General features: G+C 56.7%; 51 protein-coding genes, 2 tRNA genes and 3 pseudogenes (1 of these 56 running past the window's edge). 34 read left to right on the top strand and 22 right to left on the bottom strand.

Annotation, left to right across the window (positions count from 1 at the left end; all coding sequences use genetic code 11):
- Window positions 1–541: the 3' portion of a class II fructose-bisphosphatase gene (gene glpX / locus Q0N43_RS04580; protein WP_295443166.1), read on the top strand. Its footprint begins 443 nt before the window's first position; only the last 541 of its 984 coding nucleotides appear in the window; its start codon lies beyond the left edge, outside the window; it ends in the stop codon at window positions 539–541.
- A gap of 3 nt (window positions 542–544) precedes the next feature.
- On the opposite strand, the gene Q0N43_RS04575 is transcribed toward glpX, so the two are convergent.
- Window positions 545–1,006 carry an NAD(P)H-dependent oxidoreductase gene (locus tag Q0N43_RS04575; protein WP_295443163.1) on the bottom strand — a complete coding sequence of 154 codons (462 nt, stop codon included), beginning with the start codon at window positions 1,004–1,006 and terminating at the stop codon, window positions 545–547.
- A gap of 71 nt (window positions 1,007–1,077) precedes the next feature.
- On the opposite strand from Q0N43_RS04575, the gene recJ reads away from it, so the two are divergent.
- Window positions 1,078–2,844, top strand: a complete 1,767-nt coding sequence (recJ, locus tag Q0N43_RS04570; protein ID WP_295443302.1) for a single-stranded-DNA-specific exonuclease RecJ — start codon at window positions 1,078–1,080, stop codon at window positions 2,842–2,844.
- A 66-nt stretch (window positions 2,845–2,910) separates the two neighbouring features.
- A tRNA-Glu gene (locus Q0N43_RS04565) sits at window positions 2,911–2,985 on the top strand.
- Window positions 2,986–3,954: 969 nt separating this feature from the next.
- Here Q0N43_RS04565 and Q0N43_RS04560 read toward each other — a convergent pair.
- Window positions 3,955–5,309 (bottom strand): IS3 family transposase gene (locus Q0N43_RS04560; RefSeq protein WP_295443160.1). Its coding sequence is split into 2 segments (ribosomal slippage): window positions 3,955–4,970 and window positions 4,970–5,309, totalling 1,356 coding nucleotides; the frame shifts between segments, so codons are not numbered across the junction.
- Between the two features lie 91 nt (window positions 5,310–5,400).
- On the opposite strand from Q0N43_RS04560, the gene Q0N43_RS04555 reads away from it, so the two are divergent.
- On the top strand, window positions 5,401–6,768 hold the full coding sequence (locus Q0N43_RS04555; RefSeq protein WP_295443300.1) for a cytochrome P450: 1,368 nt from the start codon (window positions 5,401–5,403) through the stop codon (window positions 6,766–6,768).
- 7 nt (window positions 6,769–6,775) lie between these two features.
- On the top strand, window positions 6,776–7,603 hold the full coding sequence (locus Q0N43_RS04550; RefSeq protein ID WP_295443158.1) for a hypothetical protein: 828 nt from the start codon (window positions 6,776–6,778) through the stop codon (window positions 7,601–7,603).
- 161 nt (window positions 7,604–7,764) lie between these two features.
- Here the strand turns inward: Q0N43_RS04550 and Q0N43_RS04545 are convergent.
- Window positions 7,765–8,190, bottom strand: a pseudogene (locus Q0N43_RS04545) (DUF885 domain-containing protein); the annotation flags it as partial.
- A 165-nt stretch (window positions 8,191–8,355) separates the two neighbouring features.
- Entirely contained in the window at window positions 8,356–8,862 is a 507-nt protein-coding gene (locus Q0N43_RS04540; RefSeq protein WP_295443155.1) for a hypothetical protein, read from the bottom strand.
- Between the two features lie 227 nt (window positions 8,863–9,089).
- Here Q0N43_RS04540 and rplU point away from each other — a divergent pair, with 227 nt between their 5' ends.
- From rplU to Q0N43_RS04525, 3 genes are all read left to right on the top strand, one after another.
- Window positions 9,090–9,446 carry a 50S ribosomal protein L21 gene (gene rplU, locus Q0N43_RS04535; RefSeq protein ID WP_295443152.1) on the top strand — a complete coding sequence of 119 codons (357 nt, stop codon included), beginning with the start codon at window positions 9,090–9,092 and terminating at the stop codon, window positions 9,444–9,446.
- A 31-nt stretch (window positions 9,447–9,477) separates the two neighbouring features.
- Window positions 9,478–9,747 carry a 50S ribosomal protein L27 gene (gene rpmA, locus Q0N43_RS04530; protein WP_295443149.1) on the top strand — a complete coding sequence of 90 codons (270 nt, stop codon included), beginning with the start codon at window positions 9,478–9,480 and terminating at the stop codon, window positions 9,745–9,747.
- A gap of 200 nt (window positions 9,748–9,947) precedes the next feature.
- Complete coding sequence (locus Q0N43_RS04525) at window positions 9,948–10,538, top strand: GNAT family N-acetyltransferase (RefSeq protein ID WP_295443146.1); 591 nt, start codon at window positions 9,948–9,950, stop codon at window positions 10,536–10,538.
- Between the two features lie 100 nt (window positions 10,539–10,638).
- Here Q0N43_RS04525 and Q0N43_RS04520 read toward each other — a convergent pair whose 3' ends face one another.
- Window positions 10,639–11,424 carry a class I mannose-6-phosphate isomerase gene (locus Q0N43_RS04520; protein ID WP_295443143.1) on the bottom strand — a complete coding sequence of 262 codons (786 nt, stop codon included), beginning with the start codon at window positions 11,422–11,424 and terminating at the stop codon, window positions 10,639–10,641.
- A gap of 212 nt (window positions 11,425–11,636) precedes the next feature.
- Between Q0N43_RS04520 and Q0N43_RS04515 the strand changes: the two genes are divergently transcribed.
- Entirely contained in the window at window positions 11,637–12,704 is a 1,068-nt protein-coding gene (locus Q0N43_RS04515) for a sugar phosphate nucleotidyltransferase (RefSeq protein ID WP_295443140.1), read from the top strand.
- Window positions 12,705–12,796: 92 nt separating this feature from the next.
- Window positions 12,797–13,429, top strand: coding sequence for a TetR family transcriptional regulator (locus Q0N43_RS04510; RefSeq protein ID WP_295443137.1), 633 nt, complete (start codon window positions 12,797–12,799; stop codon window positions 13,427–13,429).
- Between the two features lie 9 nt (window positions 13,430–13,438).
- Here Q0N43_RS04510 and Q0N43_RS04505 read toward each other — a convergent pair whose 3' ends face one another.
- Window positions 13,439–14,419: an SDR family NAD(P)-dependent oxidoreductase gene (locus Q0N43_RS04505; protein ID WP_295443134.1), complete on the bottom strand. Its 981-nt coding sequence runs from the start codon at window positions 14,417–14,419 to the stop codon at window positions 13,439–13,441.
- 73 nt (window positions 14,420–14,492) lie between these two features.
- Complete coding sequence (gene panC / locus Q0N43_RS04500; protein WP_295443131.1) at window positions 14,493–15,332, bottom strand: pantoate--beta-alanine ligase; 840 nt, start codon at window positions 15,330–15,332, stop codon at window positions 14,493–14,495.
- A 113-nt stretch (window positions 15,333–15,445) separates the two neighbouring features.
- On the opposite strand from panC, the gene Q0N43_RS04495 reads away from it, so the two are divergent.
- From Q0N43_RS04495 to pdeM, 5 genes are all read left to right on the top strand, one after another.
- Window positions 15,446–16,228, top strand: coding sequence for a division plane positioning ATPase MipZ (locus Q0N43_RS04495; RefSeq protein WP_295443299.1), 783 nt, complete (start codon window positions 15,446–15,448; stop codon window positions 16,226–16,228).
- Window positions 16,228–16,641 (top strand): hypothetical protein, encoded by a 414-nt coding sequence (locus Q0N43_RS04490; protein ID WP_295443128.1) that lies wholly within the window; start codon window positions 16,228–16,230, stop codon window positions 16,639–16,641. Before Q0N43_RS04495 ends, Q0N43_RS04490 begins: the two co-directional genes overlap by 1 nt.
- Before the next feature lie 35 nt (window positions 16,642–16,676).
- The gene (pgmG, locus tag Q0N43_RS04485) at window positions 16,677–18,062 is read left to right on the top strand and encodes a phosphoglucomutase/phosphomannomutase PgmG (protein ID WP_295443126.1); all 1,386 of its coding nucleotides are present in this window, start codon (window positions 16,677–16,679) and stop codon (window positions 18,060–18,062) included.
- Window positions 18,010–20,475, top strand: coding sequence for a ligase-associated DNA damage response DEXH box helicase (locus Q0N43_RS04480; protein ID WP_295443123.1), 2,466 nt, complete (start codon window positions 18,010–18,012; stop codon window positions 20,473–20,475). Before pgmG ends, Q0N43_RS04480 begins: the two co-directional genes overlap by 53 nt.
- A 77-nt stretch (window positions 20,476–20,552) precedes the next feature.
- Complete coding sequence (gene pdeM / locus Q0N43_RS04475; protein WP_295443121.1) at window positions 20,553–21,236, top strand: ligase-associated DNA damage response endonuclease PdeM; 684 nt, start codon at window positions 20,553–20,555, stop codon at window positions 21,234–21,236.
- On the opposite strand, the gene Q0N43_RS04470 is transcribed toward pdeM, so the two are convergent.
- Window positions 21,233–21,919 carry a YggS family pyridoxal phosphate-dependent enzyme gene (locus tag Q0N43_RS04470; RefSeq protein ID WP_295443118.1) on the bottom strand — a complete coding sequence of 229 codons (687 nt, stop codon included), beginning with the start codon at window positions 21,917–21,919 and terminating at the stop codon, window positions 21,233–21,235. The genes pdeM and Q0N43_RS04470 overlap by 4 nt on opposite strands.
- Window positions 21,920–21,942: 23 nt before the next feature.
- Here Q0N43_RS04470 and Q0N43_RS04465 point away from each other — a divergent pair, with 23 nt between their 5' ends.
- Window positions 21,943–22,491, top strand: a complete 549-nt coding sequence (locus tag Q0N43_RS04465; RefSeq protein WP_295443116.1) for a thiamine phosphate synthase — start codon at window positions 21,943–21,945, stop codon at window positions 22,489–22,491.
- On the opposite strand, the gene Q0N43_RS04460 is transcribed toward Q0N43_RS04465, so the two are convergent.
- Window positions 22,488–23,243: a hypothetical protein gene (locus Q0N43_RS04460; protein WP_295443113.1), complete on the bottom strand. Its 756-nt coding sequence runs from the start codon at window positions 23,241–23,243 to the stop codon at window positions 22,488–22,490. The two genes, Q0N43_RS04465 and Q0N43_RS04460, sit on opposite strands and share 4 nt — an antisense overlap.
- 250 nt (window positions 23,244–23,493) lie before the next feature.
- On the opposite strand from Q0N43_RS04460, the gene Q0N43_RS04455 reads away from it, so the two are divergent.
- The 6 genes from Q0N43_RS04455 to Q0N43_RS04430 all read left to right on the top strand — a co-directional run bounded on the left by Q0N43_RS04455 (window position 23,494) and on the right by Q0N43_RS04430 (window position 30,571).
- Window positions 23,494–23,937: a DUF3576 domain-containing protein gene (locus Q0N43_RS04455; RefSeq protein WP_295443110.1), complete on the top strand. Its 444-nt coding sequence runs from the start codon at window positions 23,494–23,496 to the stop codon at window positions 23,935–23,937.
- Between the two features lie 5 nt (window positions 23,938–23,942).
- Entirely contained in the window at window positions 23,943–26,468 is a 2,526-nt protein-coding gene (gene leuS / locus Q0N43_RS04450; RefSeq protein ID WP_295443108.1) for a leucine--tRNA ligase, read from the top strand.
- Entirely contained in the window at window positions 26,465–26,953 is a 489-nt protein-coding gene (gene lptE, locus Q0N43_RS04445) for an LPS assembly lipoprotein LptE (protein ID WP_295443105.1), read from the top strand. The genes leuS and lptE overlap by 4 nt, the downstream gene beginning before the upstream one ends.
- Window positions 26,950–27,972, top strand: a complete 1,023-nt coding sequence (gene holA / locus Q0N43_RS04440) for a DNA polymerase III subunit delta (protein ID WP_295443102.1) — start codon at window positions 26,950–26,952, stop codon at window positions 27,970–27,972. The genes lptE and holA overlap by 4 nt, the downstream gene beginning before the upstream one ends.
- A 104-nt stretch (window positions 27,973–28,076) precedes the next feature.
- Window positions 28,077–28,469: a peptide-methionine (R)-S-oxide reductase MsrB gene (gene msrB, locus Q0N43_RS04435; protein WP_295443098.1), complete on the top strand. Its 393-nt coding sequence runs from the start codon at window positions 28,077–28,079 to the stop codon at window positions 28,467–28,469.
- Window positions 28,470–28,513: 44 nt separating this feature from the next.
- Window positions 28,514–30,571, top strand: a complete 2,058-nt coding sequence (locus tag Q0N43_RS04430; RefSeq protein WP_295443296.1) for a transglycosylase domain-containing protein — start codon at window positions 28,514–28,516, stop codon at window positions 30,569–30,571.
- A gap of 6 nt (window positions 30,572–30,577) precedes the next feature.
- Here Q0N43_RS04430 and ribA read toward each other — a convergent pair whose 3' ends face one another.
- The 4 genes from ribA to Q0N43_RS04410 all read right to left on the bottom strand — a co-directional run bounded on the left by ribA (window position 30,578) and on the right by Q0N43_RS04410 (window position 35,743).
- Window positions 30,578–31,621: a GTP cyclohydrolase II gene (ribA, locus tag Q0N43_RS04425; RefSeq protein WP_295443095.1), complete on the bottom strand. Its 1,044-nt coding sequence runs from the start codon at window positions 31,619–31,621 to the stop codon at window positions 30,578–30,580.
- 17 nt (window positions 31,622–31,638) lie between these two features.
- Window positions 31,639–32,445: an exodeoxyribonuclease III gene (gene xth, locus Q0N43_RS04420; protein WP_295443093.1), complete on the bottom strand. Its 807-nt coding sequence runs from the start codon at window positions 32,443–32,445 to the stop codon at window positions 31,639–31,641.
- 284 nt (window positions 32,446–32,729) lie between these two features.
- Entirely contained in the window at window positions 32,730–33,353 is a 624-nt protein-coding gene (locus tag Q0N43_RS04415) for an outer membrane lipoprotein carrier protein LolA (RefSeq protein WP_295443089.1), read from the bottom strand.
- Between the two features lie 65 nt (window positions 33,354–33,418).
- The gene (locus Q0N43_RS04410; protein ID WP_295443086.1) at window positions 33,419–35,743 is read right to left on the bottom strand and encodes a DNA translocase FtsK 4TM domain-containing protein; all 2,325 of its coding nucleotides are present in this window, start codon (window positions 35,741–35,743) and stop codon (window positions 33,419–33,421) included.
- Window positions 35,744–35,908: 165 nt separating this feature from the next.
- On the opposite strand from Q0N43_RS04410, the gene Q0N43_RS04405 reads away from it, so the two are divergent.
- Entirely contained in the window at window positions 35,909–37,132 is a 1,224-nt protein-coding gene (locus tag Q0N43_RS04405) for an FAD-dependent monooxygenase (protein ID WP_295443083.1), read from the top strand.
- 13 nt (window positions 37,133–37,145) lie between these two features.
- On the opposite strand, the gene Q0N43_RS04400 is transcribed toward Q0N43_RS04405, so the two are convergent.
- On the bottom strand, window positions 37,146–37,805 hold the full coding sequence (locus Q0N43_RS04400; RefSeq protein WP_295443080.1) for an OmpA family protein: 660 nt from the start codon (window positions 37,803–37,805) through the stop codon (window positions 37,146–37,148).
- Window positions 37,806–37,956: 151 nt separating this feature from the next.
- Between Q0N43_RS04400 and Q0N43_RS04395 the strand changes: the two genes are divergently transcribed.
- From Q0N43_RS04395 to Q0N43_RS04345, 11 genes and pseudogenes are all read left to right on the top strand, one after another.
- A complete protein-coding gene (locus Q0N43_RS04395; protein ID WP_295443078.1) occupies window positions 37,957–39,294 on the top strand; it encodes a hemolysin family protein in 1,338 nt (445 codons plus the stop codon).
- Between the two features lie 71 nt (window positions 39,295–39,365).
- Window positions 39,366–40,145 carry a succinate dehydrogenase iron-sulfur subunit gene (locus Q0N43_RS04390; RefSeq protein ID WP_295443075.1) on the top strand — a complete coding sequence of 260 codons (780 nt, stop codon included), beginning with the start codon at window positions 39,366–39,368 and terminating at the stop codon, window positions 40,143–40,145.
- Window positions 40,146–40,188: 43 nt separating this feature from the next.
- Window positions 40,189–40,641 (top strand): PaaI family thioesterase, encoded by a 453-nt coding sequence (locus Q0N43_RS04385; protein ID WP_366845945.1) that lies wholly within the window; start codon window positions 40,189–40,191, stop codon window positions 40,639–40,641.
- An 86-nt stretch (window positions 40,642–40,727) separates the two neighbouring features.
- Entirely contained in the window at window positions 40,728–41,840 is a 1,113-nt protein-coding gene (zapE, locus tag Q0N43_RS04380; protein WP_295443072.1) for a cell division protein ZapE, read from the top strand.
- 24 nt (window positions 41,841–41,864) lie between these two features.
- Complete coding sequence (locus tag Q0N43_RS04375; RefSeq protein ID WP_295443069.1) at window positions 41,865–43,253, top strand: M20/M25/M40 family metallo-hydrolase; 1,389 nt, start codon at window positions 41,865–41,867, stop codon at window positions 43,251–43,253.
- 146 nt (window positions 43,254–43,399) lie between these two features.
- Entirely contained in the window at window positions 43,400–44,362 is a 963-nt protein-coding gene (mdh, locus tag Q0N43_RS04370) for a malate dehydrogenase (RefSeq protein ID WP_295443067.1), read from the top strand.
- A 29-nt stretch (window positions 44,363–44,391) separates the two neighbouring features.
- Window positions 44,392–45,276 (top strand): succinate--CoA ligase subunit alpha, encoded by an 885-nt coding sequence (sucD, locus tag Q0N43_RS04365; protein ID WP_295443064.1) that lies wholly within the window; start codon window positions 44,392–44,394, stop codon window positions 45,274–45,276.
- Window positions 45,277–45,426: 150 nt separating this feature from the next.
- Window positions 45,427–48,258 carry a 2-oxoglutarate dehydrogenase E1 component gene (locus Q0N43_RS04360; RefSeq protein WP_295443061.1) on the top strand — a complete coding sequence of 944 codons (2,832 nt, stop codon included), beginning with the start codon at window positions 45,427–45,429 and terminating at the stop codon, window positions 48,256–48,258.
- 10 nt (window positions 48,259–48,268) lie between these two features.
- Entirely contained in the window at window positions 48,269–49,501 is a 1,233-nt protein-coding gene (gene odhB / locus Q0N43_RS04355; RefSeq protein ID WP_295443059.1) for a 2-oxoglutarate dehydrogenase complex dihydrolipoyllysine-residue succinyltransferase, read from the top strand.
- 12 nt (window positions 49,502–49,513) lie between these two features.
- Window positions 49,514–50,923, top strand: a complete 1,410-nt coding sequence (gene lpdA / locus Q0N43_RS04350; protein ID WP_295443055.1) for a dihydrolipoyl dehydrogenase — start codon at window positions 49,514–49,516, stop codon at window positions 50,921–50,923.
- Window positions 50,923–51,548 (top strand): annotated as a pseudogene (locus Q0N43_RS04345) (trimeric intracellular cation channel family protein). Before lpdA ends, Q0N43_RS04345 begins: the two are co-directional and overlap by 1 nt.
- Here the strand turns inward: Q0N43_RS04345 and msrA are convergent.
- The 8 genes and pseudogenes from msrA to Q0N43_RS04305 form a co-directional block, all read right to left on the bottom strand.
- Window positions 51,549–52,250, bottom strand: a complete 702-nt coding sequence (msrA, locus tag Q0N43_RS04340; RefSeq protein ID WP_295443052.1) for a peptide-methionine (S)-S-oxide reductase MsrA — start codon at window positions 52,248–52,250, stop codon at window positions 51,549–51,551.
- Window positions 52,251–52,437: 187 nt separating this feature from the next.
- A complete protein-coding gene (locus Q0N43_RS04335) occupies window positions 52,438–53,640 on the bottom strand; it encodes a pyridoxal phosphate-dependent aminotransferase (protein ID WP_295443293.1) in 1,203 nt (400 codons plus the stop codon).
- 86 nt (window positions 53,641–53,726) lie between these two features.
- On the bottom strand, window positions 53,727–55,472 hold the full coding sequence (gene pabB / locus Q0N43_RS04330; RefSeq protein WP_295443049.1) for an aminodeoxychorismate synthase component I: 1,746 nt from the start codon (window positions 55,470–55,472) through the stop codon (window positions 53,727–53,729).
- 14 nt (window positions 55,473–55,486) lie between these two features.
- Window positions 55,487–55,560: transfer RNA gene (locus Q0N43_RS04325), tRNA-Gly, on the bottom strand.
- Window positions 55,561–55,613: 53 nt separating this feature from the next.
- The gene (fghA, locus tag Q0N43_RS04320; RefSeq protein WP_295443044.1) at window positions 55,614–56,459 is read right to left on the bottom strand and encodes an S-formylglutathione hydrolase; all 846 of its coding nucleotides are present in this window, start codon (window positions 56,457–56,459) and stop codon (window positions 55,614–55,616) included.
- Entirely contained in the window at window positions 56,456–56,962 is a 507-nt protein-coding gene (locus tag Q0N43_RS04315) for a prolyl-tRNA synthetase associated domain-containing protein (RefSeq protein ID WP_295443041.1), read from the bottom strand. The genes fghA and Q0N43_RS04315 overlap by 4 nt, the downstream gene beginning before the upstream one ends.
- A gap of 13 nt (window positions 56,963–56,975) precedes the next feature.
- Window positions 56,976–57,356, bottom strand: coding sequence for a VOC family protein (locus tag Q0N43_RS04310; protein ID WP_295443039.1), 381 nt, complete (start codon window positions 57,354–57,356; stop codon window positions 56,976–56,978).
- Between the two features lie 18 nt (window positions 57,357–57,374).
- Window positions 57,375–57,671: pseudogene (locus Q0N43_RS04305) on the bottom strand (S-(hydroxymethyl)glutathione dehydrogenase); the annotation flags it as partial.

Here is a 57,671-nt window from a genome sequence, read left to right as displayed (position 1 = left end):
GGTTGCTGAAAATGTGAATGCAGTTGCCAAGGAAAAGGGCGTAGCTCCAGACGAACTTATCGTTTGCGTACTCGACCGCCCCCGCCATGAAAAGCTGATCGCCGAGCTGCGGGCGCTTGGCTGTGGCGTGATGCTGATCCCCGATGGCGACGTTGCGGGTGTCATAGCAACAACCAATCCCGATACCACCGTCGACATCTATATGGGCAGCGGTGGTGCGCCAGAAGGTGTGCTGGCGGCAGCGGCCCTGCGCTGTGTCGGCGGCCAGTTCAAGGGCCGCCTGCTGTTCCGCAACGACGATGAACGGTCGCGCGCGCGCAAATGGGGAATTGAGGATCTCGACAAGATTTACGATCTGGAAGAGCTCGCAAAAGGTGACTGCATTTTTGCAGCGACTGGTGTCACCGACGGTTCGTTGCTCGCTGGCGTCAAAACTTTACGCGATGGCCGGGTCACTACAGAAACCGTCGTGATGCGCGCCTCATCGGGCACCGTCCGCTGGGTCAAGAGCGAGCATCGGAAAGCAGACCATCTCGGCTGATATTCAGTAAATACCCATTTGCAGACCCGTCGCGATTTGCGCGCCCATGTCCGCTGCCGCCGATAGATCCGCAACATCAATAGTTTTGGGCGATAATATCGCCGCTTGCGTCTGGGCATGCGTGCAGACAATCACACTTGGCAGTATTTGTCGCAGCCGCCAGCCCGTCGCGATCCGCTCGGCCTGCGCAACAGCATTGCGTCCGTCGGACCCGGCACACACGATCATCGCATAAGCCCGCCCGTTCAATGCGCCAAGGCACGGATTATAGCATCGGTCGAAAAAGCTTTTCATGCCCCCGCTGATCGCCGCCAGATTTTCCGGGAACAGGAATAGATAGCCGTCCGCCGCCAACATATGTTCAGGGCCAGCCTCTGCTGCGTTCAGCATCAGCACATCCGTGCCCTGCGCCCGCCGCGCGCCATCATAGGCGGCCTGCGCCAGGGCTTCAGACCCACCCGTCATACTGTGCCAGATTATTGCCAATTGCCGCATCCCCCCTTGCTAGCACCAGCAGCGGGCCATAGGGAAGTATGATGAAGCCAGTCCTCGACATTAATCACTCCATCCTTGAACAAGCGTGGCATTGGCGGGGCAGCGGCACCGATGGCCGTGACCCGGACTTTCAGCCCGATGATCTGGTTACTCAGTTGCTGATGGCGCGCGGGGTCGCGCGCGATGATATTGAGCGGCACCGCAACCCGACCATCCGCAACTTCATGCCCGACCCGTCGATCTTTCAGGATATGGAGAATGCGGCGCTTCGGCTCGCACAGGCAGTTGAGGAAAAGGAGCAAATCACCGTCTATGGTGATTATGACGTCGATGGCGCGACCAGCGCGGCTTTGCTCATCCGCTTGCTGCGCAATTTGGGGCTGAACGCAGGCTATTATATCCCGGACCGCTTGATGGAGGGCTATGGCCCCTCCGGCGAAGCCTTGGTCCGTATTGGCGACGGCGGCAGCCGCTTAATCGTCACCGTCGATTGCGGAGCGATGGCCTATGACGCCTTGTCGCAGGCCAAAGCTGCAGGGCTTGAGGTCATCGTCGTCGACCATCATAAATGCGCCTCAGAGCTTCCTGAGGCCTTTGCCTTGGTAAACCCCAACCGCCTCGACGAAACCGACGCGGCGGCGTCCCACGGGCATCTGGCAGCGGTTGGGGTGGCGTTCCTTTTGGGGGCGGCGTTGATCCGCACGCTGCGCACCCGTGGCTATTTTGCCACTCGGCCCGAACCCAAAATCATGGAGCTACTCGATATCGTAGCCTTGGGCACCGTGGCCGATGTGGCGCAGCTGCGCGGGCTGAACCGCGCATTTGTTGCGCAAGGGCTGAAGGTCATGGCCGCGCGCCGCAACATAGGTCTGTCTGCGCTCATTCAAGCGAGCCGTCTAACTCGCGCCCCGATATGCTCTGACCTTGGCTTTGCCTTGGGTCCACGCATAAATGCCGGCGGCCGCGTCGGCAAATCTGACCTTGGCGTGCGCTTGCTGATCACTGAAGATGCGGTCGAGGCACAAGACATCGCGATGGAGCTTGACCGCCTGAATGAAGAACGCCGCGCGATTGAATCGGTGGTGCAGGAGCAGGCCGAGGCCATGTTGGCCGGACAACATAACCGCGCGGTGGCGTTGTTATCGGGCGAAGGCTGGCATCCCGGTGTCATTGGCATCGTTGCTGGCCGCATCAAGGAAAAGACGGGCAAGCCATCGATCGTCATTGCCGTCGACGAAAATGGTGTTGGCAAAGGATCGGGTCGGTCTATCGCAGGCGTTGACCTAGGCGCGGCCATCATTGCGGCGCGCGAGGCTGGATTGCTCGTCGCAGGCGGTGGCCACGCCATGGCGGCGGGCCTAACAGTCGCACGCGACAAAATTGATGCCTTGGCCGATTGGCTCGACGCGCGACTGGCAACAGATGTCGCCAACGCATCGGGGGCCAAGGCGTTGCTGATCGACGCCATTGTCGCGCCGCGCGGCCTGAACCCCATTTTTGTCGACGCCATGGAGTCCGCTGGACCTTATGGCATGGGCTGGCCCGGGCCGCGGGTGGTCACTGGGCCATTGCGGATTATCAAATGCGATATTGTCGGCAAGGACCATGTCCGCGCCATCGTTGCAGGCGACGATGGCCAGTCGTTCAAAGCCATGGCATTTCGTCAGGGCGAAACCGTTCTTGGCCAGACCATGCTCCATGCCGATCGCGGTCGCCGCTACTGGTTCGCCGGCCGCGCCAAGACCGATGACTGGGGCGCAACGCCAAAAGCCGAGCTGCATGTCGACGACATTGCCTTTGCCGACTGAACTTGCGCCAACTTGGCCTTGACGAGTGCGGCACGAATCCGTAAAGGCGCGGCTCGCCAAGCGATTGGCCCCTTCGTCTAGCGGTTAGGACGCGGCCCTTTCACGGCTGAAACACGGGTTCGATTCCCGTAGGGGTCACCAAGTCCAAAGTATTAATGACTTAGGGTGGCAGAACGCACCATTTTATCACAGCAGCGTTATCACGCATTTCTAGCGATTGTTTCACAGTAAGATAACAGATGCAGGTGGCGGGGTCACTCCGACTGAAATCGCACACAGCTCGTCGAGCGACGATTTGAAAAGCAATCAGTCGATAGAGTTATTAAAAGCGGCCAATAACTGAACACAATTGCCAGCCCCTCGCATTAGCTCGCTAAGGCGCTCCTGAGGCTTGATAGGGGGCATTTGGTTAGTGACTTATTCAATTAACCGGCGCGGTTGTAACGAGCTTAAAGAGCGTTAGCTGATGTGGCAGCGCGTTCGTAAGAATGGCGCCGCTACTGGGAATCCTGCCTCCCCGACCATTTTCTTCAATTACTGAAGCTTTGTATTATCCTTATTTTTGATCGGGCATATTTTTCAGCAAGCACATAGCAAGCACCAATAGGAATGCGGTGGGCGCGTCTTGCGCCGAATTCGCATTGGTACCAGGATGGAATTGTTATGACACTAGGCTGTTTGGAACTGCGGTCACTTTGATGTGACTAAATACAAAAATTGTTGCTGTAGTTGTCGGACCCCCCGGTGTGTAGGGCCAAGAGCCCTGTGATTGTCACGGGCTACTTCCGTGAGAAATTTTATACTGCGAGCTGTCGGGCACGTTCCAGCCACTTAAAGGTGCAGGCTCTGAACTTGGCTCGGCGGCAGCACCAAAGCGGTGGTCCTGCGGCCCGCCAGCGGGCACAACGCGTACCAACGCTCCCCTGCATATGGCAAGGATATGCGGGTGATGCCATGATAACACCCTTTGCTATTCGATCTGCTCAACGCTCTCCAAAAGACTGATCGACCGTCTTGATGATTGGCTTCAGCAAGTGTCCGTCGTCAGAACATTTGGCACTGATGGCTGCGTAAATTAACGGAGCATTGGCCTCATCAGTTGGGTTGATATTAAGCGGCCAGCTTGCGGTGTTGCAAGCGCCGATATTCGATGGTCTGTCGTTTTGTCCTTTCGCGTTGTTGGATGATGGCTTGCGCCCTGCCGAAGTAGGCATCGGCAGGTGTGACGTTGTTCAGGCTCTCGTGATAGCGCTGATGGTTGTAATGCTCGACGAACGCTTCGATCTGTTGCTCAAGGTCGCCTGGCAGGAAGTAGTTTTCGAGTAGGATGCGGTTCTTGAGTGTCTGGTGCCAGCGTTCGATCTTGCCCTGTGTTTGCGGATGCATCGGTGCGCCGCGCACATGGCTCATCTTGTTGGCTTCGATATACTCCGCCAGTTCGCCCGCGATATAGCTGGGACCATTATCGCTGAGCAACCGCGGCTTGTGCTGAACCGTCGCATGATCGCAGCCCGATGCTGCCAGGGCCATGTCCAGCGTGTCGGTGACATCCTCGGCCCGCATATTGCTGCACAGCCTCCATGCGATGATATAGCGCGAGAAGTCGTCGAGTACGGTCGACAGGTACATCCAGCCCCAGCCAATGATCTTGAAGTAGGTGAAGTCTGTCTGCCACATCTCGTTGGGACGGGCGGTCTTTGTGTGGAACTCATTGGCTGCCTTCACAACAACATAGGCCGGACTGGTAATCAGGTCATGAGCCTTTAAAAGCCTGTAAACCGTCGCTTCTGACACGAAGTAACGCCGTTCGTCGGTGAACCGCCACGCCAGTTCACGCGGTGACAGCTCTGACTGCTCCAGGGCCAGATCGATGATCTGGTCATGGATTACCTTCGGGATACGGTTCCACACACGGGCCGGGCTTGATGGCTTATCGGCCAACGCTTCAGGCCCGCCTTCGAGATAGCGGTCATACCAGCGGTAGAAGGTCCGGCGGGCGACGCCCAGTTTATCGAGGGTCTGCTTGGCAGGCAGATGCGACTGCTCGACGATCCTGATGATCTCGAGCTTCTCAGGGGCGGGATACCTCATTCGTCGTCTCCCCCATCCGCTATCATGCTTTTTTTAAGCAGCCGGTTCTCAAGGGTCAGATCAGCCACGCACTCCTTCAGGGCACGCGCTTCACGGCGCAGGTCCTGCACTTCACCACTGGTCGCTGCACGGGCAGTATCACCCGCCAGACGCCGCTTGCCAGCTTCCATGAACTCCTTGGACCATGTGTAATATAGGCTCTGCGCGATACCTTCCTTGCGGCACAGCTCGGCTATGCTGTCATCACCGCGCAAGCCCTCAAGCACGATCCTGATCTTATCTTCGGCAGAAAAATGCCGACGGGTTGCACGCCGAATATCCTTCACGACACGTTCGGCAGAGGCCTTGGGTTGGCCAGAGTGTTTTGGTACCATCTATAATAGCCGCACCCCCATGGCCCACTTGCGCCATATTAACATCCATGGCAGTAAACCTTAATCGCGCAATTAAACAGGAATGAGACCCATGGCCCTTGCCCATAGCGAAGCTGCCAACCCGCATTGGGTGCCACGTACAAAGATTGGCGACCTGTCGCATATCCCGGGCGAAAATGGTCCGCCGATCGTTGGCACCACGTTTCGCGTGCTGCGCGATCCGCCCGGCTATGGCGCGCGCATGGTCAAAACCTATGGCAAGGTGTTCCGCACCAACGCCTTTGGAAATCCGACGGTCTCGTTGGTCGGCGCAGAGGCTAATGAGCTGTTGCTGTTTGACCGTGAAAAGCTGTTTTCGTCGGAGCAAGGTTGGGGCCCAGTCCTGAACCTTTTGTTCCCACGCGGATTGATGTTGATGGATTTCGACCATCACCGCATGGACCGCCGCGCATTGGGCATCGCGTTTAAGCCAGAGCCGATGCGCGCCTATACCCAAGACATGAACCGTATTTTTGCCGAGCAATTGAAGGATTGGCGCGGCGATATGCTATTCTATCCGGCGATCAAGCAACTGACGCTTGATATCGCGGCGAGCAGCTTCTTAGGGATTCCATTGGGGCCAGAGGCAGACAAGATTAACAAGGCATTTGTCGACATGGTGCAGGCATCGGTCGCGCCGATCCGGGCGCCCTTGCCCTTCACGCCGATGGGCAAGGGTGTGGCTGGCCGCAAATATCTCATCGATTATTTCGGGCCCCAAATCGCCGAACGCCGCCGCAACGAAAACCGGCAAGATATGTTCAGCCAATTCTGCCGGTCAAAACGCGAGGACGGCGAATATATGTCTGATGGCGAGCTGATCGACCACATGAACTTCCTGATGATGGCCGCGCATGATACGATTACGTCGTCGGTCACGTCGATGATCTGGTATCTTGCCAAGCATCCAGAGTGGCAGCAGAAATTGCGCGAAGAGTGCCTTGCGATTGGCCCTGCCGGATCGGACATCGCCTTTGCCGATCTCGATAAGTTCGAGCTGACAGAATATGCGTTTAAGGAATCGCTGCGCCTGATTTCGCCCGTGCCATCGATCCCGCGCCGCGCGCTGCGTGACTTTGATTTCATGGGCTACCATATCCCCAAGGGCACGTCGGTCAGCATCAGCCCGTCTTATGTCCATATGATGGAAGAGTATTGGCCAAACCCGCATGAGTTTGATCCCATGCGCTTCACGGCCGATAAGGTAAAAGCGCGGCATAAATATGCATGGGTGCCCTTTGGCGGCGGCGCACATATGTGCCTTGGCCTGCACTTTGCCTATATGCAGACCAAGCTGTTCATGCACCATTTGCTGACGTCGGTTAAGGTCGAAATTGCCGATGGTTATGAGCCCGATTGGCAGGCATGGCCGATCCCCAAGCCAAAGGATGGATTGAAGGTCCGGTTCACGCCTCTATAATGCGGGATTGCAAGCAGCGCCGACGGCACTAAAGCTGCGCGCTGCACGCATGGCCTATTCAGAACAGACAGATTGGAGCCGTGAAGACCTCCGGCGGCGCGGACTTGGCCTCGCTATCGCTTTGTTGCTTGAGGTCATCATCATATTGGCGATACTGAGCCTCAGCATGCGCTCCGGCGGGCCAGCGGCGGGCACACGCGGCCTTAGCACCTTCTCGCTTGCGGCAGAGGTGGAGTCGGCGTCTTCCGCTGAAAAGAGCGAAACGCAAACGCCCGTCACCCCAAAAGTACAAAGCGTCGTCACACCCCCAATTCCCCCGCCCCTGCTGCCGCCGGTCAACCCGGTCCAAGCGCCACCGCCCAGCCCGGATTTTATCAAGGTCAGCAAATCAGATCTTGACGCGATGGATCTGTCAAAATTGCCAGCGAGCGGCGGTGCTGGGTCGGGGGAGAGCAAGGGCAGCGGGCAAGGGGCCAAGGGTATGATGGGCCCAGGCCTTGGCCCAGGCGGCGCGCAGCTTTATCCTGTGGCGTGGCTACGCGAACCTTATGACAGCGAACTTACGCCCTATCTGGCTGCGGTTAAACGCATCCCGCGTGGCGCGTCGGCGGAAATCGCGTGCCGCATGATCGAACGAAACCGGGTTGAAAATTGCCAGATCATTGGCGAAAACCCCCGCGGCACAGGCCTTGCCAAGGCACTACGCCTCGCCGCGTGGCAATTCTTGGTCAAGCCTCCGCGCATCGACAACAAACCGCAACTGGGCGTATGGGTGCGGATACGTTTCGATTTCGGGGTAAGGGAGGTTGAGGGCGGCGGGGTTTCCGCAGAGTGATTATCTCGCCGGAAAAACCACTGTCGTCCCAGCGCAGGCTGGGACCCTTCACTCTGTCAGTCTAACCCGAAAGACGCGATAGGCTCCAGCCGGCGCTAGAGCGACGATGGGGTTTGCTACAAGGCTATTTGTTGACAAAGGGGGGCTAGCGCGCCACCCCATCACGTCCGCGAAGCAATCCAGCCGTCGACTTGCTCTTCCAATACATCGAGTGGCACTGGACCTTATTTCAGCAAAGTGTCGTGGAAGCCACGCACATCAAATTTCTTCCCAAGCGCCTTTTGCGCCTTGTCGCGCAGTTCGCTGATTTTCAGGCGGCCGACCATGTAGGCGGTCGCTTGGCCGGGATAGATGATGTAGCGTTCAATCGCCTTGACGATACCGCCCGATGCGTCGGCGCTATTGTCCTCGACATATTTGATCGCCTTTTCGCGCGTCCTGCGATTGTGGTGCAGGCCGCTATCGACGACCAAGCGAATCGCGCGGTGCAGTTCGAGTTGCAAACGCCCGAAATCGCGCGCCGGATCGGTATACAGGCCCATGTCCTTAGCGAGTTTCTCCGAATAGAGACCCCAGCCCTCGGAATAACTGTTCGCCGCCATAGGCGCGAATGACATCGCCAAGCATCTTACCGAGGAAGCGGACATCGGGGTTTTGCGAAATGGCTTGTGTGTTTTGACCGTTCATTGGGGGAATAACCCACATGGGCAAGGCTGGTGCAAGCAAATGCGGGCATCTTCACACGCGAATAGCTATTCCCCAATCACCTTCGAAAGCCGCGCGATTTCCGCATTCTGTTCTGCGACGTCCTCGGCCACTGGTCGCTGCGCCTCTGTCAGAAGCACCGCAATGTCGGCATCGCGCACGCCTGCCTCTGCTATCAACCCGTCAAAATCGCGCAAGGCGGCCACCGAATCGGACCGCATTTTGTCGAGCCGTGACAGCATAAGATGCGCGTTTACCCACGCCTCGCTTGCCGGCACGGTTCCTGCCGCCTGTGAAGCGGTAGACTGCACCGCAGGCAATCCGCGCAGATATGCGCTATGCGCCGACCTGTGCCGCGCTTGCAGCGCTTCGATTTTTGCAGCGAATTCACCCGATAACACAAATGCCGCAGCTGCCGAATCGCCGGGCGCAGTAATCGGCGCATCGGCCTCGTAACTCCGGGGCTCAAGCGAGGGAAATCCCCCCCCTCTCGTGCCACATGCGGCGAGGATCAGGAGCAGAAGCAACGGGAATGCGGGCTTGAAATTCAACATATCCGTCGTCTAAGCCTGCTTTGAGGCACATGCAAGCGCATCTCAGTGGCGACGCAGGCGGCGTCATAAGGGCCAAAACGCTGGATTATACGTTGACATAGATATTTGCTTGCATTAGCTGCCCTCATTCTTGTGTGACCCTGTTGAGATTCGTCTCCGCTATGTCACGCGCCAGAGCAACCCGCCCTTATAAGGCGCTAAGCTTTAGAAACGGATGAGTTAAAGCCATGTTCGCAATCGTGCGCACAGGCGGCAAGCAATATCGCGTCGCCGCCGGAGATAAAATCGCAGTTGAAAAACTGTCTGGTGAAGCGGGTGACAAAATCTCGCTTGGTGACGTTCTTCTTGCCGGTGACGGTGACAAGGCGCAGGACGTAAACGGCCTGACTGTTTCTGCCGAAATCATTGCGCAAGAGCGTGGTGAAAAGGTTATCGTCTTTAAAAAGCGTCGCCGCCACAACTATCGCCGCAAGCAGGGTCATCGCCAGTCGTTGACACTTCTGCGTATCCTTGCCGTTGGCAAGGAAGCCGCGCCAAAGAAAGCCGCTGCGCCCAAAAAGGCCGCAGCCCCCAAGGAAGATTGAGCGGCAACGCTCTGACGCAGGAGTTTAGACCATGGCACATAAAAAAGCAGGTGGTTCGTCACGCAACGGTCGCGATTCAGCAGGCCGTCGCCTTGGCGTAAAGAAGTTCGGTGGCGAAAACGTCATCGGCGGTAACATCATCATCCGTCAGCGCGGCACCAAGGTATATCCTGGTTCGGGCGTTGGCCTTGGCAAGGACCACACCTTGTTCGCGCTCGTCGAGGGCCGCGTGCGTTTCCATGCTGGCAAACTTGGCCGCAAATATGTGTCGGTCGATATGCCAGCGATGGCCGCCGAATAAACAGGACAGTCGATACCGGGCTGTCCAGACGGATGACCCGGAAATCATGTTAGGTGGTTTCCGCCTTTGAACAGGGAGACGGGTCAACCGGTCTCCCTCTCTTTTTGTCTCATTCTCCCTGTTCTCAGCCTCCTGCGGAGGAACTGTAACATGGCTGTCGCTTTGTCGTGCAAAGGGCGGCGCAGAACCGGAGAGAAACGATGTTCGCAAGAACCGAAAGATTGTTATTGCGGCCAAGCTGGCCGGAGGATGCAGCCGAATTGCATCAGGCGATTGCCGATAAAGGCATCGTTCGCAACCTTGCAAGCGCACCATGGCCTTATGCTGTCGCCGATGCCGTCCAATTTGCGATGCAAGAGCATGATCCGCTTTACCCCGCCTTTCTGCTCATGCTGCGCACCCATGGTGCACCGCGCCTGATTGGTTCATGTGGCATTAGCAAATATGAAGGCTGCGTCGAATTGAGCTATTGGATATCGCGGCCCTATTGGGGCCTTGGCTTTGCCACCGAGGCCAGCCGCGCCGTGATCAATATCGCCCGGACAATAGGTCATAAAAAACTCATCGCCAGCCACTTCACCGACAATCCCGCGTCAGGCAACGTGCTGCGCAAGCTTGGTTTTCAAAACACAGGCAAGACTGCTTCACGGCACAGTAACGGCCGCCGTGAAGCCATGACATGCGTCCTGTATGAAAAGGCACTGGAGGACGCAGGTTCCGCGCCCACCTTGATGCCGCCATTGCCCGCGTTCAATATCCGCGCAACAATAGATCGCCTGCAAGCCGCCTAAGCGGCGGCAGCGCCTGCGTTGCTGCCGGCATTCGGTGGTATTCAGGCACGAGATCGCGCAGCAAGCTGGAAGAAGCACATACTCAAATCTTCTACGCGCTCTAAAAGGCAACAAGCGCCTTTGCGTCGCTTGAAAAGGTAATCTTTGCTTGGCCAGACGTGATTATGCAATCACCCTTGGCGGCGAGCTCCCCATCTGTTTGAACCTCGCCTGACAACGGAATAATCCAGATATTCCCTAAAGGTGGAAGCGGCGGGACATCGTCCATGTCGCGGACATACCAAAGTTCAAAATGTGGGCCGCCTACAAGCTGTGTTCCGGTTGCGGCATGTCCCGACCGAGGGTCTGCATAGGGTGTTGCAGAAGATACCGCCACGCCATCGTCCCGATGCAGCTCGCGATCGCGGCCGTAATCATACAGGCGATACGTGATATCCGCATATTGCTGAACCTCGACAAGGCTTATCCCGGCCCCAATGGCGTGGATTGTCCCGGCGGGAATATAAAAATAGTCTCCGTCAGACACTTTTTTCCAGTCCATCAAGCGTTCAATCTCGCCCGAAAGTGACGCAGCGTATAATTCTTCGCGACTGAGCGGGCGCTTCGTCCCGATTCCAATGACCGCGCCCGGCTCTGCGTCAACAACATACCAACATTCTTCTTTGCCTGAGGGCATGCCGCGCGCGCGTGCCTGCGCGTCATCAGGGTGTACCTGGATGGAAAGCCTCTCGGACGTAAAAAGCCATTTCACCAAAATCGGCAAAGGCACTTCGGTGTCGGCGCTATACCAGATTTCGCCGACGCGGCGGCCACTCATGGTGCCAAATTCTGGAGGAATGTCCGTTCGACCCCAGGGCTTGTCAACCGGATGCTTGGTTAGTTTCATTCAAAGAAGGATAGCAGAACCCGTCCGCTTGCGCACGCGGCAAATTTTGCTGGCGGCCTGTCACAAATAGGCAAATCTCGGTCACAGCTTCAGGCCCGCACCGTCTGCCCACCACCCCGTCCGGACATGCAACCGTTTTTTGGCGTTTGACCCATGACGCAACATCGGCAATATCATTCTACCCTCCCCAAGTCCTGACAGTTGGAAAACGCGTGATCATTAGTCCTGTAATCCTATCGGGCGGCGGCGGTACCCGGCTTTGGCCATTATCGACACCGCAAACCCCCAAGCAGTTTTTGGCGCTGACGGATGCACATACGATGTTTCAGTTGACGGTGCTCCGCGTGATGGACCGCGAACGCTTCACCGCGCCCATTATAGTCGCAAATGCTACACATGCAGGGATTGTCAGCGCGCAATTGGTCGAAATCGGTGTAACTGATGCGACTATCTTACTTGAGCCATGCGCGCGCAATACGGCGCCAGCAATTGCACTGGCCGCACTTGCCGTAAGTGCGCCACAATCGGTCATGCTGGTGATGCCAAGCGATCATGTCATTACCGACGAAGCGGCATTTCACGCGGCTACAGACGCGCTTTTGCCCTTGGTTCAGGATAGTTGGCTCGCCACTTATGGGATCAACCCGACCGGGCCCGAAACAGGCTATGGCTATATTCAGATGGGTTCTGTGGTTGGTACAGGTGTTCAGGCCGTGCAGCGATTTGTCGAGAAGCCGGATGCAGCCCGCGCTGCGGCCATGATAGAGGCTGGGGACTATGTGTGGAATGGCGGTATTTTCTTATTCTGCGCGGACAGTTATTTGGACGCAGTGGACGCACATGCCGCAGAAATGGGCGCAGCGGTTCGGGACGCAATGTCGAGGGCGCAGCGGAGCGGCAATCACATAAGGCCCGACGCCCATAGCTTTGCCGTCTGTCCCGCAGACAGCATTGATTATGCGATTATGGAAAAAGCGCCGAAGGTCGCGGTTGCTCGGGTAAGCATGGGTTGGTCAGACGTTGGCAGCTGGGATGCGTTGCACGATATCGGCGACAAGGACGCAGATGGAAATGTTACGTCCGGCACCGTTCGGTTGGATAGCAGCCACGGCAACCTTATTCACGCCGACGGCATCCGCGTGTCGGTGCATAATGTTGATGATTTGCTCATCATTGCAAATGGCAATGAAGTGATGATCCTGCCCCGAGGAATGAGCCAGAAGGTCAGAGATTTCGCAAGCGAAGTGTCCGTAAACACGCCCAAGCCAACGCCGCAATAATCCCAACACAATCCGCAGCACTGCCTCCCAACACGCTTGGATATGCCCCTAAATTGGCGTAGCGTTGTAGAATTATCGGAGTAGCGGCTACTATGGCAACACAGGCATCCAAGATTATCGATTTGAAAGACATCGGCATGCCGCGCCGATTAAGCCCGGAGGCGAGCCGGATGGCGGCGCTTGAGGCGGCGCGCGGCCTGTTGCTTGAGGCGGGGCCGCAGGCTGTCACCTTAAAGGCGGTCGCCGGACAGATCGGGCGGACGCATGCCAATTTACTGCATCATTTTGGGTCGGCATCGGGGCTCCAGCGCGCGCTGGCGGCGTATATGGGCGAAAATATCTGTAGCAAGGTGGCTGAGGCCGTCACCCAAATGCGTGGCGGCGTGATGACGCCGGATGAGCTTGCAGATTTAATCTTTGACCAGTTTGACCGCGAGGGTGCAGGCGCGCTTGCGTCTTGGATGCTGCTGTCCGGCAATGAAGACGCGCTCGACCCTATTGTCGAGGCAATCCACAAGCTGGTCGACGATATTGCCGAAGACGGCCACGCCGACTCCTCGCTGCATGAGCTAACGCTTGAGATGGTGCTGATGGCACTTGGTGATGCGCTGCTGGGCGGGCCATTGTCGGCGGCGCTTGGCTTGCCACGCGAAGCTGGCCGTCACATTGCTGGCCGAAAGCTGGCGGCGGCGTTGGATGCGCTGCCCGCGGAGTTGAAGCCCTAGGGTCAGGACCTAGGCCGCTGCGTAATACGCCCGATACCAGTCGGCGAATTTCCCAAGACCTTCGGCCAGCATGACCTTTGGCTTGTAACCGGTGAGCGCATGCAGCTTCGACACATCAGCATAGGTCGCCGTGACATCGCCTGGCTGCATGGGCCGCATGATCTTGACTGCCTCTCGCCCGATCGCCTGTTCAAGCGTTTCGATCATGTCCATCAGGCCAACCGGATGGCTGTCGCCAATGTTAAGAACCCTGTGTTCCCCCTGTGCGGGTGGACGGTCGAGCGACCCGATAATCCCGTCAACAATGTCGTCGATATAGGTGAAATCGCGCGCCATTTGGCCATTGCCATAAACCTCAATCGCCTCGCCGCGCAGGATTTTCTGCGTGAAGCTGAAATAGGCCATGTCGGGCCGTCCCCATGGGCCATATACGGTGAAGAAGCGCAGGCCAGTTTGCGGAAAGCCATAAAGTTTAGCATAAGATTGGCTCATCAATTCACACGCGCGCTTGGTCGCGGCGTAAAGCGAGACCGGATCGTTGGCGGGTTCATCTTCCTTAAAGCCCTCGCCGCCCATGGGCTTATCACCATAGACCGAGCTCGATGAGGCGTAGACCAGATGCTCAAAGCCCTCGGCATGCCGGCACGCCTCCATCACCGACAAATGGCCCGCCAAGTTTGACCGTTCATAGGCAAATGGATTTTCGATGCTGTAGCGCACACCCGCCTGCGCCGCGAGATGCACCACGCGCACGATGTTATTGTCGCGAACCAGTGCCCGCATCTTGTCCGCATCGGCGATGTCGAGGCGTTCAAAGGCGAAGCTGTTTATTCCGGCAAAGGTCGCGAGCCGGGCTTCTTTCAACGCGGGGTCATAATAATCATTGACGATGTCGACACCAATGACGCGCTCACCGCGCGCCAATAGTCTGTGCGCCACCGCATGGCCAATAAATCCGGCTGCGCCCGTGACGAGGATGGGGGTTGGCATCTCAAACAATATCCTCAGTTATAAAAAGCAAAATCCGCGAGGCCACGGGAGCCTCGCGAAAACAAGTAGCGCGCTAAATCGCCAAATTATCGATCAACCGCGTCTTGCCGATCTTTGCCGCAGCCAAGAGCCGCGCTGGCCTACCGTCAAAATGTTGCAGTTTCTCAAGCGTGACCGCGTCGGCCAACGCGAAATAATCCACCCGCGCAAAGCCAGCGGCGAGAATATCGGCCGTTGCCGTGGCAAGCGTTTGCGCCACATCATCACCTGCACGGATCTTAGCCGCCGCTTGAGCCAACGCAACTGGCAAAGCCAAGGCCGCCGCGCGTTCCTCCGTGGTCAAATAGGCATTGCGCGACGACAGAGCGAGGCCATCGGCATCACGCACAATTGGCACGCCCAATATGTCCAACGCGAAATCAAGATCACGGGCCATCTGCTGGATGACCGCCAGCTGTTGAAAATCCTTTTCCCCGAAGAGCGCCACATCGGGCTGAACCTGATTAAACAATTTGGCGACCACCAAAGCAACGCCGTCAAAATGCCCGGGCCGCGCTGCGCCGCAATAGCCGTTGCTTGGGCCATCGACATGAACCTTCGTTGCAAAGCCCGGCGGATAGACAATATTTGCAGGCGGCGCCCATAATATGTCCACGCCAGCGGCGCGCAGCAGTTCGGCATCGCGCTCCATCATGCGTGGATAGGCATCGAGATCTTCATTCGGTCCAAATTGGGTCGGGTTTACGAAGATCGACACAATCACGGCATCGGCATGCCGGCGTGCCTCCGCAACCAGCGTCATGTGCCCGTCATGCAACGCACCCATGGTCGGAACCAACGCGATGCGAGGCTTAAACATGCGCAGCGCCGAAATATGCTGCCGCAATGCGTCAAGCTGATTGATGGTTTGCACGTCCACGTCGCCTTGTTTATTGGCCTTTGTTGAACCCGCCTATGCGGGAGGGTATAGCGACAATTCAAGGCAAATGTCGCCGCACATGGTATTTGGGGCAGATTTGGGGGATTATGGCCAAGGCACATCACATCGTTTTTGCGAATGAAAAGGGCGGAACGGGTAAATCAACCACCGCAGTCCATGTTGCCATAGCTCTGGCGTCACGTGGCGCGCGGGTGGCTTGCATCGATTTGGATTCGCGTCAGCGCACCTTGTACCGGTATCTGGAAAACCGGCGCGACACGATGACCCGTCGCAACATCACTTTGCCGATGCCGGTGTTCGAAGTGTTCGAGCATGATTCGCAGGCCATGTTGGGGCATCAGGTCGAACGCCTGGGCGAAGAAAATGATTTCCTCGTGTTTGACACGCCCGGACGCGATGATCCCTTTGCACGCTTTGTTGCGACGCGCGCCAATACATTGGTCACCCCCATTAACGACAGCTTTGTCGATTTTGACCTGATTGGCCAAGTAGACGCCGAAAACTTCAAAGTGCGCAAGTTAAGCTTCTATGCGGAGCTTATCTGGGACGCACGCAGGGAACGCGCCAAGGCCGATGGCGTCACCATTGACTGGATCGTCGTTCGCAACCGCCTGCACAATATGGAGGCGCGTAATCAGCAGCGCATGACAGATGCACTTGCCGAATTGTCCAAGCGGGTTGGTTTCCGTTCGGTGCCGGGGCTGAATGAACGCGTTATTTATCGTGAGCTATTTCCGTCCGGCCTTACGTTGATCGACAAGGGCCATCTTGGCCAGTTGGCGACCGGACATCTTGTCGCGCGGCAGGAATTGCGTGAACTGGTCACTGGCCTTGCGCTGCCTGCAATACCGCAGGCAGCTATGGTGTAATGACGGTTCTGGCTATCTTGGTCTTCCTTGCACTTGGCTGGGCTGTGTGGAAGGGCAAGCTTCAAAAGCAGCAGCTGCTGCCCGTTTTGCTGGGACTGTCCGGCGCATTTCTTGCGTCGCGGGGAAGCCTGTTGATCGGTGTGGGTGCCATAGCCATAGCGGGGGCCTGGTATTACGGCCTGACATTGCGGCTGTTCGGTTCTGGCGCCAAACACCACACAACGTCGGAGATCGATGATGCCCGCTTCCTGCTGGGTGTGTCGCGTTTCGACAATGCCGAACGCATTCGCGAACGTCATCGCACCCTGATTGCACAAAACCATCCGGACACCGGCGGCAGCGCAGAACGCGCCACCGAATTGAACAAAGCACGCGATCTTTTGTTAGATGATTTGCACAATAAACGGCTGTAATATCCAATTTCTCTCCCGCAATTACAGGAAACATCATGGCCCATAATTTTCATCCCACCTCGCTTCGTGAATATGACATTCGCGGCATTATCGGTGAAACATTAAGCGAGGCTGATGCCTATGCCATTGCCCGGGGGTTCGGCACCTGCCTTGTCCGCGCTGGCGGCAAAAAGGCGGCGGTGGGCTATGACGGGCGGGAAAGCTCGCCGATGCTTGAGGAGGCCTTGGTCAAGGGACTGAACGACAGCAATGTCGATGTCGTGCGCATCGGCATGGGGCCAACGCCCATGCTATATTATGCTGAGGCCGTATTGGATGATGTCGATGGCGGCATAGAAATAACCGGCAGCCACAACCCCGCCAATTATAACGGCTTCAAGATGGTCCTTATGGGCAAACCGTTTTTCGGGGCCGATATCCAGAAACTTGGCCGCATGGCGACGGCTGAGGACTGGGTTGACGGTGCAGGCACTTGGGAACATCTCGATATCCTTGACCAATATGTGGCCCGCGTGGCGCAGGCCGCTCCGCAAAAGGCATTTCGCATCGGTTGGGATGCAGGTAATGGCGCGGCGGGGCCGGCCATTGAGCGGCTGGTCAAGATGTTACCAGGAGAGCATCATCTCTTGTTCACAGAAGTGGATGGCCAATTTCCCAATCATCACCCGGATCCCACCGATCCTGCGAACTTGGTCGATTTGCAACGGCTTGTCGCAGAAAAGAAACTCGATTTTGGAGTGGCCTTTGACGGCGATGGTGATCGCATCGGCGCAATTGATGGCGAAGGCCGCGTGATCTGGGGCGATCAATTGTTGCAAATCTATGCGGCCGATGTGCTGGGCGACGTCCCCGGCGCGACGATTATCGCCGATGTAAAGGCATCACAGGCCTTGTTCGACCGCGTCAGCGCATTGGGCGGTCAACCCATGATGTGGAAAACTGGCCACAGCCTGATTAAATCCAAAATGAAGGAAACCGGATCGCCGCTCGCAGGGGAAATGAGCGGACATGTTTTCTTCAAGCATGCATATTATGGTTTTGACGATGCGATCTATGCCGCTGTCCGGCTGATGTCGGCATCGGCCAAGCTGGGCAAAAGCGTGACGGAGTTACGCAGCGAAATGCCGGAGATGATCAACACCCCCGAAATGCGTTTCCAAGTCGATGAAAGCCGCAAATTTGCCGTGATTGACGAAGTGCTTGCACGGCTGTCGGCAGATGGCGCGGATGTGAACAACACCGACGGCGCGCGCGTTAACACGCCCGATGGCTGGTGGCTGTTGCGCGCATCGAACACGCAAGACGTGCTCGTCGCCCGCGCCGAGGCCTCTAGCGAAGAAGGTCTGGCGCGGCTGATGGCGCAAATTGATGCGCAATTGGCGGCATCGGGGCTGGAACGCGGGGAAACTGTCGGGCATTAAGCTCGGCGTGAACTTACCGCCGATCATCCTGAACTGGTTCGCCGCGCGCGGATGGCAGCCGCGACGGCATCAATTGGAGATGCTCGACGCGGCGAGTGCTGGACGGCATGCCCTGCTGGTGGCCGCGACGGGTGCGGGTAAAACGCTCGCCGGATTTTTGCCGAGCCTAAGTGATTTGATTGCCGACCCGTCGGACGGCCTCCACACGCTGTATATCTCCCCGCTCAAGGCATTGGCCACGGACGTTCGGCGCAATCTGCTGATCCCGATTGAGCAAATGGGCTTGCCAATCCGCGTTGAGGCGCGGACGGGCGATACGCCGTCGGACCGCAAGGCACGGCAGCGCGTCAAACCGCCGCACATATTGCTGACCACACCCGAATCGCTTTCATTGCTGCTCAGCCACGAAGACAGCGTGCATATGTTCGCCACGCTGAAACGCGTCATTGTCGATGAGGTCCACGCCTTTGCCAATGGCAAGCGCGGCGATTTGCTCAGCCTGTCGCTCGCGCGGTTGCAGACGCTTGCGCCAAACCTGCAACGTGTTGCCCTCTCTGCGACCGTAGCCGACCCCGATGACTATCGCGCGTGGCTCGCGCCCAATGGCGACATTGATCAGGTGCGCCTGGTGGAGGGAGAGGCAGCGGCGGAGCCTGACCTGACAATCCTATTGCCAGAGGGCCGCGTGCCATGGGCGGGGCATAGCGGCCAACATGCAGTCCCGCAGCTGATCGAAGTAATCGGGCGCAACAAGATCACCCTCATATTCTGCAACACCCGCTTTCTGGCCGAGTTTACTTTCCAGAAATTATGGGACGCGAATGAACCCAAATATGCCATTGGCATTCACCACGGGTCCCTGTCAGTGGAGGCGCGGCGCAAGGTTGAGGGCGCGATGGCCGAAGGCAAATTGCGCGCCTTGGTCTGCACCGCAAGCCTCGATCTGGGCGTTGACTGGGGCAATGTCGACTGCGTCATCCAAATGGGCGCGCCAAAGGGCTCGTCGCGCCTACTGCAACGTATTGGCCGGTCCAACCACCGCATGGATGAGCCATCAAAGGCCATTCTCGTCCCCGGCAATCGGTTTGAATATCTTGAGGCGCAGGCCGCCTTTGACGCGGTGGCAGAGGGCGTGCGCGACGGCGAAACCTTCCGCCCCGGAAGCCTTGATGTCTTGGCGCAACATGTCATGGGGCTGGCCTGCGCAGGGCCATTTGAAGAAGCGGCATTATTGGCTGAGGTGCAATCCGCGTTGCCATATTCGGCGTTGGATGCTGCGACCTTTGCTCGCGTGATCGAGTTTATCGCAACGGGCGGCTATGCGCTGCGCGCGTACGACAAGTTCAAGAAGCTGGTGAAACGCCCAGACGGCAAATGGCATCTCGCGCACCCGCAATTTGCTGCGCAGCATCGGTTTAATGCGGGCATCATTGTCGACGCGCCGATGCTAGAGATCCGGTTCCGCAATGGCCGTAAATTGGGCAAGGTTGAGGAGTCCTTTGCCGCCACTTTAAGCCCCGGCAACTGCTTCACCTTTGCCGGCATGGCGCTTGAGGTCGAATCGATCAAAGACCTTGACCTCATCGTCCGCGCCGCGACCAAGCCAGCGGCCAATATTCCAAGCTATATGGGTGCGCGCTTGCCTCTGACCACGCATCTGGCTGAACGTGTGCGGCAGATGTTAACGGACAGGCCGGGCTGGGCGCGCTTTCCCGATGAAGTGCGCGAATGGTTGGAGATGCAGGCTTATCGCAGCCAGATGCCCAAACCCGGGCAGTTACTGGTCGAAACCTTCCCCCACGACAAACGCCATTATATGGTGACCTACCCTTTTGAAGGGTGGAACGCGCACCAGTCGCTGGGCATGCTCATCACACGGCGGATGGAAAGTCGTGGACTGATGCCCATGGGCTTTGTCGCCAGCGATTATGCCTTGGGCGTATGGAGCCTGAAACCGATCACCGACCCCGGCGCGCTTTTTTCTGCCGACATATTGGCCGATGAATTTGTTGACTGGGTCGAGTCGAGCTATTTGCTCAAACGCGCCTTTCGCGAAGTGGCGGTAATCAGCGGGCTTGTCGAACGCCAGCATCCCGGCGAGCGCAAGACGGGCAGGCAAGTTACCTTTTCCACCGACCTGATTTACGATGTACTGCGCAAATATGAACCCGACCATTTGCTGCTGGAGGCCGCATGGGCCGATGCTCGGACGCGGTTGACCGATGTCGGGCGGCTTGGCGATTTATTGGACCGCGCCGCCGATACGATGCTGCACGTCGATTTGGAGCGTATCAGCCCGCTCGCCGTGCCGTTGCTCGTGATGATTGGCCGTGAGAGCGTGGCGCAAGGATCAGTTGATGACGCATTGCTGATGGAGGCAGAGAGCCTGGCCAGCGTGGCGATGGCGCCGTAAACGTATAGAGATTGGGCTGGTGGGAAATGCGCACATCCGCTTGCAGTGGCGCACCACAATGCCCATAGCCTCTGGCAATGGCACAAAGCTTCGAATTTGGCGGGCAGACATTTGAGATAACTGGTCAGGCGGCCTTATATTGGCGCGCGCAAGATGCGTTGCTGGTATCCGACCTGCATCTGGAAAAGGCGAGCGCCTTTGCTTTATATGGCCAAATGCTGCCGCCCTATGACAGCGTCTCAACGCTTGAGGAAATAGCCACACTTTGCAGGACATATCGACCTGCCAAAATCATATCACTTGGTGACAATTTCCACGATGATGACGGGGAACACCGATTGGCGGAAGGCGCTGCGGCATTATTAGTTGATTTGGCCTGCAACACCGAATGGATATGGGTTACCGGAAACCATGACCGGGCGGTGTCGGGTATGTGGGGCGGCAAGGCGTTTGACGCATTGACATTATCGGGCATTACCCTTCGGCATGAGGCGCAAGCTGGTGACCCCAATCCTGAAATCTCCGGCCATTTTCACCCGAAGTTTCGGCAAGTGCTGCGCGGGCGGATGGTAAAACGGCGTTGCTTCGTAAAGACCCCGCGTAAATTGATCATGCCCGCCTTTGGCGCGCTGACCGGCGGGCTGGATGTGCAGGACGTTGCTATTTCAAAAGCCTGCGACCTTAAATATGGCGAAGGGGTTGAGGCCTTGGTCGCAACACAAAGCGGCTTTGCCCGATTTGCCTTAGCGTCCCCGCCCTAAATCACGCTGGGGCGTTCGCCAAATAAGGCGGTGCCGACACGGATATATGTTGCGCCCAGCATGATGGCGGTTTCGAAATCATCGGACATGCCCATGCTTAATTGCGGCAGACCAGGCCGCGCGGATAATTCGGCCAAAAGCGCAAAGAAGGGCGCAGGCTCGACATCAGCGGGCGGAAGGCACATCAACCCGGCGACCAGAAGCCCCGCGTCCTGCGCAGCCTTCAGCAGGTCGGGAAGTTCCGCCACGGAACATCCCCCCTTTTGCGCTTCAGCGCCAATATTGACTTGAATGAAACACGGCACCGCGCGCCCCAGCTTCTGCATCGCCTTGCCCAGCGCAGTCACAAGCGACAGCCGATCAACCGAATGGATCATATCAAACAATGCGACCGCTTCTTCGGCCTTGTTCGATTGCAACTGGCCAATGAGATGGAGCTCAACGCCGGGATGCCGTGCCTTCAACGTAGGCCATTTGCTCGCGGCCTCCTGAACACGGTTTTCACCGAACAGCCTTTGCCCCTCGAGAATGAGCGGCGCGATGTCCTCCATCGACCGCGTTTTCGACACGGCGATGAGGTGGATGTCCTCGCCGGGGCGTCGCGCCAATTTGGCAGCCGCGTCCATGCGCGTGCGGATGGCGGTTAGACGGTCGGCGGATGTTTCTGGTGTCGCTTCCTGCATAGCGGGTCGCTATAGGCACTTGCATGCCGCGAAGCCACCCCTTGCCGAAAATCTGGCTCATGACCGATGCGCGTTTTGGTGATGACCAGCTGCGCGCTATTCAACAGCTACCGGCGCGATCAGGCGTGGTTTTTCGCCATTATGATTTGGCTACTCAGCAACGTCGCGCATTGTTCGCCCAAGTGCTGCGGATTTGTCGTCGGCGTGGACATATCGTGCTGCTGGCGGGGGATGCGCGGACCGCTTTACGCTGGCATGCCGACGGCTTTCATCAACGCAGCCATGGCCAAACGAAGTTGCTACACAGCGCCCCAGTCCACAATGCACGCGAAATCGCAGACGTAAAGCGAAGCTGCCCCGACCTGTTATTCCTCTCCCCGCTGTTCGATACCAACAGCCACCCCGGCGCGCGGCCACTGGGGCCCATGATGTTTCAGCGGCTCGCAAAGCTTGTCGGCCCAGCGCGCATCATCGCCTTGGGCGGCATGACCCGTCAGAGGGCGATTATGCTCGGCCAACGGATGATCCATGGTTGGGCGGCGATTGAGGCTTTCAGGAAAAAGACCGCTTAGAAGCGGATTTTGGTGCCTACATAGACCGCTTCGCTGTCCTTGCGGTTATCAGCCAAGGGAATAACGCGGTCATTCTCACTGGCGTACCGGACGCCAGCGTTCACATCGATCTTGCGGCTGATCGAGAAGCTGCCGCCGACATCAAGCTTATAATCGCCCGCAGCCGCGCTACCGCGAGCGGGTGGGGCCATTTCTTTATTCTGGTCGAGTTTAATATTGGCACTGAATTTGCTCGGTTTCTGCGCCGATTCATCAAGCCGGAAGCCGCCTTTGCCAACATCGCTCAGAGGCATCTTTGCGGCCCGTGCATTCGCCTTAGGCAAAGCAAAATCCTGCCAACCCTTGGAGGCGGTCAAACGATAGTCGACTGCGGCCAGACGAATCCCCTTGCCAGCGCCCACTTCGCCTGGTGCGATGACATTGCGGATGGATACAGCGCCAGCGGTCAGGCGCGAGTTCGCCCGCGCAGCAACGGTAATCGTGCGGTTGCTACCTTCACGCGCACTGGCAAGCGTGAAGGGGAACCGCGCATCAGGCGTAATTTGTGTAGCGGAGAATTTTTGGGCAAGCACACTATCACCGCCAGCAGGCGTGAACATCGCGATCCACGCAGGCGCAGCCTTTTCTTCCGGACCGGATGCCTTTGCGGCAAAGGCAGGCACAATCATCGGCGAAAGGGCAAGCGAAACGGTCGCAAGCATTACTGCTGCAAAGGTCGCATATTTTCCTTTCTGTACCCGCTTCACGTTCATGGACTTTCTTCGACCGAATCTTATTTGTCAGTAAGAGTATACGCCTCATTTCAGGGATTCAAAAGAGGTGTAATTTCAGAATCATGCCAATAACGCGTTTTGTCCGCAGTTGTTGCATGATGTCCACAATTGGATAGCGCATGGAAACTGACTAGAGTATGAATTACGCGCCGTTCAGCCGCCAGAAAGCTTGCCCCCGACAACAAGCCGCTATACAGGTTTCCCATATTCCATTGTTCAAGGACATTTTATGCGCACCAACCGCCTGGCACTCATCATTGCGACCGGCAGTTTAATAAGCTTAGGCTTGCTTTCCGGCTGCGGCGGCAGGGAGCGTCCAAAGGCGGACCTCGCGGCCAGCCAGCTCACCACCATTGGCGTCAACAGCTATTTGTGGCGCGCATCGCTTGATGCCTTGTCGTTCATGCCGTTGGTGCAGACCGACTCATCGGGCGGCGTCATCGTCACCGATTGGTACGTAAACCCGCAAAGCCCCGGCGAACGCATCAAGCTTACCGTGTCGATCCTCGATCAAGACCTGCGCGCCGACGCCTTGCGCGTGGCCGGCAGCCGCGAAATCTCGCAAAATGGCCAGTGGGTTGCGGCACCATTGCGCGCCGCCACGGTGCAAAAGCTTGAAGCTGTTATCCTCACCAAGGCGCGTGACCTTCGTCGGTCGTCCATCACCGGGTAATTTCTATGTCCAACGAAGAGCGCTTTAACCCGCACGTCGCTGACGCGCGGTGGCAAAGTATTTGGGAAGAACGCAGCAGCTTCGTCGCGGATGAAAATTCGACCAAGCCGCGTGCTTATGTCCTTGAAATGTTTCCCTATCCGTCGGGCCGCATCCATATTGGCCATGTTCGCAATTATACGATGGGTGATGTGCTCGCACGCTACAAGCGGATGACAGGGCATGAGGTGTTGCATCCCATGGGTTGGGACGCCTTTGGCATGCCCGCCGAAAATGCGGCGATGGAAAAGAATGTCCATCCCGGCGGGTGGACGCGCGACAATATCGCAAACATGAAGGCGCAGCTGAAGCGGCTTGGCTTTGCGATTGACTGGACGCGCGAGCTAGCGACCTGCGAGCCCGAATATTATGGCCATGAACAGGCCCTGTTCTTGAAACTTTATGCAGCTGGCTTGGTCTATCGCAAGGAATCTGCGGTAAATTGGGACCCGGTTGACATGACAGTGCTCGCCAATGAACAAGTCATCGACGGCAAGGGCTGGCGCTCCGGCGCGCCGGTTGAACGCCGCAAGCTGAGCCAGTGGTTCCTCAAAATCACCGACTTTGCAGATGAACTGCTCACCGGCCTTGGTTCGCTTGACCAATGGCCAGACAAGGTGCGGTTGATGCAGGAAAACTGGATCGGCAAATCGCAGGGCTTAAAATGCACATTCGGTTTCCCCGGGGGAAATGGCGGCATTGACGTATTTACAACGCGGCCTGACACAATGTTCGGCGCAAGCTTTGTCGCGATTGCAGCCGACCACCCCGTCGCGCAAAAGCTGGCCGCCCATGCCCCCGACTTGCAGGCGTTCATTGAGGAATGCCGCAAGGGCGGCACCACCGCTGCCGACATTGAAACGGCCGAAAAACGTGGGTTTGATACAGGCTTGACCGTCGAACATCCACTCGATGCAAGCTGGCATTTGCCGGTCTATGTCGCCAACTTCGTGTTGATGGACTATGGCACTGGCGCCGTCTTTGGCTGCCCCGCACATGACCAGCGCGACCTTGATTTTGCCCGTAAATATGCTTTGCCCGTCACCCGCGTTGTCGCCGACAGCGATTTGACCGATAGCGCCTTTGCCGGCGATGTTGCCTTCACTGGTCCCGGCACAATCGTCAATTCGCATTGGATGAATGGCATGACGATTGATCAGGCGAAGGCCGATGTCATCGCGCGCGCGCAGGCCGAAGGCTGGGGCAGTGGCAAAACGCAATATCGCCTGCGCGACTGGGGCGTTTCGCGTCAGCGTTATTGGGGCACACCCATTCCCATCATTCATTGCCAGACCTGCGGCGCGGTGCCGGTGCCGGATGACCAATTGCCCGTAATCTTGCCCGAAGATGTCAATTTCGACATTCCCGGCAACCCGCTGGATCGGCACCCGAGCTGGAGCAAGGTCGACTGCCCAAGCTGCGGTCAGCCTGCATGCCGCGAAACCGACACGCTCGATACTTTTGTCGATTCAAGCTGGTACTTCATTCGCTTTGCCAGCCAGCCACATGACAAACCATTTGATCGCACGCTTGCGGAAAAATGGCTTCCGGTGGACCAATATATTGGCGGCGTCGAACATGCCATTTTGCACTTGCTCTATGCCCGTTTCTGGACGCGCGCGTTGAGCCATATTGGCTTGATCGACGTGAAGGAGCCATTTGCGTCTTTGTTCACGCAAGGCATGGTGACGCACCAAACCTATCAGGACGCAAAGGGCAGTTGGCTGAGCCCCGATCAGGTGCGGCGCGAAGGCGACATCTGGACCATCATCGATAGCGGCGAACCTGCGGTTGCTGGCCGTATCGAGAAAATGTCCAAGTCCAAAAAGAATGTCGTCGATCCCGATGACATTGTGGATCAATATGGTGCAGACGCCGTGCGCTGGTTCATGCTATCCGACAGCCCGCCCGAACGCGATCTGGAATGGTCCGAGGCAGGCATTGAGGGCTGCTGGCGGTTTGTACAGCGGCTCTGGCGTCTGACATCACAAGTCAGCGGCGCGGATGGCGCGGATAAGGCATTGGACCGCAAAACGCATCAGGTGATCGCTCGCGTTGGCGCAGATATCGAGGCTCTGGCCTTTAACAAGGCCGTCGCCAAGATATACGATCTGGCCAACGCCATTGAGAAAGCCGCACCTTCGGCCAGCCGCGATTCTGCCATCCACACGATCCTATTGCTGTCATCACCCATGGTCCCGCATTTGGCCGAAGAGGCTTGGACCAAGCTTGGTGCCGAACTGGGCGGCGGTCTCATCGCCGACGCCGCATGGCCAGCGGTTGATCCAGCCCTGCTTGAAGAGGATGAGGTTACCATCGCCATTCAGGTCAGGGGCAAATTGCGCGACACGCTCACGGTCGCCAAGGGCTTGCCGCAGGCTGACCTAGAGGCGCTTGCGCTCGCCAGCCAAAAGGTTCAGCATGCCATAGACGGCGGTGAGATTAAAAAAATTATTGTCGTTCCCGATAGGCTGGTCAACATAGTCTTATGAACCGTTTCTTCGCCCCTTTGATGCTTGCTTTTCTGCTGCCCGCATGCGGATTGCAGCCATTATATAGCGGCGGGTCAAAGGGCGTTGTGGCAAATTCCCTGGGGTCCGTATCGGTCGATCCTATTGCAGGCAAAAACGGCTGGCTAATGCGCAATGCATTGACCGACCGGCTTGGCGCTCAAAACGGCAATGCCGCGCAATTCCGTCTGGTCATTGCGCTGGATGACCAGATTGAAGGTTTCGGCGTGCGCGCCGACGATACGGTCACGCGTGAACGGCGAACATTGCGTGCGCGTTACCAGCTTATCTCGGTTGCGACCGGCGAAACGGTGCTCGATGCTACAGCTGGCTCTGACGCGGGTATCGATGTTGCCAGCTCAGAATATGCCACCATCGCGGGCGAAAACAGTGCGTTGGAAAATCTGACGCAGAAGGTTGCAGATCAGATTGTAACCCGGCTCTCGATTTACGCTCGCGGCGAATGAGCAGCGCAAAAGAACGTAGTTTTATCAGTGCCATCAGTGCACGTCCGGATGTCCGGCTGTTTTTCATATTTGGACAGGATGAATCGGCTACGGCCGATATTGCCGGGCAAATGTCGGCACAGTTAGCAGGCTCGGAACGCATTGATATTGACAGCGATCGGATCCGCAATGACCCAGCCTTGTTGGCAGACGAGGCATCTGCGCTATCGCTGTTCGGCGACAAAAGACATATCCGGCTCAATTTCCGCCGCGAAGAGGGCTTTGCCGCAGTCGAGAACTTGCTGGCGCTTGAAGGCGAGGTAAACCCGGTTATCGCGACAGCCGGTAACCTGACCAAGGCCAGCAAATTGCGGAAGTTGCTGGAAGCGCATCCGCGCGCCATGGTGCATATCTGTTATTTACCCGAAGAAGGCGACGCCGCCGCTGCAGTTATGGCCTTTGCTGCCACAACCGGGTTGAAGATCGACCGGCCAATTGCCGCACGTATTGCGCGCTACACAGGGCAAGACCGTAAGCTGGCGCAGGCCGAGATCGAGAAGCTATCGCTTTATTATGATGCGTCACCGCAGCGTCCCGCCACCGTCGAAATAGCCATATTCGAGGCGCTATCGGCGGAAACTGGTGAGGAAAATATCAACGGCCTGGTCCATGTCGTCATGGGCGGTGACTTGCGCGGTACAGGCCGCGAACTAGCCGCAGCGCGCGACATGGGTGTTGATGCCATTCGCATCATCCGCGCCATGCAGCGCCGCGTGACAATGCTCGCCGCGATGCGAACAAAAGTCGACAATGGCGCAAATCCCGGCGCAGTGGTTAAGGCAACGCGTTCGATATTCTGGAAAGAAGCCGATAGCTACGCACAGCAGCTGATGCGCTGGCCATCGGTTCGGCTTGCAGGGTTAAACGGCCATTTGCTTGAGGTTGAGTCAAAGTTGATGCACGTCCGCGACGGGCTTGCCGTGACCATATTGGAAGAAGAACTCGTCCGTATTGCCCGTGCCGCCGCACGCCGCGGCTAACCCATGTGCGCGACGTGCGCAGATTTCAGGAATGAACGCTTACGCCCACACCTTGAACCGCTTTGCCGCTGTCCCCACGTTATTCTTACGAAAGGTACCTTTTCATGGAAAAAATTATCAAATCCGATGCGGAATGGCGGGCAGAATTGGACCCCGTTCAATATCATGTCCTGCGTGAAGCAGGCACAGAACGCGCCTTTGCGGGCGCGCTGACCGATGAAAAGCGCGAAGGCGAGTTTCGCTGTGCCGGCTGCGGCACGACCCTTTTTGCTTCGGACACGAAATTTGACAGCGGTTCGGGTTGGCCAAGCTTTACCGCGCCTGCAGATAATGATGCCGTTGAAGAGCACCGCGATACATCGCACGGCATGGTCCGCATTGAAGTGCGCTGCGCCGCATGTGAGGGGCATTTGGGCCATGTGTTCCCCGATGGGCCTGGGCCGACTGGCCTGCGTTACTGCATCAACAGCGCTGCGCTTGCGTTCGATCCTGAATAACAAGGCGCTTGTCGGCGGTTACGGGACTGGGTAACATCAGGGTCATGGCACGCGCACGCAAGATTTCGAAAGAACGTGGACCAATGGGGGCATGGATGCTGCGCATTGTCAAAGCGAGCGTCATCGCGGCGTTGCTGGGTGTCATGGTTCTTGGCATATTTGTCGCGATTGCACGCGACGAAATTGACAGCTTTGAAGATCTGAAAGCCTCCCCGAACGGGCAAATGATCCGCATACGTGCAGCAGACGGCACTGTCATTCAATCGCTTGGCCCAAGTTTCGGACGTTGGCTGACCATCGACCAATTGCCGTCCGAAATGAAGGACGCGATGGTCGCCGTCGAAGATCGCCGTTTTTATATGCACCCCGGTGTCGACCCCATTGGCATTACGCGGTCGGTGTATGTGCGGGCCATTGAAGGTCGCTGGACGCAAGGCGGTTCGACCATCACGCAGCAATTGGCACGCAACATTTACCTGAACAGCAACAAGGAGTTTGGTCGCAAAATTCGCGAGGTCATTCTTGCGCTGGCCATGGAAACCAAATTCTCCAAGGACCAGATTCTCGAACTCTATTTGAATAAAGTATATTTCGGTGGCGGCGCTTATGGGGTTGATGCCGCAAGTCGCCGTTTCTTTGACCATGGTGCCGAGGATATCAGCCTGGCCGAGGCAGCGATTATCGCGGGTCTTGTGAAGGCACCGTCAAATTATGCACCAACGGCCGATGCGAAGGCCGCCTTGGACCGGGCAATGGTGGTGGTTGAAGTCATGCAGGATGCAGGGATGATTACCGCAGCTCAGGCCGCTACCGTCGAATTGACCGGCGTGCGCTTGGCCGCTGAAGCGCCTCAAGACAGCGTGCGTTACTTCACGGATTGGGTTTTGCCGCAGTTGGACGGCCTTATTGATGAAACTGAAAAGCCAATCGATGTCTGGACGACGCTGGACCTGAAAATGCAGCGCGCCGCAACCTCAGCGATTTCCGCAAATGCCCCTCGCGGCGCACAAGGCGCGTTGGTGTCGATTGATCGCGACGGCGCAGTGAAGGCCATGGTGGGCGGTACAGATTATGTTACCAGCAATTACAATCGCGCGGTTTCCGCAGTTCGCCAACCGGGCTCGGCCTGGAAATTATTCGTTTATCTCACCGCGTTGGAAGCAGGGTACCGCCCCGAAGACATGGTGGAAGACAAGCCCGTCGAAATCGAAGGCTGGCAGCCTAAAAACAGCGGCGGCAATTTTGCTGGCGAGATTTCACTGCGTACCGCTTTTGCCTATTCCAAAAACACCGTCGCTGCTCAAATCGGGCAAGACGTCGGCACCAGCAGTATCGCCAATATGGCGCGCAGGTTCGGGATCACCACCCCTGTCAACACGCTGCCGTCGATGGTGCTGGGCACATCCGACACGCGCATTATCGATATGACTCAGGCATTCGCGGCGGTCGCAGCCGGTGGACGCAATGTCACCCCTTATGGCATTAAGAAGGTCACTACGATTGACGGTGAACTTCTATATGCAGCCAAGCCGTCAAGCTCAGTGCAGTTGGTTGATGATTGGGTTGCAGGCGCAATGACCGATTTGTTGCAGACCGCTGTCGCCGCTGGCACCGGGCGGGCGGCAAATATTGGCCGACCCGTCGCAGGCAAAACAGGGACAACGTCAAGCAACAAGGACGGATGGTTCCTGGGCTTCTCCAGCGGCCTTACAACCGGCGTGTGGATGGGTCGCGACGATGCTAAGTCAATTGGTGGCCTTGAAGGCGGTCGCGCCCCTGCACAGGCTTGGGCAGCCTATATGCGCGTTGCTGTGGCCGGACGCCCCGTGGAGAAATTCGCAACTGAGGTGACGTTCCCGGAAACCCTTGACGGTGAGGAGCCATTGCTTGGTGAAGACGAAATGCTGCTTTTCGACGAAAATGGCATGCCGATTGAAGGCCGCCCCCTAATGGATGACCCAAATCTTGCGCCGACGACAGAGCCAGAGCCGCTGGATGAGGCATTTATCGAACGCGCACTGGGTGGCCGACGCGAGCAACGGCCAACGTCAGAGGAAGAAGGGCAGCGCGCAGATCCACGCGGACAGCCCCGTCCATTTTAAAAAAGCCTATAGCGCATGGCCGGTCCGGCTTTTCTTGGTTTCAAGATAATAAGCGTTGTGTGGATTGGCGGCGATCTTAAGTGGTAGCCGCTCCACAACCGTGATGCCGGCATTTTGTAAGCCGTCCACCTTTTCAGGGTTGTTGGTCAACAAGCGCACCCGTTCCACACCGAGCAATTCCAGCATCCGTGCCGCGACTGAAAAGTCGCGCGCATCAATGGCAAAACCCAACCGGGTATTGGCATCAACGGTATCAAATCCCTGATCCTGAAGCGCGTAGGCGCGCAGTTTGTTAATCAAACCAATGCCGCGCCCCTCTTGTCGCAAATATAACAATATTCCCCAATTTGCGTCCGAAATCTGTTGCAACGCTTCGTGCAATTGCGGGCCGCAATCACATTTCAGGCTGCCAAGAACATCGCCTGTCAGGCATTCGCTGTGCAACCGGACAACTGGCGGGGAGGAGTCGCGCGTACCCATTAGCAACGCCACATGGTCGGACGCATCCACGGCTGTCCGGAATGCGACAATTTCGGCATCGGCATTGGCGGCAACGGGAAGCTTAGCGCGTGCGGCAATGCGCAAAGCACCGCTGTCATCAAAGGCAGCGACATCTTGCGGGCTGAAGTAAGCGGGGTTCTCGCCTTCGCCCGTCAACACCAGAAACGCCGGAAGCAAACCTGCCAATCGCGCAAGTTCGATAGCCGCCGTCGCCAATGGCCCATCATCCAATGGCAGCGCGGCAAAAGGTCCCTTCATCGGATACGCAAGGTCAAGGCTTGGGTCGGCCACCGCCAGAGCAAGCCTGAGGTCCAAGTCGGACGGCGCCTTAATGAGCACCGGAAGGTCGCCATCTGCCGCAGCACGCTGGTTGGTTAACTTCAGTGTTACCGCACGATTTGCCGAGAGCAACATCGCATGCGCGCCGGAGATATCTTGCGCTGTTTCGACCGCCAATAAAGTGAGCGATTGCCCAAGATGCTGCACGGTTACTGGCCAACCACGACGCAAGGCATCAATCGCCATCGCTGCGCGGCGTGAGTCTCCCAACGCTGCGCGCACGCCGATCAAAAGGCAAATTCCGTGACGATCGGCGCATGGTCGGATGGTTTGCCCCATCCGCGCACATGCTTGTGCACGATGTGCGCCTTTGCCTTTTCTTTCAGATCAGGGGTGACCCACATATGATCAAGCCGACGTCCGCGGTCGGACGTCTCCCAATCCTGCGCGCGATAGCTCCACCATGTGTATAATTTCTTCGACGGATCGACAAAATGCCGCGCAACATCCACCCAGTCTGCTGCTGCCTGAATTTCCGCCAGATGTGCAATTTCAATGCGGGTATGGCTGACGACATTGACCAATTGTTTGTGGCTCCAGACATCTTGCTCAAGCGGCGCAACGTTAAAGTCCCCTGTGAGGACAGTCGGCTCCGTTAGGTTGCCCGACCATTCGGCCATACGTTTTAGGAAAGCAAGTTTCTGTCCGAATTTTGAATTAACCTCGCTGTCGGGGACTTCGCCCCCGGCAGGTATGTAGACATTGTCGATCCGCACGCCCTTGGCGGCGTCAATATTTAACTCTGCGCCAACATGGCGCGCCTCGCCATTGGCCTGCCAATCCTCTACCCTGCGGTTGATCAACGGCAGTTTGCTGACGATTGCAACGCCATGATGCATTGGCATGCCGTTGACGACGAAATGACGGTAGCCCAACTGCCGGAACAATCCTTCGGGAAAAAGGCTGTCGATGACTTTGGTTTCCTGAAGGCATAAAACGTCGGGCGCTTCTTCCTTCAAATAGCGTTCGACAATGTCAATACGGGCGCGGACCGAGTTTATATTCCACGAGGCGATGCGAATGGTCTGGGACATAACACAAAGGCCCTAGATGCCTGAAGCGTCAGGAGCAAGCCGATGAAGGCATTTGCCACAAAAAAGCAAAGCCCTCACCCCGGGGGCATTTGGGATGAGGGCTAAGCTTGCGTTCGTCACGCGGATATCAGCGATGATTAAAGTCGTGGGCAACAGGGGAAAAACCACACGATCATTCGGCCACTGATGTTATGATATATACTGTTTCGTTCCTGTCGTTCAGATGAACAACATTGGCGCACGCCGCAACTTGTCGGTGGTGCGCTTCGGTTCATCGTCGGATGTTAGGATTTTCGCCTGGCCGGCCGCGGATCTTTCCATGTGAACGCGTTTTTTGCGATCATGCCATTATAGGTAATATTGTTGAGTCGAATCGTGGTGCGATTGTTTTTCGAATCGAGCGCGACCCAGCCATTCAGAGTCAATCCGCCCGGCGCGCTGGGTTTGTCCACGAATATCATTGTGATGGTGCCATATTCGGGGCGCTTTGGATCGCGGACTTCGACGCTGACAACGTCGTTGGTGGAGGTAGGCAATATCTTGCCAAAGCGCGCAAGATCCTGACCGGGGTCAAGCAGGGCAGCCAGCGGACTGTTGCGGATCGGCCAGCGCTGGACTTGCTTCACCTCATAATCGACCATCGTCAGCGCACGACCGTCGGCGACAATCAACAGGGGCACGTCTTTCTGATACTCAAACCGCACTTGCCCAGGCCGCTTCAACAGCAACTTGCCGGTCAGCGTCCCGCCGCTCCGGTCTGTCTGCGTGAAATTCGCGGACATTGTGCCCACCGCCTTCATATGCTGCAAAACCCGCGCCATCTGTTCCGACGAGGACTGGGCAGGACTAGGCGTCGTTGCAACGAGCGCAACCGGCGCGAACAACATGGCATATTTTGAAAAAGTCATCTTTGTTTCCTTGGGATGGGTGACGGCGTTCACTATCCGGACTGCCTTGAACCCCGTCTTAATGGCTAAACCGGTTCGCCGTTGCGGTCGCGCAGCACTTCGCGGCGGCCAATATGATTCGGCGCGCTAACGAAGCCGTCTTCTTCCATCCGGTCAATTAACCGTGCGGCGCTGTTGTAACCGATGCGCAATTGGCGTTGTATCCAGCTTGTCGAGGCCTTCTGGCTTTCGAAAACGATCTGGCACGCTTTGCGATATTGCGAATCTTCTTCGCTGTCGTCGCCGCCCATGCCGCCAAAGTCGAAACCGCCGTCTTCGGGTTCTTCGGTCACGGCTTGAATATACTCAGGCTGCCCTTGGCCACGCCAATGGTCGGCAACGCGGCGCACTTCGTCGTCGGAAACAAAAGGTCCGTGAATACGCGTTAAATGACGGCCTCCTGCCATGTAGAGCATGTCCCCCTTGCCCAGAAGTTGTTCTGCGCCTTGTTCCCCAAGAATAGTCCGGCTGTCAATTTTTGACGTAACATGAAAGGAAATGCGGGTGGGCAGGTTTGCCTTGATGACTCCAGTTATAACATCGACCGACGGCCGCTGCGTAGCCATGATCAAGTGAATCCCCGCGGCGCGCGCCTTTTGCGCCAGACGCTGGATCAGGAATTCGACCTCTTTGCCCGCCGTCATCATCAAGTCCGCCAACTCATCAACGATGATGACAATCTGCGGCATGGGTTCGTAAGCGAGGCTTTCTTCCTCATATTGTGGCTGGCCAGTCATCGGGTCATAACCGATCTGCACCTTGCGGCCCAATGGCGCGCCCTTTGCTTTTGCACCGCGCACTTTTTCGTTGAAGTTCGCAAGGTTACGCACGCCAAGCGAGGACATCATTCGGTACCGCTCCTCCATCTGCTCAACTGCCCATTTCAGCGCGCGGATGGCCTTTGCTGGCTCAGTCACCACAGGTGATAGCAGATGCGGAATGTCGTCATAGCTGCTCAATTCGAGCATCTTGGGATCGATCATGATCATCCGGCACTGGTCAGGCGTCAGTCGATAGAGCAACGACAAGATCATGCAGTTCAGGCCAACCGATTTACCTGAACCGGTGGTCCCTGCGACCAACAGATGTGGCATGGGCGCGAGGTCAGCAATAACGGGATCGCCGGAAATATTCTTACCCAAGATTATCGGCAACGCGCCCTTTTGCTCTGCAAAAGCGTCCGAGCCCACCATCTCCTGAAACACAACGGCCTCCCGGTGTGCATTGGGAAGCTCAATACCCATCACTGTCCGGCCCGGGATGGTCGAGACGCGCGCGGACAGCGCGGACATGTTGCGCGCGATGTCTTCGGCCAACTGAATGACGCGGCTGGATTTAATGCCAGCCGCTGGCTCAAGCTCGTACATCGTCACGACAGGGCCAGGGCGAACGGCGACAATCTGTCCCTTTACATGGAAGTCATCCAGCACCGACTCCAGCAGCCGTGCATTGGCTTCCAAAGCGGCCTTGTCGAGTTTAGGCACTGAAATCGCAGGTGGCGGATCGAGCAACTCAAGCGATGGCAAGATAAAGCTGCCAAAGAAATCACCTTGCCGCGCGCCGGTTGAAAAAGCAGCTTTTTTGGGCGCGAGCGTGCGGTCCTCAATCACCGGCGGCTTGCGTTGATCTGGTTCCACGGCCTTGCGTGGCGGCTTGGGCTCGACAATCTGAGGCGCAGGCAAATCATCGCCCGCAAAGGCCGACATGCCAATGCTCGCGCCACCAAATTTCGGCATCGTCAGTGTCGGGATGCGCAACAATGGCCGTTCCAGCTGAAGCGACCGAATGACCAATGCTACCCCGCCCACCAAAGCGCCGAGTATGAGGAACACCCGAAGCGATGTTCCGAATATGCCCTGAATTTGACTTACAAGCACACTAGCGGCATTGGCCAATAGCAAGGCAATCAACCCGCCCCATCCCGCCGGAAGTTCAACGTAACTCCCGTGCTGCCAATAGGCCATGCCAAAGCCGATCAACAACATCCCGATGAGGCATAAGGATAATTGTCGTTTCCATTGCGGCTGCGCGACACCACGCCACAATCGACGCGCAAACACCAAAAACAGCGGCAACAAGAATATCGCTGGTATGCCGAACAGGAAAAGCATCGCATCTGCAACATAGGCACCGCTTTGCCCCATCCAGTTGTGCTGCACATCTGCCGCTGCGCTGTTAAATGCGGCGTCGCCTGCCGAATAGCTGAGCACCGCAAGCCCGAAGAAAATGGCGAACAGCCCTAACGCAGCAGCGCCGAACAGCGCGCCGCTGCGAATCAATGAGGCGCGCATCATCTGACGCCAATTGGCGAGGTTCGATTTCCGGCTAAATTTTGAAACGCGCAAGGCCATGTTACGAATGCCGATATGTATGAAGTCGCAAAGGACCGAATGCGCCCCTTTTCGGCGTCAGCGGACTCCTCGTCAAGTATTACAGGGCAAAAGGGGCGCGTGAATGGATTTATACGGTCAAAATCCTCCTTTGAATCCCGCGCTTTGTTGGGCCATAAGGGGGACATGAAAAACAAGGCAGATGTAATTATCATCGGTGGTGGCCTCATTGGTCTCACACAAGCGCTGGCGCTGGCGGCACAAGGCATTACGAGCCATGTCATTGATCGCGCAGACCAGGCCAACATGTTAGAGGCGGGCTTTGACGGCAGGACCTTTGCGATCTCAAGCTCAAGCTGCAAATTATTTGAAGCGATGGGCCTTGGCGACGCTTTGGCTGGCAAGGGATGTCCTATTCAAAAGATCTGGGTAAGCGACGGGCTAAAACCGGGGTCACTCGATTTCGCGCCAGCCGAAGATGATGGGTTTTTAGGCCAGATGTTTGAAAGCCGTTATTTGCGCGCTGTGCTTTACAAAGCCGCGCAAGAACATGCGGCAATCAAACTGCACATGCCCGCAAACATCATCGATAAATCGCGGGATGCTGGCGCAGCGACAGTAACGCTTCAAGATGGAAAAGTGCTGACCGCAGACCTGATGATCGTTGCCGAAGGCCGCAAGAGTGAGACCCGCGAAGAGGCCGGAATCCCCATTGCGCATTGGCAATATGCGCATCACGCGATTGTGGGCGCGATTTTTCATGAACTACCGCACCACAATATCGCCTATGAAATTTTTTACCCCACAGGGCCCTTTGCCGTTCTGCCCATGTTGGATGACGAACATGGCCGCCACCGTTCGGCGCTTGTCTGGTCCGTTGAATCCAAGGATGCTGCTGGCTACCTAAAGCTATCCCCGCGCGGCTATGCGGCTGAATTGGAAAAGGGCATGGGCGGATTGTTAGGCAAGGTCGAATTGTCCGCACCTTTGTCATCCTACAAGCTGGGGTTCCACCATGCGGCTTCGATTTCGGCGGAACGCATGGTGCTGATCGGCGATAGTGCGCACGGCATTCACCCCATTGCAGGGCAAGGGCTGAATCTTGGCCTGCGCGATGTCGCGGCGTTAACTGAAGTGCTGGTGGACGGCATGCGGCTTGGTCTCGACTTTGGTGATGCGCAGTTGCTTGATCGTTATGGCCGCTGGCGCAGTATCGACACGTTGCTGATCGCGGTTTCGACAGACGGGCTGAACCGGTTGTTTTCCATTCCCGGCAAAACCGCATCGGCGGTGCGGCGCTTTGGGATGGCGATGGTGCAACGCGCTGCCCCGGCCAAGGCCTTTTTCATGGCCGAGGCGCGAGGCGAAAGCGGCGCGTTGCCCAAAATGCTACAGGGTGTTGCGGTCTAAAACTTGAATATACTTACGTTACCGGAACAAGTCGGATTTCAACGCGGCGGTTGGCCGAACGCCCCGCTGCATCAAGGTTGCTCGCCTTTGGCTGGCTCTCGCCATAACCACGGGTTGCCAAGCGCGCGGATTGTACACCGCGTGACGACAAATAATCGGCAACCGCAGAGGCACGGCGTTCGGACAATGCCTGATTATAGGCGTCCGATCCGGTAGAATCTGTGTGGCCCATGACATCGACATAGGTTTTTTCATATTGTGTCAGTGTCGACGCTACCTGATCAAGCGTATTACGAAAGCCAGCATCGATGTTCGAGCTATCGACGCCAAAGGTGATTTCTGATGGTATATCAAGGACAAGATTGTTGCCGTCGCGAATGACATTGATTCCTGTGCCAGCGGTCTGCGCACGCAGCTTTCTTTCTTGTTCGTCCATATAATAGCCGACGCCGGCACCTGCCAATGCGCCAATTCCAGCGCCCACGATCTTTTCCGTGCGGTCGCGACGTCCACCGATCAGGTCGCCAAGCAGATAGCCGCCCAATGCCCCACCAACGCCGCCAATAGCGGCCTTAGAAATAGTGCGGTTCCCAGTTTCAGGATCCGTCACACACGCAGACAATGGAAGCATTGCCGTCAGCAGTATCAGCGATATCGTCTGGTTCTTTTTCATTATATTCCCTTTCAACTAAGGCGCCGTTTAAACCGCACCCATGATGAACCTGCGATGATTATTTCTATCGGGTGCATCATGTCACCATAACGCAGTTTTGCGCATTTTGTTGCCAAACACCCATTTTGGGCATTATGGCGCAAAGGTCCTTATGGAACCTCTTGACCCTTTCCCGTGGTTTGATGCCGCAACGATATTGGCGCTTATCGCCTTAAACGGTGTGTTCGCCATGTCGGAGCTCGCCATTGTGTCCGCACGCACAGCCAAGTTAAAAGCCATGGCCGAAGACGGCAAGCGCGGCGCGTCAGCGGCGCTGCGATTGGGGCGCGACCCCGGAAAATTCCTGTCTACAGTGCAAATCGGCATCACGCTGATCGGCATTATTAATGGCGCATATTCAGGGGCGACCTTAGGCGCGCCAATCGCCGAGCGCATTGCCTCGTTGGGCGTTGACCCTGAATGGTCCGAAACCTTGGGCTTTGGCATTGTGATCAGCATCACAACCTATGCATCATTGGTGGTGGGCGAGCTTGTGCCAAAGCAATTTGCGCTTATCGCGCCTGAGCGAATCGCCGTTATCATGGCTGGCCCGATGGAGTCGCTTGCGCGAATCACTGCGCCAATCGTGTGGACGCTCGACAGATCGAGCGCGACCATCTTTCGCACGCTTGGGCTGCGCCGCGACACCCGCGACGCGCTGAGTGCTGAAGAATTGCGCATGGTGTTTGCTGAAGCCACGCATGCAGGCATCATTGAGGAACATGAGCATAAGGTCATTGCAGGTGTTGTTCGTCTTGCCGACCGGCCGGTGCGTGAAGTCATGACGCCGCGCACCGACGTGGACCGCATTTCTGCCGATGCCTCCGATGAAGCGGTGCGCGATTCGCTGTTGAATTCACTGCACACGCGGCTGCCGGTGACGGGCGAAGATGGCGACGACATTATTGGTGTCGTTCAATCACGCGACATCGTCGCGGCGCAAATTCGCGGCGAACCGCTCGACATTCGCAGGTTGATGCGCCGTGCCGAGATCATTCCGGATCAGCTGGATGCCATGGACGCGCTTGAAATTTTGCGCTCATCTGATGTGCCAATGCTTTTGGTGCATGATGAGTATGGCCATTTCGAAGGTATAGTGACGCCAAATGACCTGTTGGCTGCCATTGCGGGCGAATTCGCGTCTGACCAAGCACAGGGCAGCGCGCCAAATATTATAACTCTGGATGACGGATCAATGCTGGTATCTGGTTCAATGTCCGCCGATGCAATGGCCGAGGCATTATCCATCGACCTGCCGGAAGATCGCGATTATGCGACGGCGGCCGGACATGTTTTGCACATATTGCGGCATTTGCCTTCTGAAGGGGAGGCTTTCACAGACCAAGGCTGGCGCTTTGAAGTGGTGGACATGGATGGCCGCAAAATTGACAAGCTGCGCGTCCGACTTGCAGAAAAGGCAATCAGACAAGACGCAGTTGAGGGCTTGTGATTGCTTAATCGCTTGGTTAGGGCATAAGCCGATACGGAATACTAAGTTGTTAGCGTCCACAGGATATTGATATGGCCGATTTCTTTCTTCCCAAGAACAGCACAGTCCAGAAGGGCACTGTTCACGCCGCCAACACCAGCGGTAAGACCAAAAAATTCAAGGTATATCGCTATGATCCCGATAGCGGGGAGAACCCACGGTACGACACGTTTGAGGTGGATACCGACAATTGCGGCCCAATGGTGCTCGACGCGCTGATCAAGATGAAGGGTGAGCAGGATTCGTCGCTGACCTTCCGTCGGTCATGCCGCGAAGGTATTTGTGGTTCTTGCTCGATGAACATCGACGGCAAAAACGGCCTTGCCTGCACCACCGCGATTGAAGATTGCAAAAGCGAGGTTACCATAACCCCGCTGCCGCATATGGAGGTCATCAAGGACCTTGTTCCTGACTTCACGCATTTCTACGCGCAATATGCGTCGATCAAACCTTGGTTGCAAACGGTAACGCCAGAACCATCGGGTAAGGAACGCCTGCAGTCACCAGAGGACCGCGCCAAGCTTGACGGCCTGTATGAGTGCATCTTGTGCGCATGTTGCTCGACCAGCTGCCCTTCTTATTGGTGGAACAGCGACAAGTTTTTAGGGCCAGCCATTTTGCTGCAAGCCTATCGCTGGTTGGCCGACAGCCGCGATGAAATGACGGGTGAGCGCCTCGACGAGCTGGAAGATCCTTTTCGCCTCTATCGTTGCCACACGATCATGAACTGCGCCAACGCCTGCCCCAAGGGCCTGAACCCGGCGAAGGCCATTGCTGAAACGAAAAAGATGGTCGCTGAACGCCACCTGTAGGCGTTTCAAGTCGCCATAAGGCCCTGATCGGTTAGGATTGCCGTTGGATACACCCGCTTTTGACAGCAGCCCTGACCCCGATAATCCGGGCTGGCTGAACTGGCAGATGACCGACGCCAGCCGTTATAACGGCACGGTGCTTGGAAAAATGCTGGTCCGCAGCGATGGGGATAGCAAGGCGCGTTTGCGTATGTACCCCGAACACCGGCACAGCAATTTGCGCAACGCGGTGCATGGCGGGGTTACTCTGGGCTTTATCGACGTGGCCATGTTCGGCGCGTCCCGAATGTTCGGCCTGATTGAGGCTGGCGCGGCGGTCACGTTAGACCTCTCCGTGCAGTTTATTGGCGCTGGCATCATCGGCGAACCGCTTGAGGCAGAGGTAGAGCTCCTTAAGGAAACTGGCCGACTATTGTTCATGCGTGGCATTGTGATGCAGGGCGAATCGCCTGTCGCTGCCTTTTCGGGTACCATCCGAAAGCCGACCCAAAGATGATTTTTCACGCGAGGGCGCGGAGTCTACGAGTAGCCTGTCGACTCTGCGTCCTCTGCGCCTCTGCGTGATCCAAAATGGCGTCGCTTATGTCTAATGTCACCGATAGATATGACGCGCTGGTAGCCGCAGGCGAGTTAAAAGTGGATGCCGATCAGGCGCGTGCAATCGCCGCACTTGCCAAGGTGCAAGCGGAGCTGGAGGCGGTTCCATCGCGTGGAGGCACGATTTGGGGGTTCCTGCGGCGAAAGCCTGACCCTGCCCGTGGGCTCTACCTTTGGGGCGGTGTCGGACGTGGTAAATCCATGCTGATGGACCTGTTTTTCGACAGTATGCAAATCCAGCATAAGCGCCGCGTGCACTTCCATGAATTCATGATCGACATTCATGCGCGGTTGAAGGCCGAGCGTGTGAAGGAAAAAGGCGACCCGATTCCTCCAATCGTCGCAGCGCTGGCCGACGAAGTGCGGTTGTTGTGCTTTGATGAAATGGTCGTGAACAATATGGCCGACGCAGCGATAATGTCGCGACTCTTTTCCGGCCTGATTGCGGCAGGTGTTACCGTAGTGACCACATCGAACCGTCACCCCGATTATCTGTATAAAGATGGCCTTAACCGGCAATTGTTTCTGCCCTTCATCGCGCTTGTGAAGGAAAGCCTGGATATCGTCGCGCTAGATGGGCCAACCGATTACCGACGCGATCGATTGGGGAGCGCTCAAATCTGGCTCCTGCCCAATGGCCCTGCGGCAACGGCAGCCTTGTCCCAAACCTTTTTCAAGATGACCGACTATCCACCCGAAGACCGCGCGCATGTGCCGACCTTGGAAATGGACGTCGGCGGCGGACGTATTTTGCATGTGCCAAAGGCGCTGAAAGGCATCGCGGTATTCTCGTTCAAGCGCCTCTGCGCCCAAGCACGCGGCGCTGCGGATTACCTTGCCATCGCGCGCCGTTTCCATACGGTCATCATGGTTGGTATACCCGTTCTGGGACCCCATAATCGCAATGAGGCTGCGCGCTTTGTGACGTTGATCGATGCGTTGTACGAATATCGGGTAAAGTTTCTGGCCAGCGCTGATGCGGAGCCAGACCATTTATACCCGAAAGGCGACGGGCGGTTTGAATTTGACCGTACCGTATCCCGCCTGATGGAAATGCAGTCGGAGGATTATCTGGCGGAAGGGCATGGCCCGCGTTAGCATATCGCAAAAGGGAGAGAGATGATGGGACCGAAGACGTTATTATTTGCTGGCTTGTTGGCGCTAACCACTACTGCAAACGCACAAGCGCCAAATGCGCAGCAAGCAGCCGAGCGTGACCTGTTTGCAAAGATTGTCGAGATTCCGACAGTAGAGGGGCAGCCTGCGGAATTTAAAAAGCTGACCAGCCTATTAACGTCAGAATTCCGCAAGGCGGGAATCAGTAATGTCATCGTCAAAGATCATGACAACACCCAGACATTGATCGCGCGCTGGCCCGCAGCCAAGCCATCGGGCAAAAAGCCCATATTGCTGATGGCGCATATGGACGTCGTTGCGGCCAAGGCAAGCGATTGGAAATATCCGCCGTTCCAGTTCCGCGAAGAAGGCGGCTATTATCTTGGTCGTGGTTCGAATGATAATAAGGCCGCTTTGACGGGTATTGTCCTTGCCCTGCAATATCTGCGCGCAGAGAAGTTTGCGCCGACGCGGGACATCATCGTTCTGTTTACCGGGGACGAAGAAACCGTCGGCAATGGAGCCCGGCGGGCGGCGGGTGAATGGCGCGACCTGATTGACGCCGAATATGCATTAAATGGTGATGCAGGTGGCGGGTATGTGTTTCCCGATGGGCGCGTTGAAGGTTTCGGCATTCAGATTGCGGAGAAAACCTACGCCGATTTCAGACTGACCGCCATAAACCGTGGCGGGCACAGCAGCGCGCCGCGTCCTGATAACGCCATCTACGCGCTCGCCAATGCCTTGACGGCGATTGAACGGCACCGGTTCCCCGCCATGATCAACGACGCCACGCGTGCCAGTTACGAGATGCTCGCAAAGGGTGACAGCGGGCAATATGGTGAACTGCTACGCCGCTTTCTGGCCGACCCGCAGGACCGCGAAACCGCAGACCTGCTAGAGACCATGGACCCCGGAGGCACGCGTACACGCTGTGTTGCGACCATGCTGTCGGGTGGGCATGCACCAAATGCCCTACCGCAAAAGGCCGAAGCCAATGTTAACTGCCGAATTTTTCCCAGTGTGAAGATCGAAGACGTGCGGCAGCAGTTGCAGGCGCTGTCGGGACCAGATGTCACTGTTGCTGCGGTTCAAGGATCACAAACCCCAGAAACCGCACCGTCGCCCATGCGCGACGACATAACGCAGGCCTATCGGGCGGCGGTTGCCACACGCTTCCCCAATGCGCCCGTTCTGCCGTTTCAGTCCGCTGGCGCAACCGATGGCGCATTTTTACGCGCCGCCGGCATCCCCGTTTACGGCTTTGGCGGCCTTTGGGGCATAGTTGGTCAGCGGGAAGGCGCACATGGTTTAGATGAACGCGTCTGGGCCGAAGGATTTCACGGTCAAGTGCCCATCTGGATGGAGATGTTGCGGCGGGTAGCTGGCACCTAACGGCTACACTTCCGCCCACTAACGCTATTGCGAACTGTTATCACAAAAACCTTTATTTTGAACCTTTATTGGGTTGTTATCCACATCGATTCGGCGTAACGCCGCGTTAATTCCGCTAAAAAGCCCTAAGGGAAGGACAGTTTTTCATGGCTCGCAAGAAAATTGCACTCATCGGCGCCGGTAATATCGGCGGCACCCTCGCACATCTCGCAGCATTAAAGGGCCTTGGCGACATCGTCCTTTTCGACGTTGTTGAAGGCGTTCCTCAAGGCAAGGCACTCGATCTGTCGCAATGCGGCCCGGTGGAAGGTTTTGACGCCACAATCACCGGCACCAATGATTATGCCGATATCGCAGGCGCAGATGTCATCATCGTCACCGCTGGTGTCGCCCGTAAGCCTGGCATGAGCCGCGACGATTTGCTTGGCATCAACCTGAAGGTGATGAAGGCGGTCGGCGAAGGCATCGCTGCCAACGCGCCAAACGCATTTGTCATCTGCATCACCAACCCGCTTGATGCGATGGTATGGGCATTGCGCGAATTTTCGGGCCTGCCGCACCACATGGTCGTCGGCATGGCCGGCGTGCTGGACTCGTCACGTTTCAGCCATTTCCTCGCCGATGAGTTCCAAGTGTCGGTCAAGGACGTCACAAGCTTCGTGCTCGGCGGCCATGGCGACACGATGGTCCCTGTCATTCAATACTCAACCGTCTCGGGCATACCGGTGCCTGACCTGATTGCGATGGGCATGTCCACGCAAGAACGCATTGACGCCATCGTGCAACGCACGCGCAGCGGGGGGGGCGAAATCGTCGCCTTGCTCAAGACCGGTTCCGCGTACTACGCTCCCGCGACCAGCGGCATAGCAATGGCCGAAGCCTATCTATACGACCAAAAACGCGTCCTGCCCGCGGCAGTCCACTTGACTGGCCAATATGGCATCGACAATCTCTATGTCGGTGTACCGGTCATAATCGGCGCAGGCGGCGTTGAGAAGATTGTCGAGATCGCTCTCGACGACGAAGCCAAATCCAACCTTGCCGTTAGCGTAGATGCGGTGAAGGAACTTCTGGTGGCGTGTAAGGCCATCGACCCGTCGCTGAACTAAGTGCAACCCAAAGAATTCAGGAGACGTTTGTGAGCATCCTCGTCAATAAAAATACTAAAATCATCACGCAGGGCATGACCGGCGCAACGGGTACTTTCCACACCGAACAGGCGCTGGCTTATGGCTCGCAAATGGTTGGCGGGGTAACCCCCGGCAAGGGCGGAGCGACGCATATCGGCCTGCCGATGTTCGACACTGTGCTTGAGGCGAAGGAAGCCACAGGCGCAGACGCCTCGGTCGTATATGTACCGCCACCCTTTGCTGCGGATTCAATCCTTGAAGCCATTGACGCAGAAATTGCGTTAATCGTCTGCATCACTGAAGGCATTCCGGTGCTTGACATGGTGAAGGTAAAGCGTGCGCTTTCGGGTTCGAAATCGCGCCTGATTGGTCCAAACTGCCCCGGCATTTTGACACCGAACGAATGCAAAATCGGCATCATGCCCGGTAGCATCTTCTCAGCGGGTTCGGTCGGCGTCGTCTCACGTTCAGGCACGCTGACTTATGAAGCCGTGTTCCAGACCACAGCAGAAGGCCTTGGCCAGACCACTGCGGTTGGCATTGGTGGTGACCCTGTCAACGGCACCAACTTCATTGATTGCCTTGAGCTGTTCCTTGCCGATGATGCGACCAAGTCCATCATCATGATCGGTGAAATAGGCGGCAGCGCAGAAGAAGAAGCTGCACAATTCCTCATCGACGAAGCGAAGAAGGGCCGCAAAAAGCCAATGGCTGGTTTCATCGCCGGACGCACGGCACCTCCAGGCCGCCGTATGGGCCATGCTGGCGCAATCGTTTCGGGCGGCAAGGGCGACGCCGAAAGCAAAATTGCAGCAATGGAGGCCGCGGGCATCCGCGTATCGCCATCGCCATCCTTGCTCGGCAAGACCTTGGTCGAGGTGTTGAAGGGTTAAGCATTAACTCCTCCCCGGCACGGGGAGGGGGACCATGCGCAGCAGGGGGGTGGGGCACCCGCCAAATAGCGAGAGCTTGAACGCAAGTGCCCCTCCGTCAGTCCTGCGGACTGCCACCTCCCCGGTTCGGGGAGGATTTGGAGAAGAAAAATGGGCGTAGAAAACCAGGATTTCGAAATAGAACGCGGGCCGAGCTGGGAACGTGCCGACTGGCCATTGTCAGCGACCGACGATTTGACCGCGTCGCTTGACCCCACGCAGATGGCGGTCGAAGTGAAAGCGGCGGCAAAGGCGGCGGGCAGGCCGATGGCGGAGGCCGACGCGGTTGCAGCAGCAAGCGATTCTATCCGCGCGATGATGCTGGTGCGCACATATCGGGTGCGCGGGCATCTGGCCGCCAATCTTGATCCACTTGGCCTTTCGAAACAGGATATCCCTGCGGACCTTACACCCGAATATCACGGTTTTTCCGGAGCCGACCTTGACAAGCGCGTCTATGTTGGTGGCACGCTTGGGCTTGAGTGGACTACGGTGCGCGAGCTGGTCGATACGCTGCGCGCCAATTATTGCGGGCCGGTCGGCCTTGAATATATGCATATTTCCGACGTCGAAGAGCGCCGGTTCCTGCAGGAACGGATGGAAGGCAAGGACGCGGCCATCCAGTTCACGCCCGAGGGCAAAAAGGCAATCTTGGGTAAAGTTATAGAAGCCGAGCAATATGAGAAATTTCTTGGCCGCAAATATGTAGGGACGAAGCGTTTCGGTCTTGATGGCGGCGAATCCATGATACCGGCTCTGGAAGCTGTTATCAAATATGGTGGCCAGCTTGGCGTGCGTGAAATCGTCTATGGCATGCCGCATCGTGGCCGCTTGAACGTGCTCGCCAACGTTATGGCTAAGCCCTATCGCATCATCTTCCACGAATTCTCCGGCGGCAGCGCCAACCCCGATGATGTCGGTGGTTCAGGCGATGTGAAATACCATCTCGGCACCAGCACCGACCGTGAATTTGACGGTATCAAGGTGCATATGAGCCTGGTTCCAAACCCGTCGCACCTTGAGGCCGTTAACCCCGTCGTCTTGGGCAAGGTGCGCGCCAACCAGACGGCGCGTGACGACTTGGGCAAGCATGAGCAAGTGTTGCCCGTTCTGCTGCATGGCGATGCCGCCTTTGCTGGCCAGGGCATTGTGTGGGAATGCCTCGGCTTCTCCGGTATTCGTGGATATAATACGGGTGGTTGCTTGCACTTCATCGTCAATAACCAAGTCGGTTTTACCACTAGCCCGCAATATGCGCGGTCATCGCCTTATCCTTCCGACGTTGCAAAGGGTGTTCAGGCGCCTATTTTCCACGTCAATGGCGATGATCCCGAAGCGGTGACGTTCGCGTGTAAGATCGCGATCGAATTCCGCCAAACATTCCACCGCGACATCGTCATCGACATGTGGTGCTACCGCCGCTTTGGCCATAATGAAGGCGATGAGCCCGGCTTCACGCAGCCATTGATGTATAAAGTCATCAAGAACCATCCGGCCGTAAGTGCTCTTTACGCACAACGCCTTGAAGCCGAAGGCGTGATCGACGCCAATTGGTCAAATGAACACGCCATGCGCTTTGTCCAAGCGCTTGAGCAGGAATTTGCCAGCGCCGCAGACTATAAAGCGAACGCTGCCGATTGGTTCGGGGGCCGTTGGTCAGGCCTATCCAAGCCCGCTGATCCCGAAACGGCGCGGCGTAACGTGCCAACGGGCATGACACGCAAATTGTTCGACAGTCTAGGCCGCACGCTTACAACCGTGCCCGAGGGCCACAACATCCACCCGACATTAAGCCGTGTTTTGGATGCCAAAAAAACGATGTTCATCTCTGGCGAGAATTTCGATTGGGCAACGGGCGAAGCTCTTGCGTTCGGGTCGCTGCTGACCGAAGGTTATGGCGTGCGTTTGTCTGGCCAGGATTCAGGCCGCGGCACCTTCAGCCAGCGGCACGGTGTTTGGGTCGATCAGACAACCGAAGAAAAATATGTGCCGCTTTCAACCTTACCACATGGGCGGTTTGAAATTCTCGACAGCCCCTTGTCCGAATTTGGCGTGTTGGGTTTCGAATATGGCTATGCCGGTGCGGAACCGAAAACTTTGGTCCTTTGGGAGGCGCAGTTTGGCGATTTCGTGAATGGCGCACAGACGTTGATCGACCAGTTTATTGCGTCGGGTGAAGCCAAGTGGCTCCGCGCCAATGGTCTGGTGATGCTGTTGCCGCATGGATATGAAGGCCAGGGCCCAGAGCATAGCTCCGCGCGGTTGGAACGTTTCCTGCAATTATGTGCCGAGGACAATATCCAAGTCGCCAATTGTACCACGCCAGCCAATTATTTCCACTTGCTGCGCCGTCAAATGGTGCGGCCATTCCGCAAGCCGCTTATCGTCATGACGCCAAAGTCGCTTTTGCGTCATAAGCTCGCGGTTTCCAAGGCCTCAGATTTCCAAGGCGAAAGCCACTTCATGCGGATCTTGTCCGATACGAATGCCCCTGCCGACAAGGACGTGAAGCGACTGATATTATGCTCTGGAAAGGTCGCCTATGACCTGATGGAAGCCCGCGACGCATCGGGTGACAAAAATACCAGCATCGTGCGGATTGAGCAGCTATATCCGTTTCCGACAGAGCCGTTAATTGTGCGCCTAAAGCGTATGACCAATTTGGAAGAGCTCGTTTGGGCACAGGAAGAGCCGCGCAACGCCGGAAGCTGGACGTTTGTCGATCCTCATCTGGAAGAATGCCTTGCAGAAGCCAATGTTGGCCCCACCCGCGCCCGTTACGCCGGACGCAGGGCCGCAGCCGCGACGGCAACCGGTCTTGCAAAGCGCCATCAGGCCGAGCAAGCCGCATTGGTTGCTGAAGCATTAGGCCAAAATGTCCGCGAAGAAATCCGCCGTCAGCGTTCAGGCGGCACGAAACCAATCACCCCTCCATCCTCGTGAGGATTAGATTATGAGCACTGAAGTTAAAGTCCCCGTATTGGGCGAGTCCATCACTGAAGCAACGCTTGGTCAATGGTTGAAGAAACCGGGCGAGGCGGTAGCTATCGATGAACCGATCGCCAGCCTTGAAACGGACAAGGTTGCGGTTGAGGTGCCATCGCCCGTTGCAGGCATCATGGGCGCTTATGCCGTTGAAGAAGGTGCGACCGTCAATGTAGGCGCAGTCATCGGATCAATCGATGCCGGAACCGGTGCCACCGCACCTGTTGCGACCCCTGCTCCCGCTATGGCTGTAGCGGCAGTCGCGCCTGCGGTGGCAACCATCGCTGCGCCTGCCGCCGAAACAGAAAATAGCGACCTGCCCCTCTCGCCCGCTGTGCGCCGCCTTGTGTTGGAACTTGGCATTGACCCAAGCAAGATCAAAGGTACGGGCAAAGACGGTCGCCTGACAAAGGAAGATGTTGTGGCTGCCGCCAAGGGCGCGCCTGCGCCATCTGCCGACGCAGCCTTCACTGCTGCGCCAACAACGCAAGCAACAGGCGCGCGTCAGGAAGAGCGCGTGAAGATGACACGTCTGCGTCAGACCATCGCCAAGCGCCTGAAGTCCGCGCAAGACACCGCCGCGTTGCTGACAACGTTCAACGATGTTGATATGTCAGCGGTGATGGAAGCACGCGCGACCTACAAAGATCTGTTTGAAAAGAAGCATGGCGTACGCTTGGGCTTCATGGGCTTTTTCACCAAAGCCGTAGCCTTGGCCGCACGCGATGTCCCTTCGGTCAATGCAAAGATTGAAGGCGATGAAATCGTCTATCACAATTACCTTGATGTATCGGTCGCAGTCAGCGCACCCAACGGCCTTGTGGTGCCTGTCGTGCGCAATGCGGACGCCATGAGCTTCGCGCAAATTGAAAAGGCCATCGGCGACTTTGGCGCAAAGGCGAAGGCCGGCACCTTGACGATGGACGACATGTCCGGCGGCACCTTCACCATTTCAAATGGCGGTGTGTTCGGCAGCCTGATGTCGACCCCGATCATCAACCCCCCGCAATCGGCAGTGCTTGGCCTACACCGTATCGAAGACCGCGCAGTTGTGCGCGACGGGCAGGTCGTGGTGCGCCCAATGATGTATGTGGCGTTAAGCTATGACCACCGCCTCATCGACGGCCGCGAAGCTGTTACCTTCCTGAAGATCGTCAAAGAGGCGATTGAAGACCCGACCCGGTTGTTGATCGACCTTTAAGGAGCCTGATCCATGGCAGAACATGATTACGACCTGATCGTTATTGGCGCGGGTCCGGGCGGCTATGTCGCCGCAATCCGCGCTGCACAATTGGGGCTGAAGACGGCATGCGTTGAAAGCCGGGAAACATTGGGCGGCACATGCCTGAACGTCGGATGCATTCCATCCAAGGCATTGCTGCATGCCTCAGAAATGTTTCATGAAGCGCAATCAGGTTCGCTGACGAAATTCGGTATCGACTTTACGGGCGTATCGCTTAACCTCGACCAAATGCATGCCGAAAAGGCGAAGGCGGTTGGCGAGCTGACTGGCGGTATCGAATTTCTGTTTAAGAAGAACAAGGTCGATTGGCTTAAAGGCAAAGCGGCATTCACATCGGCTAACAGCTTGGATGTTGCTGGTAAAAGCTACACCGCAAAAAATATCATGATCGCAACAGGTTCCTCGGTCATGACATTGCCGGGCGTCATGATTGACCAGAAAGTCATCGTCGATTCCACTGGCGCGCTTGCCTTGCCAAAGGTTCCAAAACATTTGGTGGTGATCGGCGGTGGGGTTATTGGCCTTGAGCTTGGCAGCGTATGGCTGCGCCTCGGCGCACAAGTCACCGTGGTTGAATATCTTGACCAGATTTTGCCCGGCATGGACGGCGAAGTACGCAAGGAAGCGGCCAAGATTTTCAAGAAACAGGGCTTCAACATCCGCACGGCTACAAAGGTCACGGGCGCAACCGTCAATCGCGGAACTGCCACATTGACCGTTGAACCATCGGCAGGCGGTGCCAGTGAAACCATCGAAGCCGATTGCGTGCTTGTCGCCATTGGACGCCGCGCGAAGACAGACGGCCTTGCGCTGGACAAAGCAGGGCTGACGGTCAACGCGCGTGGCCAAATTGAGATTGGCCATGATTTCCAGACACGTGTTCCGGGCATCTATGCCGTGGGTGATGTCTGCCCCGGCCCAATGCTTGCGCACAAGGCAGAGGATGAAGGCATTGCGGCAGCAGAATATATCGCTGGCCTGACGGGAATCGTCAACCATGACGTCATTCCGAGCGTGGTCTATACCTATCCGGAAATTGCGAGCGTTGGCTTGACCGAAGAAGAAGCCAAGGAAAAAGCGGCTGCGTCAGGTGACGAGATCAAGGTCGGTAAATTCCCGATGATGGCGAATAGCCGGGCAAAGACTAACCGCGACACCGATGGTTTTGTGAAGGTCATTGCGGATGCGAAAACCGACCGTGTTTTGGGCGTCCACATCATTGCGTCGATTGCCGGAGCCATGATTGCCGAAGCGTGTACTGCGATGGAATTTGGCGCAACATCAGAAGATATTGCCTATACCTGCCACGCGCATCCAACACATGCCGAAGCCTTGAAGGAAGCGGCGATGGCGGTGACTGGCAAGCCGATCCATATGTAATGGTGCCGCAAACGGTCCAGATGGCCCCGGCCATGATTTCAGGGCTCGACCTATTTGGTATCGCTGTTTTTGCGGCATCCGGTGCACTGGCAGCAGCGCAACGCAAGCAGACACTTGTCACCTTTTCCTTCTTCGCGCTGATTACCGGTGCTGGCGGCGGAACCGTGCGTGACCTGTTGATTGGTGCGCCGGTATTTTGGGTACAGGATTGGCGCTTTGCCGCCACCTGTCTGATCACGGCAGGGCTAGTCTGGGTCACACCGCGCACTGTCTGGAACGACCGCGCGCTCGACTGGTTCGACGCTGTTGGTATCGCGATTTACGCAGTGTTTGGCACTTGGAAACGCTCACCCTTGGCGTGCCTTTATTGCCCGCAATGATGATGGGCGGCATCACCGCCTGTGTTGGCGGCATCATCCGTGATGTCTTGGCGGGTGAGCCTTCCATTTTGCTTAAACCTGAAATCTATGTGACGGCGGCGGCGCTTGCCTCGGGCCTTTTCGGACTATTGATTTATCTAAACATAGAAGTGTTGCCAGCTGCCGGGATCAGCGCGCTTGCAGGCTTTGCCTTACGCGCCATGGCCATTTGGAAAGGCTGGGCCATCCCCGCCTATCGCGGCTGATTAGCGAGCGCGACTTGCAAATAGCCGGTTAAGATTGGCAATTTTCGGCTTGTCCCACTGCACAATATACGGGTGGCGCGGGTTCTTCACCATGAAGTCCTGATGGTAAGATTCTGCAGGATAGAAACTGAAGGGCTCAATCTTGGTAACGATGGGCTTCTTCCAATACGACGCCTTACCCAGTTGTGCGATATAGGTGCGTGCGGCATTTTTCTGCGCAGCATTGGCGGGAAAGATAGCCGTCCGGTATTGCTTGCCTCGGTCAGGTCCCTGACGATTCAATTGCGTCGGGTCATGTGCCACTGAAAAGAATATGTGCAGCAAATCATTATAGCTAACGCGCGCCGGGTCATAATAAATCCGTACCGACTCCGCGTGCTTCGTCCGCCCGGCACTGACAAGATTATAATCCGCTGTCGCTTTGGTGTCGCCTGAATAGCCAGACTCGACGCGTGTAACGCCCTTCACACGTTCAAATACAGCCTCCACGCCCCAAAAGCAGCCGCCAGCAAACACCGCCACTTGCTGCGCCTTTGGTTCCGTGATGCGTGTGGCGGGCGCAGATATCGCAATACCCTCAGTCGCATGGGCGCTACCGATTGGCGCGCCGATGTTTGATCCGCATGCCGCGGCCATTCCCAACAGCAACCCAATGTTCAGCGTAAGAAAAATGCGCTTTGGCGATTTGCGACTCTTTTTCATGATGCGCCCAAAAGGCGCAGGGCCAAGTCCGAGCGCAGAAAGTGGAAAATGCCGTCCATCTTTTATCTCTCTTTTCGGGTGCCCAATTTACAAGCCGCAGCAGATACGCACTTGAGGTCCCAAAGGTTTCAAGCAGAGGTAGGATGAAGCGCAGCTTAACGCGTTCCATTGCCCCTATTTGGCGCGCTTAGATCAGGGCGGCGCAGGCGGTTTGAATACGCAGGCATGCTTCCTTCAAAATGTCCGCCGATGTGGCATAAGAAATCCGGAAACCCGGCGATAAACCAAACGCCCCACCATGCACCGCGGCAACGCGATATTCGTCGAGGAAATAATCGATGAGATCAGCGTCAGTTTGAATGATTTTACCCTGCGGTGTTTTCTTACCCATCACGCCCGACGCGTCTGGATAGACGTAGAAGGCACCTTGCGGAGTCGGGCAGCTTAGCCCCGGCGCATCGTTAAGCATCCCCACCACAATGTCCCTACGTTCGCGGAAGGCCGTGTTCCGTTCGCGCAGGAAATCTTGCGGGCCGTTCAACGCCGCCAAGACAGCATATTGGCTGATCGAGCAAGGGTTGCTGGTCGATTGCGATTGCAAATCGGCCATGGCCTTAATGAGCCACGCCGGGCCGCCTGCATAGCCAATCCGCCAACCCGTCATTGCATAAGATTTGGATGCGCCATTCATGGTGAGCGTGCGGTCGTACAGGTCTGGACAGACCTGAAGCATCGTCGCAAACGGCTTGAGCGCGTACCAGATATGCTCATACATATCGTCGGACAGCAGCATGACATGTGGATGTTTTAGCAACACGGCACCAAGCGCTTTGAGTTCCTCGGCATCATACGCCGCACCGGTTGGGTTCGATGGCGAATTTAAGATCAGCCAGCGCGTATTTGGCGTGATTGCAGCATCAAGCTGCTCCGGCGTGATTTTGTAATCCTGCGCGGCAGTTGCCATGACGATAACGGGTGTGCCGCCGGCAAATTGCACAATGTCGGGATAGCTCACCCAATATGGCGCGGGGATGATAACTTCGTCACCAACATCAATGGTGGCGACAAGCGCATTGAACAAGGTGTGCTTGCCGCCCGAGTTTACGGTGATCTGCTTTGGCGTATAATCGATATTGTTGTCGCGCTTAAACTTGGCGATGATCGCTTGCTTAAGCGGCGCGATGCCGTCGACGGCAGTATATTTTGTCATGCCGTCACGGATCGCCTGAATTGCGGCATCCTTGACAAAGTCTGGCGTGTCAAAATCAGGCTCTCCAGCGGACAGCCCGATGACATCAATCCCTTGCGATTTCAGGTCAATGACACGCCCCGACATGACAAGCGTCGCAGAAGGAGCAATCCGCCCTAGGGCAGCCGACAGATGGTCAATCATCATCATACTTTCGCGGAATTATTGAACAGAAATTGCGTGTCTGCCCCTAATGGCTCGTCAAAAGTTACGCAACCCTATTAGGGTCAGGACCTAGCTCTGATTAATCCGCGCACACTGTTACCGACCCAAAATCCATCAGACAGATCCTCTATCCTCAGGTCAGCTTCTTCCGCCTTGCCCGAGGCAAGCAGTTCACGACGCAATATCGAGGGCAGCAGGCCTGTTTCCAGTCGCGGGGTCAACAACTTGCCATCGCGCTCGACAAATATGGCGGTGATGCTGCCTTCGGTCAGCAAGCCATCGCTGCCCACAAAAACCACTTCATCGCAATCTGGCCGTGATGTGCGCGCTTCATCGTAAAAGGCGCGGTCGGAAATTTTATGCCGTAGCCGGAAATCAACCGCATCGACGGGCAACGGGACTACAGCAACCCGCCACTCGGTTACATCTTTCAACGGCCAAATCTCAACTGCCTGTGCGCCATGCCGCGATGCCATCAGGCGAATTTTGGAGAGACGGTCGAGGTGGAAAACACTCGCATGCAAGCGGTTGCGCAGTTCGTGCCGGTCAAATTCGAAGCCAAAGGAAGCCGCGCTGAATTTCATCCGTTCAAGATGATCCTCCAGCCGCAAGATACCCGCCATAGGCTCAAACCGCATCGTTTCGATGAGATCAAAACCATGATTTTCCAATTTAGCGAAATCCCCCTTGGCCAAACATTCGGCCCATTCATCTGCTTCGATGGAATCGGCTACCACTCCGGATCCTAAGCCAAGCGAGAGGGACTTTGTTTCTTCACACACCGTAAATGTCCGAATAGCGACGTTGAATGCGGCGTCGCCATTGTCATCTATCCGACCGATGGAGCCGCAATATATGCCACGTGACGCAGCTTCGACCTCTTCGACGACTTGCATGGCGCGGATTTTCGGTGCCCCGGTGATCGAGCCACAGGGAAACAAAGCCTTTATGACGTCAATGGCATCATGTCCGTCGGCTAGCACTCCGGTGACCGTAGAGGTCATCTGGTGCACCGTGGGATAGCTTTCAACATGGAAAAGCTCGGGTACCTTAACGCTGCCCGCCGTGCACACGCGCGATACGTCATTACGCAACAGATCAACAATCATCAGATTCTCGGCCCGTTGCTTTGGATCCATACGCAAATGCGCGGCAGCCTGTGCATCCGCCACCGGATCGGTCGACCGCTGCGCCGTCCCCTTCATGGGCTTGGTCGTTATCCTTTTGTCTTTCAACGCAAAAAACAGCTCCGGTGAGAAAGACAGATAATGTGTCTGCCCGGTCCAGATCACCCCCCCATAGCCGGCCCGCGCACGCGCGCGCAACGCAGCATATAATGCGAGCGGATCGCCAGCGTAATCCGCCGTCAGCGGGAAAGTCAGATTGGCCTGATAAATATCCCCGGCACGGATATATTCCTGCACCGTGGCAAAGGCCCGGCTATAGTCGTCGCGCGATATGCCCGGACGAAGTTCAGACAACCACGTGCCAACGGGGTCGGGTAACAAGGACGTCACAACGTCAGTGTCTATAGTACTGAAATTCTGGAATAATCCAAACCATGCCAGCAATCCAGATGGCGCACGTGCCAGGCTGGGCAAAAGGTGTGCGCCAGCCGCATAGCCGAAAAATCCGGCCGCATGCAGGCCTTCTCGCTGCGCTTGCCGAAGCGAGACGAGTAGCGCAATTAGCGCGTCAGCATCATAAGCGGTCAGGACTTCAACCGGATTTGTATAAAGCCGTGCAGGTGATGCACCATGCGTTCGCGCATCATCAAGCAGAACGAAAGGCCCCTCTTTAGGGATCATGCGGTGGGTGTCGATGGAGCGGGTGAGGGGAATCGAACCCCCGTATTCAGCTTGGGAAGCTGCTGCTCTACCATTGAGCTACACCCGCACGACATTGGGCACTTTAACCCGCTAGATAGGATTTTGCCAATGCCCAAAATCCTAGCCTTTCAAGCGTTCAGCATGCCAAGTAAGATGTGCGCCCATGAAGGTCGAGATGAAATAATAGCTGTGGTCATATCCTGGCTGCATGCGGATGGTCGCTGGTTGACCAACGGCTGCGCACTGCTCGGTAAGCAAATGCGTTTTGAGTTGTGCCTCTAAGAAATTGTCGTCACTCCCTTGGTCGACCAAAAGGTCAGGCAAGCGCGCGCCATCCGCAATCAACGCGACGCTGTCATACGCGCGCCAATGGGCTCGGTCTTGCCCGATATAACCACCCAGCGCCTTTTCACCCCAGGGACAGTTCAAGGGCGACACGATAGGCGCAAGCGCGGATGTTGACCGGAACCGCCCAGGGTTCCGCAAACTTATGGTCAACGCGCCATGTCCGCCCATGGAATGCCCCATAATCGCTTGCCGCTGCATATCGGCGGGAAAATGCGCTGCAATGATGGCGGGTAGTTCATTTTCGATATAATCGCGCATCCGGTAATGCTGATCGAATGGCGCTTGTGTCGCATCAACGTAAAAGCCAGCGCCAAGGCCGAAATCATAGGCGGCTTCCGGATCGTCGGCAACGCCTTCGCCACGCGGGCTGGTGTCTGGCGCGATAAAGATCAAACCAAGTTCCGCACACGCACGGCGAAATTCGCCCTTCTCGGTCACATTGGCATGAGTGCACGTCAGGCCCGACAGAAACCAGACGATGGGCAGCAATGCGCCCTCTTCATGTGGAGGCACATAGACCGAAAATGTCATGTCGGTAGCCGTTGCCGCAGAGGCGTGGCGATACACGCCTTGGACGCCGCCAAAGGCAATGTTGGTGGAGATAGTTTCTATGGTCATGCTGGCTCCAATATCGGGATAGGTTTGATCAACGGTGGGTGGCGCCAAAAGGTCAGCGCCCGCACAAGGTCATCGAGCGCAAGCCCAAGGGTGGCATTGTTACGCAGCGGGTGGCAATTGATAAGCTCGGCATCCATTAACGATGCGTCAAGGACGAAGCGCACTGCGCCAGCAACATCGTTGATCGCAGCCAAAGCCGTGACGGAACCGGGCGTGATGCCCAGCAGGCGCTCCATATCCTCTGCCTTGCCAAAGCTGACGCGGCCGCACCCAACCGCAGCAGGCAACGCCTTTAGATCGACACGCGCTTCGGCCGGAACGGTCACGAGATAATAATCCCCCGCCTTATCCTTCAGGAACAGGTTCTTGGTATGCGCCCCGGGAATGGAATCATTATGCGCGGCACTCTCGGTCACGGTAAACACCGCAGGATGTTCATGGACTTTATAGGCGACGCCGAGCGCGGCTAGGTCTGTATAAAGCTGCGCTTCGGCATCGGTCATAGCGTTAGTCTTATTAGTCCGTGACGCGGTGCAAGGCGCACAGCTTGTTGCCATCGGGATCGCGCAAATAGGCGAGGTACATTTTCATGCCGTTGCCTTCGCGGATGCCGGGCGCATCTTCAATCGCCACGCCGCCATTGTCGACGCCCGCCTCATGCCATGCATTGGCTTGGTCCGGGGTCATAGCAAAACCGACCGTGGAGCCATTGCCGTGCGTTGCCGGATTGCCGTCGATTGGCGGTGTGACAAGAAACAGCGATCCATTGTGCATATAGATCAAACGGCCCTTAGGGTCTTCGATCCCTGGCTTTCCGCCCATGGCAGCAAAGGTTGCGTCGTAAAATTTCTTTGAACGGGCAATATCATTGCTGCCGACCATCATGTGACTAAACATATCCGTTTCTCCTTTTGATTAAAACACTACTACGCTGCGGATGCTTGTCCCCGCATGCATTAATTCAAACGCTTTGTTGATCTCTTCCAGACCCATGACATGCGTGATCATTGGGTCAATCTCGATCTTGCCGGTCATGTACATATCGACAATCTTTGGCACATCAGTCCGGCCCTTGGCCCCGCCAAAGGCTGTGCCGCGCCAGTTGCGGCCCGTTACCAACTGGAACGGACGCGTCGCAATTTCCTTGCCTGCCTCGGCCACACCAATGATGATGCTCGTGCCCCAGCCACGATGGCAGGCCTCAAGCGCGGT

The sequence above is a fragment of the Sphingorhabdus sp. EL138 genome (assembly GCF_945882965.1).
Lineage (GTDB): Bacteria > Pseudomonadota > Alphaproteobacteria > Sphingomonadales > Sphingomonadaceae > Sphingorhabdus_B.
This window is presented reverse-complemented; position numbering and strand designations above follow the sequence as displayed.

Excerpts from the sequence above, each read along its gene's own strand:
- Q0N43_RS04575 (WP_295443163.1), bottom strand. The coding sequence starts at position 1,006 with ATGACGGGTGGGTCTGAAGCCCTGGCGCAGGCCGCCTATGATGGCGCG.
- recJ (WP_295443302.1), top strand. The coding sequence starts at position 1,078 with ATGAAGCCAGTCCTCGACATTAATCACTCCATCCTTGAACAAGCGTGG.
- Q0N43_RS04555 (WP_295443300.1), top strand. The coding sequence starts at position 5,401 with ATGGCCCTTGCCCATAGCGAAGCTGCCAACCCGCATTGGGTGCCACGT.
- Q0N43_RS04540 (WP_295443155.1), bottom strand. The coding sequence starts at position 8,862 with ATGTTGAATTTCAAGCCCGCATTCCCGTTGCTTCTGCTCCTGATCCTC.
- rplU (WP_295443152.1), top strand. The coding sequence starts at position 9,090 with ATGTTCGCAATCGTGCGCACAGGCGGCAAGCAATATCGCGTCGCCGCC.
- rpmA (WP_295443149.1), top strand. The coding sequence starts at position 9,478 with ATGGCACATAAAAAAGCAGGTGGTTCGTCACGCAACGGTCGCGATTCA.
- Q0N43_RS04525 (WP_295443146.1), top strand. The coding sequence starts at position 9,948 with ATGTTCGCAAGAACCGAAAGATTGTTATTGCGGCCAAGCTGGCCGGAG.
- Q0N43_RS04520 (WP_295443143.1), bottom strand. The coding sequence starts at position 11,424 with ATGAAACTAACCAAGCATCCGGTTGACAAGCCCTGGGGTCGAACGGAC.
- Q0N43_RS04510 (WP_295443137.1), top strand. The coding sequence starts at position 12,797 with ATGGCAACACAGGCATCCAAGATTATCGATTTGAAAGACATCGGCATG.
- Q0N43_RS04505 (WP_295443134.1), bottom strand. The coding sequence starts at position 14,419 with ATGCCAACCCCCATCCTCGTCACGGGCGCAGCCGGATTTATTGGCCAT.
- Q0N43_RS04495 (WP_295443299.1), top strand. The coding sequence starts at position 15,446 with ATGGCCAAGGCACATCACATCGTTTTTGCGAATGAAAAGGGCGGAACG.
- Q0N43_RS04490 (WP_295443128.1), top strand. The coding sequence starts at position 16,228 with ATGACGGTTCTGGCTATCTTGGTCTTCCTTGCACTTGGCTGGGCTGTG.
- pgmG (WP_295443126.1), top strand. The coding sequence starts at position 16,677 with ATGGCCCATAATTTTCATCCCACCTCGCTTCGTGAATATGACATTCGC.
- Q0N43_RS04480 (WP_295443123.1), top strand. The coding sequence starts at position 18,010 with ATGCGCAATTGGCGGCATCGGGGCTGGAACGCGGGGAAACTGTCGGGC.
- pdeM (WP_295443121.1), top strand. The coding sequence starts at position 20,553 with ATGGCACAAAGCTTCGAATTTGGCGGGCAGACATTTGAGATAACTGGT.
- Q0N43_RS04470 (WP_295443118.1), bottom strand. The coding sequence starts at position 21,919 with ATGCAGGAAGCGACACCAGAAACATCCGCCGACCGTCTAACCGCCATC.
- Q0N43_RS04465 (WP_295443116.1), top strand. The coding sequence starts at position 21,943 with ATGCCGCGAAGCCACCCCTTGCCGAAAATCTGGCTCATGACCGATGCG.
- Q0N43_RS04460 (WP_295443113.1), bottom strand. The coding sequence starts at position 23,243 with ATGAACGTGAAGCGGGTACAGAAAGGAAAATATGCGACCTTTGCAGCA.
- Q0N43_RS04455 (WP_295443110.1), top strand. The coding sequence starts at position 23,494 with ATGCGCACCAACCGCCTGGCACTCATCATTGCGACCGGCAGTTTAATA.
- leuS (WP_295443108.1), top strand. The coding sequence starts at position 23,943 with ATGTCCAACGAAGAGCGCTTTAACCCGCACGTCGCTGACGCGCGGTGG.
- lptE (WP_295443105.1), top strand. The coding sequence starts at position 26,465 with ATGAACCGTTTCTTCGCCCCTTTGATGCTTGCTTTTCTGCTGCCCGCA.
- holA (WP_295443102.1), top strand. The coding sequence starts at position 26,950 with ATGAGCAGCGCAAAAGAACGTAGTTTTATCAGTGCCATCAGTGCACGT.
- msrB (WP_295443098.1), top strand. The coding sequence starts at position 28,077 with ATGGAAAAAATTATCAAATCCGATGCGGAATGGCGGGCAGAATTGGAC.
- Q0N43_RS04430 (WP_295443296.1), top strand. The coding sequence starts at position 28,514 with ATGGCACGCGCACGCAAGATTTCGAAAGAACGTGGACCAATGGGGGCA.
- xth (WP_295443093.1), bottom strand. The coding sequence starts at position 32,445 with ATGTCCCAGACCATTCGCATCGCCTCGTGGAATATAAACTCGGTCCGC.
- Q0N43_RS04415 (WP_295443089.1), bottom strand. The coding sequence starts at position 33,353 with ATGACTTTTTCAAAATATGCCATGTTGTTCGCGCCGGTTGCGCTCGTT.
- Q0N43_RS04410 (WP_295443086.1), bottom strand. The coding sequence starts at position 35,743 with ATGGCCTTGCGCGTTTCAAAATTTAGCCGGAAATCGAACCTCGCCAAT.
- Q0N43_RS04405 (WP_295443083.1), top strand. The coding sequence starts at position 35,909 with ATGAAAAACAAGGCAGATGTAATTATCATCGGTGGTGGCCTCATTGGT.
- Q0N43_RS04400 (WP_295443080.1), bottom strand. The coding sequence starts at position 37,805 with ATGAAAAAGAACCAGACGATATCGCTGATACTGCTGACGGCAATGCTT.
- Q0N43_RS04395 (WP_295443078.1), top strand. The coding sequence starts at position 37,957 with ATGGAACCTCTTGACCCTTTCCCGTGGTTTGATGCCGCAACGATATTG.
- Q0N43_RS04390 (WP_295443075.1), top strand. The coding sequence starts at position 39,366 with ATGGCCGATTTCTTTCTTCCCAAGAACAGCACAGTCCAGAAGGGCACT.
- zapE (WP_295443072.1), top strand. The coding sequence starts at position 40,728 with ATGTCTAATGTCACCGATAGATATGACGCGCTGGTAGCCGCAGGCGAG.
- Q0N43_RS04375 (WP_295443069.1), top strand. The coding sequence starts at position 41,865 with ATGGGACCGAAGACGTTATTATTTGCTGGCTTGTTGGCGCTAACCACT.
- mdh (WP_295443067.1), top strand. The coding sequence starts at position 43,400 with ATGGCTCGCAAGAAAATTGCACTCATCGGCGCCGGTAATATCGGCGGC.
- Q0N43_RS04360 (WP_295443061.1), top strand. The coding sequence starts at position 45,427 with ATGGGCGTAGAAAACCAGGATTTCGAAATAGAACGCGGGCCGAGCTGG.
- odhB (WP_295443059.1), top strand. The coding sequence starts at position 48,269 with ATGAGCACTGAAGTTAAAGTCCCCGTATTGGGCGAGTCCATCACTGAA.
- lpdA (WP_295443055.1), top strand. The coding sequence starts at position 49,514 with ATGGCAGAACATGATTACGACCTGATCGTTATTGGCGCGGGTCCGGGC.
- msrA (WP_295443052.1), bottom strand. The coding sequence starts at position 52,250 with ATGAAAAAGAGTCGCAAATCGCCAAAGCGCATTTTTCTTACGCTGAAC.
- pabB (WP_295443049.1), bottom strand. The coding sequence starts at position 55,472 with ATGATCCCTAAAGAGGGGCCTTTCGTTCTGCTTGATGATGCGCGAACG.
- fghA (WP_295443044.1), bottom strand. The coding sequence starts at position 56,459 with ATGACCATAGAAACTATCTCCACCAACATTGCCTTTGGCGGCGTCCAA.
- Q0N43_RS04315 (WP_295443041.1), bottom strand. The coding sequence starts at position 56,962 with ATGACCGATGCCGAAGCGCAGCTTTATACAGACCTAGCCGCGCTCGGC.
- Q0N43_RS04310 (WP_295443039.1), bottom strand. The coding sequence starts at position 57,356 with ATGTTTAGTCACATGATGGTCGGCAGCAATGATATTGCCCGTTCAAAG.